Origin of the sequence: Herbiconiux moechotypicola (genome assembly GCF_024979255.1) — a bacterium.
Lineage (GTDB): Bacteria > Actinomycetota > Actinomycetes > Actinomycetales > Microbacteriaceae > Herbiconiux > Herbiconiux moechotypicola.
Window position 1 is genome coordinate 340,164 of record NZ_JANLCN010000003.1, and the last position, 53,153, is coordinate 393,316.

Here is a 53,153-nt window from a genome sequence, read left to right on the forward strand (position 1 = left end):
CCGCGAGCAGCGCGGCAAGTGGGCCTACTTCCGCGTCGTCGACGGCGCGCTCGAGAACGCCGCCCGGACCCTCCTGCCCGAATGATCCGCGTCGTCATCCGTCCGATGACGCCTGCGGACTGGCCCGCCGTCGAGCACATCTACCGCGAAGGCATCACCACCGGGCACGCCACCTTCGAGGCAGAACCGCCCGCCTGGGATGGCTTCGACAAGAGCAAGCTCCCCGGTCCGCGCCTCGTCGCCACTGACACCGACGGCGTCGTCGTGGGGTGGGCGGCAGCCAGCGCCGTGTCATCGCGGCCGGTGTACCGTGGGATGGTCGAGCACTCGATCTACATCGCCGACGCCGCACGTGGTCAAGGCGCCGGGGGCGCCCTTCTGGAAGCGTTCATCGCTGCCGCGGACACCGCGGGCATCTGGACCATCCAGTCGTCGATCTTCCCGGAGAACACGGCGAGTCTCCGCCTGCACGAGCGCTACGGGTTCCGCACCGTGGGCATCCGCGAACGTATCGCGCTGATGGGTTACGGGCCGCTGGCTGGCGCTTGGCGAGATACCGTGCTGATCGAGCGTCGTCGCCCGCACCAACACATGACGCCTTACATGCGAGCGCGACTGAGTCAGCTCGACATGAACCCGTGAGTTCATGAATCCTGCACACCCATCAGGACTCCTGCGAAACCTTCGGGAATCTCGACATTCCATCACGCTGACCGACAAGCGCCGCCATACACGGCGCACCTAGAGAGCACGGAACAACGCGCGACTCGCGTCGGTAACGAACTCACGGCAGTTGGGACACAAGCCCCACAGGTTCACGAAACCTGAACCCCTGCCCGCTTCGCACTCGCTCCGGCGGGTAAGGCCGGGTGCACCTGCTGGCTGGACGGCTCTCTCGTCGTCCGTTCACCGAGCCAGGAGGACAGCACATGTCTGCATCGCCCCTATCCCCGCCCGCGAACCGGAAGCACCCGCCGGGTGGCCTGTGGCGCCGCATGGCCTCGCTGCTGGTCGTCCTCCTCGTCGCCGCCGGCTCGGTCGTCCTCGGCACCTCCTCGGCGCACGCCGGCAGCCATGGCGTCGGCTACGACGAGGGGCTGGGGTTCCTCGGCGCCTACAGCACCGACATCGACGGCCGGCAGGCGTACTGCATCGACCTCGGCGCCGATGCCCCGTTCGGCCAGACCTCGGGGCCGCAGACCGTGGGCTCGCTGGACTCGCTTTCGCGGCAGCAGCTCGCGGAGCTGAACTACGTCCTGGATCGGTGGGGGCAGTCGGGCGATCCGAATATCACGGCGGCGGTCGCACTGTATGTGTGGTCGGTCGCTGATCCCGGCGTCTATAACAGCCACGGCATGTCGGGCGATGACTACTACGTCGCCCGCGCCCCGTTCGGGGTTCGGGGCACGATCCTGGGCAACCTCGCGGTGATGCGCCAGGAGGCCAGCGTGAACGCGGTCACCGACCCGTCGCTGACCCTGGGCCTGTCGATGTCGGATCAGTACGCCGGGACGCTGACCGTCGCCGCGCACCCCGCGTCGTTGCAGGGCACCGCGACGCTCACCGATGCGGTGTTCGCCGGCGGCGGTTCCTCCCGCACGGTCAGTGCCGGGCAGTACGGCATCACCGGCACCCCGGCGGACGGTGCGCCCTCGTATCGGATCGAGGCGTCGATGAGCGTTGCCGCCGCCGGGTACGGCGCTCAGGTGGACCTCTATACGACGCCGGGCGCGCAAAGGCTCATCGCGGCGGTTGCCGGTTCCTCCACGGGCCTGTCCGCGACCGAGCAGACGCCGGTGATCGACCTGGACTTTCAGCCGCAGATCGGCACCCAGGTTGCCGCCCGCTACGTCACTGAGGGTGAGGCGTTCGTGGACGAGCTGGCGGTCACGGTGACCAAGGGCACCTGGATCAGAGTGGGAGGTCAGCCAGTCGAGGTGACCGCGACCGGCACCCTCTATGGGCCGTTCGATGAGCAACCCGCCGAATCCGACACCCCGCCGGTCGGCACCCCGATCGCCGGCGCCGAGGAGGTCGTGCTTACCAGGCCGGGCTCCTACACCTCGCCGGGCACGATCACCGCCCCCGAGTCCGGGTTCTACACCTGGGTTTGGGCGATCGACAAGACGGCGCAGGGCGAGACGGGCAAGTATCTGACGGACTCGTTCACCGACAGGTTCGGGAAGGTTGCGGAGACCTCGGTGGTCCCGTTCCAGCCGCGCGCGGTCTCCGAAGCCGACCAGCACCTTGCCGTGCCCGGCGACGCGCTGACTGACACGATCACCGTGTCCAGCTCCAACGGGGCATGGCTCAAGCACGACGGGGCGTTCATCCCCGTCGTGCTTGAGGGCACCGCCTATCAGGTGCCCGGCACCCTGCCCCCGGCCCGCGACGGCACCGTGCCCGCCGGCGCGGTGCCGCTGGGCACCGTGACGGTCACCGCGACCGGCCCCGGCGTCTACACGTCGCCTGCGGTTGTCGCACCACAAGGCGGGTTCGTGACCTGGGTCTGGGAAGTGCGAAAGAGCACGCAGCCGGAGTGGGTACGCGACTACCTCGCCACCGACTGGACCGATGACTACGGCATCCCGGTCGAGACGACCTCCGTGCGGTGGCCGATCACGACGACCTCGCTGATGCGCGAATACAACGTCCACCCCGGCGGGCGCGCGTTCGACACCGTGACCGTCACCGGGTTCCCCGCGAACCACGGCGACTTCACCGGCGACGGCTACTGGCAGGCCGACGTGGATCAGCTCGTCCACACCATCTACGGCCCGTTCAGCACGGACGCGGTGCTCACCGACGACCTCGACCTGACCGACGCGCCCATGCTCACGAGCATCACGACGCCCGCCCGCAACGGGGTCTACCGTCTCGGGTACACCGACGCCGACCAGATCACCCCGACCGAGCCCGGCTACTACGTCCTGGTCACCACCTTCGAGGGCGATGACCGCGTACAGCCCTACCAGTCGTCCCCGGCGGACGTGCTGGAACGCTTCTACGTCCCACCGACGCCGGAGGTCGAGCTGCCGGTCACGGTCATCACCCAGGCCACCCCGGCCGCACTCGTCGGCGAGCCGTTCGGGGACACTGCGCTCGTGCAGGGCAGCATCCCCGACGGCGCCTCGCTCGTGTTCCGCGCCTACGGCCCTCAGCCCGCCGACCAGACCCCGATGTGCGAGATAGCGTTCTACGAGTCCGCGCCGATCCCGGTCACCCGGGCCGGCGTCTACACCTCGCCCACCAGGAGCGTCGACGAGCCGGGGAACGTCTACTGGATCGAGACCCTGTACGACGCCGACGGCGACGTGCTCGTGGAGGGAACCTGCGGCGCCCCGGGCGAGACGACCGTCGTCACCGAGCAGCCCGAGGGGCTGACCGTGACCACGATGGCCGTCGCGGAGGTCACCCTGGGCGAACCCGCGCACGACACCGCCAAGGTCACCGGCACCGTGCCCGAGGGCGTGACGCTGGTGTTCGAGGCGTACCGGCAGGACGACGACACTGCTACCTGCACCCCCGAGGAGCTGGTGTTCACCTCGGAGACCGTGCCTGTTGACGGTCCCGGCGAGTACGCCTCCGACGAGGTCGTGTTCGAGCAGGCCGGTACCTACTACTGGATAGAGACGCTGCACAACCGGGACGGCGAGGTGATCCACCGTGGCCTGTGCGGGGCACCGAACGAGACCACCATGGTGACGCCGGTGGTCGTCCCGCCGGACACTCCTGATCTGCCACCGGGGCTGGCTCTGACCGGTGGCGGGGACTGGATGCTGCCCGTCGGGATCGGTGCCGGGGTCTTCACCCTCGCCGGCCTGCTCACCCTCTGGTGCGGGCGGCGCCTGGCGATCCACCGGGAACGCACCGGATACGTCCGAGAGGAGGACCAGGACTTCCAGAACCTCATGGACTCCATGAACCGCTGACCGGCGGCACCCCCAACACCACGGTCAGCTTCCCCAGGAAGGGCGCGAACCCCGGCCGGTTCGCGCCCTTCCGCCCTGTGCCCGGTCGGAGGCGGCGGGCGCACCTGTTCGGTGAGCACCCCGGCAGGAGGACATGATGACCGACAACGATGATGCGCGCGTGGCTCTGGCGGTCGTCTCCGAACCCGGCGACCGCGTCACCGGGACCCTTCTCGCCGCTGTCGGCGCGGCCGAGACGCTGCGGCTGATCACATCTGAAACGCCGCTGCCCGCGGTCGTCGACCCGGTCGAGGGCGGGCTCTGGCGGGGACGACTGGCCTCGCGCCTGACGGCGGCCAGCGTCGACCGAGTGCGGGAGCACAGTGACCGGCTCGGGCTGCGGATCATCACCCCTGACGCTGCCGGATGGCCGGAAGGGCTGTCCGATCTTGGCGTCCTCGCGCCGGTCGCGCTATGGGCCAAGGGCGACATCGGGGTACTGTCCAGTTCGCTCGGAAGCCGGGTCACGATCGTCGGCGCACGCGCTGCCACCGGGTATGGCGAGCACGTCGCCACCGAACTCGCCCGTGACCTCGCTGAACTCCCCCGAGTGGTCGTCTCCGGCGGGGCATACGGGATCGACGGGGCCGCGCACCGTGCCGCGCTCGCCACCCGCCCCGGCGCCACGATCGCGATCCTCGCGGGAGGGTTGGACCGCTACTACCCCGCCGGGCACCAGGAGTTGCTCAGCAGGGTCGCGGAGTCCGGCGTCGTCGCCTCCGAACTGCCACCCGGGGCAGCGCCGACCAGGTGGAGGTTCCTGCAACGAAACCGGCTGCTGGCGGCGATCTCCGCCTCGACCGTCGTCGTGGAAGCCGGATACCGGTCCGGTTCGCTGAACACTGCCGCCCACGCCCACGCGCTCGGCCGGCCCGTGGGAGCCGTCCCCGGCCCGATCACCAGTGCGGCATCCGCTGGCTGCCACCGGCTGCTGCACGAACGGATCGCCACCGTCATCACCAGCACCACAGACATCACCAACCTCAGCGAACCGGCCACGCCATCTGCCGCGACCCTGCGCCCGGCAATCTCTGTCAGGCCGCCGGCGCAGACGCTCTAAGGAGCCAGCGGCGCACCTGCCGGTCATGACCACTCCGCTGCCCCTCACCCACCCAAGCCCAGAACCACGGGAGTCCGCCTGATGCCGCGGCCCCGTTACCGGCGAAACATCGGCGTCCCTGAGCAGGTGGAGGTTCCCGTGGTGCTGCCGCTGGTGATCATGACCGTCGCCGATGACGACACGATGAACGCAGTCGTCGACGGCGTCCCGTATCTCCCGGCCGCGTTCGCACCGCCGTGGCGGCGGGACTCGTTCGCGATGATCCTCGACCAGCTGACGGCCCGGCACCGAACCCCGCTGCGAGTAGAGGTCCGCGAGGCCGACGGCACCGTGTTCACCGACATCATCACCCCCGCACGAACCCGCACCCTGCTTCCAGCGCAGACGCCCGATCCAGAACCCGCCGCCGACCCGCCACCGGTTCCTGCCGCAGGCGTTCTGGTCGGGTTGGTCGAGTCAGGGTTCGTGCCCGGCGAGGACATCGCCGTCGCTGTCGTAATCGGTCACTCCGACGCCGCCCCGGACGGCACCGCTCGAGGCCTCCTCACCAGAACGCAGCTGGCCGCAAGCCCGACGAGGGAGGTGATCCTGCTGGGCAGGGTCTCCGGGACCCTCACGATCGGGCACCCGGAATGAGCACCCCACGGCCCTCCGGATCGCTCGGAGACGAACTGTCGAACCTCGGAATCGGCGTCCTGATCAGCGCGGCGATCCTCGCCTGCATCCTGCGGGCAGCGGGATCTGCCGCCGCTTGGGTCGCCGGCATCCCGCAGCCCACCGGCGGCATCGAGACTGGGCTGGGCGTGCTGCTGACCCCCGCAGACCCGGCAACCGCGCTCCACGCACCCGGCCTGCACCCCGTCGTCTACTGGATCACTGCGGGACTGCTCCTCGTCGGAGCCGGAACGGCGGGATGGTGGGTGTGGCGGGCACTTCGCGACCACACCCGGCAGACGAACATGGATCCGTACCGGATCGCCGGGATCGCCACCCGGGCCGATGTTGCACGGCATGCCTCCACCGCAGCGCTGCTGCGCCGCGCACGGCACCTGCGCCCCTCCCTGTCCTCGCCCGGGCCCGGGCCCGGGGATGTCGGCTACCGGATCGGCACCTCCCGCGGGCGTGAGGTGTGGGCGTCGGTCGAAGACAGCATCCTGCTGATCGGGCCGCCCCGGTCGGGGAAGGGCGCGCACATCGTCATCAACACGATCCTCGACGCGCCCGGCGCAGTCATCACCACCAGCACCAGGCCCGACAACCTCACCGCCACCCTTCATGCCCGGGGGCGCATCGGGCCGGTGGCTGTGTTCGACCCGCAGCACCTCGCCGACGGCATCCCCGCCGGGCTCCGCTGGTCGCCGATCCGCGGGTGCGAGGACCCGCTGACCGCGATGATCCGCGCCACCGGTCTCGCCGCCGGCACCGGCCTCTCCGCAGGTGGTGTCGAAGGGGGTGGGTTCTGGGAAGGCAAGACCCGCACCGCACTCCAAGCCCTCCTCCACGCCGCAGCCCTCGACCACCGGCCACCCGCCGAGCTGTTCCGGTGGACCCTCGACCCATCTGCCGCCGCCGACGCCGTCGCGATCCTCACCACCCATCCTGGTGCCGCGACCGGATGGTCCGACTCGCTCCAGGCGATGATCGAATCCGATCCGAGAACCCGTGACTCCATCTGGCAGGGCGTGTCCCTCGCCCTAGCCGCCCTCGCAGACCCGCGCGTCCTCGACGCCGTGACCCCCGGTGAGGGTGAGGACTTCGACCCGGAAGCGTTCCTCCATGCGAAAGGAACCCTCTACCTCCTCGCCACCGGAGCCGGAGCGAACAACTCCGCCTCCCTGGTAGCCGCGTTCGTGGAAGACCTCGTTGAAGCAGCCCGGCGCCTCGCCGCCCGCAGTCCCGGTGCACGCCTGGACCCACCCGTGCTCCTCGCCCTCGACGAAGTCGGCAACCTCGCGCCACTGCCCTCACTGCCGACGTTGATGGCCGAAGGCGGCGGCACCGGCATCACCACCATGCCCGTGCTGCAATCCCTCGCCCAAGCACGCGAGAAATGGTCGGAGAACGCCGCCTCCGCGATCTGGGACGCCTCGATCGTCAAGATCGTCCTCGGCGGAGCTTCCAACAGCCGCGACCTCCACGACCTCACTACCCTCATCGGAGAACGAGACGAGATCACAGACTCCACCACCATCGGCGACCACGGCACCCGCTCCGCGCAGCGCTCCATCCGCCGCGTCCCGATCATGCCGCCCGACACCATCCGCACCCTCCCATTCGGCACCGCACTCGTACTCCTACGCTCCTCGCCACCCATCGTCACCCGCATGCGCACCTGGACCACCCGACCCGACGCAAAACACCTGCGCGCAGACCGCGCCGACATCGAGGCGATGCTGCGGCGTCCCCCGATGGGGAGCACGGGCGCACCTGACTGAGGAAGCGACCCAGTCACCGTGTCGCCGTGAGAGCAGGAGGAGCCCCGATGAGTATCCGTACCTATCAGTCGTTCTCGGGATACATCGCGACCGACCCGAGCATCGAGCCCACCCGGGACGACACGCCCCGGTTCTACGCCCGGGCCGGGCAACGCCAGGCTCAGCGGGAAGCCGACGGGTCGTTCACGAAGCTGCCGACCCAGTACATGCCGGTCGTGGCTCTCGGGACCGCCGCCGAAGAAGCTGCGCTGCTGAGCCGGGGCGATGACTTCGTCGCAGAGGGCCGCATCCGCACCGTCAGCTACGAGAAGGACGGCGCACAGGTCGAGGGCGAGGAGTTCGAGATCTTCAAGATCGGCCGGCGCCCGAGCGACAACGAACGCACTGCAGAAGGCAGCACGCCACGACGGGCATCGCAGTCCCGTGAGATCCCGTCGGAGTTCACCGGGCCGCGCGCAGCGCCGACTGCCGCTGCAGCGCGGGCCATGTGAGACGGGCGGACCGAGATGGCCGAGAACCCCTTCCCCACGACCGAGCCCGACTTCGACGCCAACCCGGAGTCGTTCGAGGGACCGCTGATCCCGGAGCCGCCGCACCCGATCAACTGGAACCTCCTCACCGCCGAGGAAGCCGAGGCCGAGTGGCTCGAGCTCAACCGGTGGATCGACTGGTTGCGCCGCACCTACGGGCTGCCCGCCTCCGTGATCCCGCCGCTGTGGCACCGGCACCCCGAGCTGGTCTGGGAGCTGTCCGCCCTGCACCTGCACTGGCTGTGCGCATACGACCCCGAACAGAACGGGTCCGCGCCGCTGGGCTGGCACCGCGACTTCGCCGACGCCCGGCAACGCCTGCGCGACTGGACCGCCGCGTGTGGCACCCGTCTGGACCGTGACCGCCCCACCCGGCAGACCTCCTGGCCCGGCGAAGACCCCGCCCCGTCCGTCGAGGATCAGCCGATCGCGAACCGTGACGAGGACTTCGTCCGGTTCGTGCTCGACGACGTCACCGCCCGCCGCCAGGCCGAGGACGAGTTCTACGCGAACCTAGACCCTGCGACCGGTGAACTGCCATGACCGACCCGTCCGGCGGGGTCTCGGTGTCACCGCTGATGGACAGTCGGGAGGTCGCCGCGTACCTCAAGGTGTCCGAGTCGACGCTGTCGCGGTGGCGGTCGGCCGGGCACGGGCCGCCGTTCCTGCGACTGGGCGGGATCGCCCGGTACCGGATCGAAGCGGTCGACGCATGGCTCGCGGGACTGGAGCACGACCATGCCGCGGAAGGCTGAACCACTCCCGTCCGCACCCCCGAAGCCCGTCCCGCCGGTCGGAGTGAAGATCTCCACCGACATGGAACGCCGCTCCTACGGCATCCGAGCCCGCGCCCGCTGGACAGACCCCGTCAGCAAACGCCGAATCATCCGCTCCGAGATCGTTGCCGACGAGACCGCCGCGCACACATTCTTCGACTCGCTAAGGCACTCCTCCGCCAAAGGCATGGACGTGTCGATGACGCTGATCGAGTTCGTCACCGCGCTCAGCGGCCGGTGGGCGCGCGGGCTAGACCCGACCTCGACCGGCGAAACCTACGAGTACGGGCTGAAGCTGCGGGTGCTGCCCGCGCTCGGACACCTCCCGGTGACGCAGATCACCGCCGGGATCATCGACCGCACCATCGACGCGTGGGAGACCCGCTACGGCGCGTCCACGATCAAGAACTCCATCGCGCCGCTCGTGCGTGTGCTCGACGAGGCCGTCCGTGACGGGCTCATCCCGATCAACCCGGCGAAGAATCGCGCCAAACGCAGCCTGAACCGCAACGCGTTCCGCGCCGGCCAGAACATCGAGCCGACTTCCCCGCGCGCACATGCCATCCCCGACATGAAGACCCTGAACCGCCTCGCCTCAGCCTGCGCGAAGATCGACCAGTCCTACAGCGACTTCGTCATGCTCGCAGCCCTCCTCGCCGCCCGTTCCTCCGAAGTGTCCGGGCTGCAGGCCGGCGACGTGCGCTTCGAGAAGAACCTCGTCGTCATCTCCCGGCAGGTCTATCCAGGACGGGGAGGGCTGATCACCAAACCCACCAAGAGCCGCAAGGAACGGCGGGTGCCGATTCTCGACCCGCTGCGTCCTGTGCTCGAACGCCTCACCGAAGGCAAAGCGCCCGAGGACCAGTTGCTCATCGGCCCCAAAGGCGGTGTACTGACCACCGCGACCGTCCGTGACGCGACGAACTGGGACGCGATCGTCGCGAAGCTCGGACTGCCCGACCTCACCCGCCACGGCCTCCGCCACACCGGCGCGACCTGGATGGCGGACGCCGGTGTCCCCCTTCATGTCCTCCAGGAGATCCTCGGGCACGCATCGATGGAAACCACCCGCGGCTACCTCCACCCCGACGATCGCCACCTCGCCTCCGCTGCCGAGCAAGCCAGCGCGTTCCTCTCCGCCGCCGGGCAACGACGCCACGCCCGCCAGGGCACCGCTCCGGCACGCGGAATCTGAGGCCCCGAGATGGCTCTCACAGGTGGTCTGGTCCCCTTTTGGTCCCCTTATCCACAGGCCGAACTCGGCGCGACCCTGCCGCGGCACCCGCAGGACACTTCCCGGAGCGTGAGGGGGACCACAGGGGGACCAACGAAAACGACTTGCGGAAACGACAAAGCCCTGATGAAAATGGCTTCTCATCAGGGCTTTTCTGTCGGGATGACAGGATTTGAACCTGCGACCCCCTGACCCCCAGTCAGGTGCGCTACCAAGCTGCGCCACATCCCGTGGCCTTCGATATTCACTTATTCGGGCTGGCTGGAGGGGGTAAACCCCTTATCCCCCAGCTATCCCAAGCCCTTCCGAGCGGGTCTGCTCGAACGCTTGTGGACGGGAGCGGAATACCTGGTCAGCACCCAAGTAATCCTGATTCCCGTCCACCAGCGTCCGACAGCCTCCACAGCCGTTCGCGTTATCGCGTTGGGGTCAGCGTTGGGGTCAAAGCCGCTGCAAGCACGTCTGCCGCTGAGCGCTGCCCGGCATGCGTGACATGCCCGTAGATATCACCGGTGATGGCGATAGACGAGTGCCCGAGCATGGCCGAGACTTCCGTGATCGGCACGCCCGCCGCGAGCATCATCGACGCGGCCGTGTGCCGGAGAGTGTGAAGACCTACTTCACCTTCCAGGCCTGCCGCTTGCGCGCCGGACTGCACGGCACGCAAGGCATTGCGCGGGTCGAGCGGCGAGCCGACCGCGGTAGTGAAGACGAAGTCGCGCTCGACCCATCGATCGCAAGCGCGCTCCCGGGCACTCCGTTGCTTCTCCTCGACTCCTCGGAGTATCTGGATTGCAGTTGGCGACAGGGCCACGGTGCGCCGTGACCTCGCGGACTTAGGCTCGGACACCACGGGCTCGCGCCCGGCCTGGCCGAGGGTGCCCCGGATGTGGGCCACCCGCCGATCCAGATCCACCGCCGACCATCGCAGCGCGAGGGCCTCCCCGCGACGCAGCCCCGTCAGCGCGAGGAACCGGACTAGATCCTCGAACGGGCCGCCCTCGATCGCTGACAAGAGACGGGCTAGCTCCGCCGCGCTTAGCGCCCGCGCCTCGACGCGTGGCACCCCCGGCCTACCGACCTGAGCGGCGACATTCTTCGCTACGGCGCCGTCTCGGACCGCGGCGTCGAGCACCGCCCGGAGCACCGTGTAGGCCTGACGCACGGTGCTGGGGGCCTTACCGTCCGCTCGCATCGCGAGTAGCAGCTCCTCGACGTCCCGCGCCCGAAGGCGGGCCAGGGGTACCTCGGCGATCTTCCCCTTCATGAGGTACCCCCGCGCCAGCGTGGAGTAGGTCGCCTTGGTGGAGTCCTTCCTGCCGGACGCGGCCAGCGTGGAGCGCACCCAGGAGTCCGCGAAGGCCCCCAGCTTGACCGCGGAATCCGTCGCGGGCTTCCCCTCGTCGACACGCTTCCGCTTCTCAGCCATGCGCGCCCGAGCCTCGGCCTGAGTCCTCCCGTACGAGGTGACTCGCTTCGTCTCTCCCGTGGCAGCGTCGATGTAGGAGAACCTGCTTTCCCACCGGCCGTCGCTCCGCTTCCGAAGTGATCCGTCACCGTTCGCTCTCTTCCCAGACATGCGTCAATCGTACAGCGTAAAACGACTCACGCAAGTGCCTGAGCAGCCATGGCCGTCTGGCCCCCTCCTCATCTGTCCACACGAGTCCAGAGAGAAGGAGAACCCCATGGACGCACTGCTCATCACGCCGACCGAGGCGGCGAAGTCACTCGGGATCGGTCGCTCGACGATCTACGAACTCATGGCCGCCGGGCAGATCCCCTCGGTCAAGATCGGATCGAGCCGCCGGATCCGTACCTCCGACCTGGCTCGCTACGTCGACTCGCTCGAAGAGGTTGCATCGTGAGCCGGCGCTACATCCGACACTCGTCAATCGTGAAGGCATGGGCCACGCTCGGAGAAGAGTGTCCCTTCGAACTTCTGAGGGCGGACCCCGGCGAGCCTGGCTGCTTCGGTTGTGGCTGGCGAACCCCCACCCCTGACGCGGCGGAACGGCTCGGCGACTCCTTCAGTGAGTGGGACCTCGTCGGCGGCCTCTTGGAGAAGGCGCACCTCGTCGATCACTCCGCGGACCCCTCGCTGGACGACGACCCGCTAAACTACGCGCTTCTCTGCCGTCGCTGTCATAGGTCGATGACACGAACGGTGTTCGGGGTTGGGGACGCCGAAGCGGCGATCTCCTGGATCCTTGGCCGCCCGGAGAGGGAGTGGGCCTATCAGCTCCTCACCGACTCGCCGGAGATACGCGCGGCCGTCGACCAGAGCAACAAGCGCGAGTACGCCCGCGCTCTCGACAAGCTCCGCGATGGGCTGGACGCCGAGCTGGCGCGGGAGCGGACGTGCGCCTCGTGACGAAGTGACGGAAGTGACGCTCTCTTCCATTCCTCTTCTAAGTGTCTCTCTCCTATAGCCCGGAATGAGAAGCACCGTCACTTCCGTCACTTCGTCACGAACAATTCCAAATCAATTTGAGCAGCCGCCCCCTCCTGGCCCCCTCCTCATCTGTCCAAACAAATTCCGACAGAAGAGAAGGGGGCCGCTTCATTGCCGCTACCGCTCACCGCCACCGCTGAAGAGCCCGAGCCGATCGACCACAAGGAGCTCGGCCTCCTCGCTCTCGAATACGCCGAGGACCTGCCGCCCTACTCCGAGGCGAAACCTGCCGTCCTCCTCCAGGCCATCGCCCACCTCCTCCTCGCACAGATCGAACAGCGCGCCGAGACGGACCGGGCGATCGCCGAGATCCTAGCGGCCGTCACCCCGCCGGAGCCCTTCACCCTCAACGTCCAGGCGCCGGCCGAACCGGACCCCGCCGAGGCGCCGAAGCCGCGACCTCGACCCAGCCGACAGAAAGAGACCCCCTCCTCGTGAACCACGAAATCGCCCAGCTCATCGAGACCGCCTCGATCGAGGGCCAGACCCTCACCATCCGCAAGACCGACGGCCGCACCTTCACCGGAGTGCCCTCCAAGCATCCAACGGACCCGGCCCTCTACACCCTCCAGACCGGCCGCCGTGGTCGCCCCGCGGTCATCCACCCGGAGGACGTCGAGGAGGTGTTCTTCGAGTGAGCCTCGACGAACTCATCCTGAAGCTCCTCGCGCTGAAAGCCGAGGGCCACGGCCACGCGCCGGTCTACATCGAGTCTCTGGCCGGTGTCGAGTGGGGCATGCCGAGCGACGCCCGCTTCCGCGCCGACGCCGTGGAGATCGTCTCGTGACCGCCCTCCCGCCGCCGAATCGCGGCTTCTCCCCGCTTCTCGCCTACTACATCGGTCTCACCCTCGGGCTCCTCGCGGGCCTCCTCACCGGCGGAGGGCTCCCGTGATCGGCGCAGTCGACGACCTGATCTATGCCCTGAACGGCGCGATCAGCACCCTCCAGAACCTCTTCTTCCGCATCAAGCGAAAGGTGCTCCCATGAATACCCCCACCCCGCCCGTCGACTTCGTCGTCGACTCCTCCGGCGTCGCCACCGTGACCGGCCCGCGCGCCGCCCTGGCCGACCGCCTCGCCGAAGCCCAGGGCCTCACCTCCAACTCATTCCAGCGACGAATCCTCTTCGCTCTCACCTGGACCGGCAAGCACGTCTACGCCGGGACGGTGCCGGCGGACGAGGTCATGCGCCGCCGCCGTCGCAACAAGGCGGCCAGGGCGAGCCGCCGCCTGAACAGGAAGGCGGCTTAGGGATGACCGAGATCGCAACCCTGAAGGACGGTAACGCGAAGATCGTCGTGAGCCAGGTCGGCGACGACGTCGTCTTCCACCTCTACGGCGAGACCTCCGCCCAGTACTCGGTCGGCTACGTCGGCACGAGGTTCTTCCGCAAAGGCTCCGCCACCGAGTTCGCGAAGGCCATCCTCCGCGTCACCTCCCCCGACTCCCTCGCCCCCGGGCTCCCGACCGAGGAGGGCGTCTACCTGGACGCCGACGGTGACCTCTGGCGCCTGCGCGGCGAGAAGTGGATCTATGTCTCCGATCCCGACGGGCTGGTCGACGACCCCAAGAACTACCTCCCCTTCACCCGCCTCGTCCCGGAGACCACCTCATGAGCGCCACACTCGCCGAGGTCGAACTCCCGACCGAGCACGGGGTCTACACCGCCCAGCCGGAGCGCCCCCAGACGGGCATCATCTACGTCCTCGACGACCGCGGCTGGAAAGTCGTCTGGAACGGCGAGCCGGGAGACCACCTCACTAGCGCCCGCCGTACGCCCCAGCCCGGCAGCCGCCCGCTCGTCCGCCTGGCACCGCCCCCGCCCGGCCTCCCCACCGCCCCCGGCCTCTACCAGGACAAAGACGGCGACGCCTGGCTCCTCGACGTGCACGACTCCTGGTCCCTCGTCACCGTGAGCGGTCGCCTGCCCGACTCCGACGAGGCCCGGGACTACCGTCCGCACGCCTTCCTCCCCTTCTCCCCTCTCACCATCGCAAAGGACTGACCGATGCCCTACGAACCCTTCTCCTCCACCGACCTCTACTCGACGATCGGGTCGCGCTACTTCTGCGACTACCTCGACCGCCCCGCGATCATCGCCACCCCCGCCTACACCGGCTCGGCCCGCAAGGGCGACCTCGTCGAGATCACGAAGGGCGAGGTGAAGCACACCGCCCGCGCCCAGGAGCGTATCGGCGGCGACCTCTACGTCGCCGACTTCCGCAGCGCGGCGAGCTTCGGCCGCCTGGTCGCCTCGGGCTTCTCGATCCGCGTCGTCGAGCGCGCCGTCGTCCCGCTTCCGACGAAGCCGGGCTACTACACGGCCCACCGCGCCCACCCGATCGGGTGGGTAATCTACGCCCTCAGCACGCGCGGTGAGTGGTACTCGTTCAACTGGGACGGAGCCCGGTCGCAACGGATCAGCGAGGCCGAGATCCGCTCCCAGGCTGGCGGCCGTGAGCTCGTCGAGCTCACCCCGGCGGTGACCGCATGACCGCCTCGATCGAGCGCCGCGAGGCCATCCTCACCCCCGCTGCCGTCACGGCCGCCGTTCGCTCCTTCGGCGAGGGCGACCTCGTCCAGGCCGAGAAGGGCGAGTCCCTCGTGAAGGGCCGCGTCGAGACCTACGGCTCGGCCGGCTTCCTCTACCTCGGCGGGCGCACGCTCCAGCGCCTCGTCCGCCGAGGCTACACGCTGACACTCCTTCAGGCCCTCGGTCGCTACACCCTCCGCCGCCTCGTCTCGGAGGTGACACCGTGACCCTCCTCGCCCGCCTGAAGTCTCTCTTCAGCCCCGCCTCCCGCACGCACCGCGGCCGGGCCTTCGTCCCGGTCGACCCGCCGGCCGACTTCGAGATCGAGTACCGCCAGGGCGCAACGCTGGTCATCGATCACGTCCGCGAGGTTGCCTACCCGTTCCCGAGGAGCCGCGAGGACCTCGCCGAGGCCGCCGTGGCGAAGCTCCTCGACGGCACAGCTCCCACGCTGTACGGCTTCCCGACGGAGGAGTCCGAGCGGCGGTTCGGCTCGCTCCAGGACCAGACCTCGTGAGCCGCCGAGACTCCCTCCGCGGCGCCCTCGCGCTGGCCGCCTCGGTCGCCATCATCGGCGCCTTCCTCCTCGGTGGGCTGCTCCTCCTCGGGAGCCCGTCCGATCCGGGGGTGACCCCGTGACGGGGCTCGGGACCGTGACGATCGACGTCGTGCCCCGGCTCGACGCCGAAGCGCTCGGCAAGGCCGTCCGCGAGGCCCTGGCAAAGGCACTCCGCGAGGTCGCGTCCGAGCTGGAGGGCGAGCCCGCGCGGTTCGAGTATTTCGTGAGCAAGTTCGGGATGCACGTCATCCGAGACCGGGTGACCGGCTTCGAGTATGCGAGCCGCGAGCGCGGCGACCTGCACGATCGTGCCCGCGAGATCCTCGATGGTAGACCGATCCACTACGCGCCGGGTCACCACGTTCAGACCGGGACCCCGGAGGAGATCCGCCTATGACCTCACCAGAGCCGGACCTCGATCGCCTCTCGTCGATCTTCCTCGATGCCGAGATGGAAGCTGACGCCCGGGGCGAGGTCCGCCGCGGCGTCCGCGCCGGCCTGACCGCCGTCCTCGGCGACCTCGGGCTCATCCCTCCGGCGCCGCCCTACCAGGTGCTCCCGGGCGCCTTCGGGTGGTCGCTCCGGGAGACCTCGACCGGCCGGTCGCTGGTCTTCCTGAGCGAGTCCTTCGCGCGCGAGTACGCGGCGGACCTCCAGGTCGGTCGCCGCACCTGGCCGGACTTCGTCCCGTCCACCGATCCACCCGTCGGGCTGTCGTCCGACTAGCTGAGAGGCCCTTCTCTTCGGAGAGGGGCCTCTTTTGCTTTGCGTCTTGCGTGAGACGTCTCACGTTAGTATTCTCGAACCATGCCCCGCCGGGGCGGAAGGAGCCAACACCGATGACCGAGACCGCCGAGGCCACCACAGACCCGCTCTACACCGAGGTCGCCGGCTGCACCTGCTACATCGGCGGCCAGCGCGGCGTCACCACCGGCTTCACGTACAGCCCGGGTCTCAGCGGCCCCGAGATGAACGGCGCGTTCGTGAAGCTCGACGAGGGCGACCGGCCCATGTTGTACGTAACGCTCGGCGCCCCCGTGTCCGGTGACAACGCGCGGATGACCCATCGCGAGGTTCTAGCCTGGCGGGAGATCAGCCGTGACGGCTTCGACAGCCTCACTGGCCTGGCCGATGCTCGCCGCAAAATGGGCTGGCGGTGACCGACCAGAGGCCCTTCTCTTCGGAGTGGGGTCTCTTTTGCATTTCATCTTGCGTGAGACGTCTCACGTTGATAGACTGCTGACATGACGAAGAACAGCAGCCAGCTCATCGCTACCGCCCTCACCGCCGACAGCTCGACCCGCGTCAGCATCTTCCGCAAGGTTGCCTACACCGGCAAGACGATCTACATCGTCGACTTCGTTCACATGCTCAAGCGTGATGCCGACCGCCGCTCGGTGACCTGGAAGGTCGAGCGGACCGAGGCAGCCGCCCGCGAGGCAGCTAACGCCTGCTTCGCTCGCTGGAACGGCACCATGCGGATGATCGTCGAGTAGCTGCCAAGCCGGCTAAGTGGCCCTCTCCTTCACCGGAGGGGGCCTTTCGGCGTTTATGAGCAGCCGGAGAGGCCTCGGCCCCCTCCTCCGGTATGACTCGATCTCTCATCGCCCTCGACCTCTTCGCCGGGACCGGGTGGGGCGTCGCATGCCAGCGTCTCAGCATCGAGGAACCGCCGTGTCAGACCTTCTCTGTGGCGGGGAAGGGGGCGGGCCGAGCCGCTCTCGACGAGGTGCTCGCAGCCATCGACCGCGGCGACTACCAAATCCGTCGACGCCCTCCGCGCGCTCGCCTACGCCTATCTCGACCGGCCGACCTTCGTCGTTCTGGAGCAGGGCGCGATCCGAGCGGGCAAAGGGCGACCTCGCCCTCATCCCGGGCAGCATGGGCACAGGCTCCTACATCGTCCGCGGCCTCGGAAACCCGGCAAGCTTCCAGAGCGCCTCGCACGGCGCCGGCCGGAAGATGAGCCGGAGCGCCGCGAAGCGGGCCTTCACGGTCGACGACCTCGTCGAGCAGACCGCGGGCATCGAGTCCCGGAAGGACGCAGGCGTGGTCGACGAGATCCCCGGCGCCTACAAGGACATTCACGGGGTCATCGCCGCACAGCGCGACCTCGTGGACGTCGTCGAGCACCTTCAGACCGTGCTCTGCGTGAAGGGCTGAGCTTCATTCCGGCGGATATAAGCCCTCGGCTTCAGAAGGCCCTCTCCACCTCGGAGGGGGCTTCTCCCGTATCTGAGCAGCCCGCCTCTCCTGGCCCCCTCCTACTCCGACCCCTACGAAAGGAGCTCGGCCCCTTGTCCGAAACTCTCACCCTCAGCACGTCGGCGCTCGCCGCGGTCGCGTCCGTCGCCGTCGCGGCGTCGAAGGACGGCGTGACTCCCGTGATCCAGGCTGTCCACCTCAAAGCGTCCAGCGGCCAGCTCGTCGCCATTGCCACGGACCGCTACCGAGTCGCTCGCGTGACGATCATCCCGACCGGCGAACAGGCGACCTTCACCGACATTGACGCCTTGATCCCGGCCAAGCTCCTCCAGGACTTCGCCTCCGCCGTGAAGCGCGCGAAGCTCCTCCCGATCCCTGACGGCGTCTCGATCGAGACCGACGGAGACGTAGTAAGTCTCTCGTGCGACCAGGCCGGCGTCTCGCAGAAAGGCCTCGTCGCGAAGGGCAACTACCCGCCCGTTGCACGACTGTTTCCGGCAGATGAGGACGCATTCGGCGAGATAGGAGAGATCAGCTTCCGGGCCGACTGGCTCGCCGACTTCGCCAAGCTCGACCACCCGGCCTACGCGTCTCGGAACACCGATCCGGACCGAAAGATCCCAAAGCTCCGCTTCATGAAGGGCGCGAGCTCCACAAAGCCCGGCCCGATCTACGCGACTCGGGACTTCGGCGCGGGCGGCTCGATCGAGTACCTGCTCCAGCCCCACATCCTCCTCCGCTGACCCCCGAAAGGACCCTCACCGTGGTAACCAAGAAGCGCTACTCCGGCCGCGACTCCGTCAAGTGGAGCGTGAAGACCTACGCCGGGGAGATCCTCGCCCGCCTCCGCAACGGGGCCCCGCAGAAGTTCGACGGATTCGCCACCGCGAACGCCGTTGCCCGGCAGCTCGGCGGCGTCGCCGTCCGCGACTAGTGGCAGAGCCCACGGTCACCGTCGAGCAGCACGTCGCAAGGCTCAGGGCCGACCCGGCACGCCGAGAGAAGCGCTACCCCTGGCAAGGCATCGCCGGGACCGAGCACGTCGAGCCCGCGTGGAACCAGCTTCTCCGCTCGATTGCCGACTACATCGACGCCACCCGCGGCTCCGCCGTCGGCTACACCGCCGGCCGGATCGCCCTCTTCGAACTCGTCCGGCAGACCCCACCTCCACCCGTCCTCGAAATTCCCGACGACCTCATCCTCACCCCCGAGGAGCGCGCCTCGCTTGACGCTCCCGACAACCTCTCGAAAGGACCCATCGAATGAGCAACTCCTCCGGAGGGATCGGACTGGTTGGCCTCGGCCTCCTCGTCTCGATCGTCCTCGCCGTCCTGAAGCTGGCGGGCCCCCTGGCCGCCTGGTCGTGGGTGCTCGTCGCCTCTCCGTTCCTGATCGGCATCGCGACGACCCTCGCGATCATCTTCCTCGTCTTCATCTTCGCCGTCATCGGCGCCGCGGTGGTCGAGGCGAAGACCCAGAAGCCCGTCCGCAAGCTCTCGGCGCGTTAGGAGATCGGCATGACCGAAACCGCGGTCATCTTCGACGCCGGGGCGTGACCGCTGAGGCCACGATCGCCTCGATCGCAGCGAAGTACGACGACGAGCGGGGGACGTTGATCGCCAGCGCCCTCGCTCGCCGCGAATGGCGCCTCCGCCGCGGTGGCCGCGATTGCTCCCGCTGCCACCTGACCAAGCCCGTCTCGGCCTTCTCCCGAGACTCCAGAGAGAGGAGCGGCCTCCGGCGCTACTGCCGGGTTTGCGCCGCTCTCGCAGACCGTAAGAGGGCAGACGCCCTCCAGACCGAAGGACTCATATGAAGAAACGAATCGCCGCCCTCGGCCTCCTCGGAGCGCTCGGAGCGGGCCTCCTGGCCGGGTGTACCTCGGACGCCGACCGCGCCTCCGAGAACCTCTCGACGGCCGCCGAGCAGTTCGAAGTCCAGCGCCAGATCACGTTCATCAACGGAATCACCGACCGCGAGATGGTGGTGGTCGAGGGCCGATGCTCGGTCGAGACCGCCGACTCGTTCCTGGCCGGCGCCGTAGAGGTGACCTGCAAGGTGGGCGAGGACCAGTACAAGAAGAACTTCCTCGTCCCCGGCGACAACGCGATCGTGACCGTCGAGCAGCTCGACCCGATCGACGTCAGTGTCTACCACTACCGATTCATCATCAAGCCGGAGAACCTCCTACCCGACCTCGACGTCCAGACGGGCGACCAGTAGCGCCCGATTCGGCGTAACCCTGGCCCCCTCCTCATGTAGGGAAGCTCTTAGCCCTGTCCTCGCGCCCCGCGCTCCAACCCATACCGGAGGCGGCCGTAGACAGGTCATCGGGGCGGTAGCTCAATTGGTGAGAGCAGCGGCCTCCAAAGCCGCGAGATGGTGGTTCGAGTCCATCCCGCCCCGCGAGGGTAGGCAGTAAGGCCGCGTCACGCGCCGGTCCGCTTCCGCCTGCCCGTGAACCCATCCGACCGCCGAGGTCGAGGCGACGACGCCTCCCCGGCCCGAGGCCCTTCGGCCGCTGACTCTGGACTCAATCCGGAAGAGCCGCCGAAGGGCCTCTTTGTCATGCCCTCCAGGAGGCGCCGAGTGTGGTCTGAGGATCGAAGCGCTCGCGCCGAGCGGCTCCCCGGGGACTGGGCAAAGCGCCGCATGAGGGTGCTCCGCCGCGACGCCTACCGGTGCCAAGCCCGAGACTCAGCGGGTATCCAGTGCGGCGCCCCAGCGAACCAGGTGGACCACATCGTCCATGGCGACGACCACGAGCTCGACAACCTACAGGCGCTCTGCCGCTGGCACCACGCGCGCAAGAGCAGCGCCGAGGGCGTGTCCTCGCGCCGCCCGCGAGCGCGCCAGAGCCGAGAGCCCGAGCGGCATCCGGGCTCCCTCTGAAAACGGGTGCAACCCGCGTCAGGGGTGGGGGTAGACCCTCTCCCGCCCCCATCGGCCCCGTCCGGTTCGGCATAGCGCCTTCACCAGCGCGCAAGTCTGAGGGTTTTGAAAAATCGCCACAAGACGGAGGTTTCGAACAAATTGACTGAGCCTCGACCCGCCACAGGCCAGGCCCGCCCCGGCAATGACCACGCCCGCGGTCGTCGGAATGCCGCCCCCGACCTCTTCGATCGGGCAGAGCGCGCGCTCGTCGGCTCCTATTGGTACTTCAGTCGCCGAAACTGGCGCGGCGAGGCGAAGAAGCCAGACCTCGGTGGCATAACGATCGAGGTCGACCGCAAGACACCGGACCCGGCGAAGCCGTTCCTCGTTCGGTATAGCGCGACGCACACGGAGCGGCACGCGCGAATCGACCGAGCCATGCTCGCCGTCGAGACCGTCCGCGCCGAGCAAATCGAAGTCGAGAACGAGCGCTATTACCGGGCCAACCCGCTCGCCCGTCCTGGGCTCGCGCAGGCGCTCGCTGCCGCCCTCCAGCGCTCCACGGCCACCGAAAGCTAGCTCGCCCGCCAACAATTCGCACAGCGTTTGTCAGACCCGAAGGAGGGCCCATGGCCGCCGGCCCCCTCCCCAAGGAGCAACACCAGCGCGACCGCGACACCAAGCGCCGAAAGGCCGACGTCGTCGAGGTCAAGCGCGACGGCGAAGTCCGAGGACGCCCACTCCCCAGCGCCGAGCTCTACGACCAGCGGACAATCGCGTGGCACGACACGTGGCGCCGCTCGCCCCAGGCCCAGCTCTTCGAGGAAACCGACTGGCTCCGGCTCGAACTACTCGCCCCGCTCGTCGACTCCAACTTCCGGCGCCCGTCGGCCGCCGCCCTGTCTGAGATCCGGCTCAACGAAGAGCGCCTCGGCGCCCTCTACGTCGACCGCCTCCGGGCGAAGATCCGCATCGCCGAGCCCGAGTCCTCCGGCCACACCGCCCCCGTTCTCCAGCTCGCCACGCGGGCCGACGCTCACGCGCGCCTTCGCGGCGAGACGACCTAGAAGGAGCCACCGCATGGGAATGGTCGACGGAAACGGCCTGATCGAGTGGGAAGGCGGGCTCTTCGACCCCGCGGGTGACCTGCTCCCCCGCGTGCGCTGGGCCTTCGAGCACATCCGCGCCGAGGGCATCCGAATCCTCCTCAACGAGGCCGGGCGCCCCTACGGAGTCCCCTCCGACCGCTACGCCACCTCGGCGGCCAACACCCAGTCCGGCCGGTCCACGGTCTGGTACCAGTGGGGTCGCTACCTCCGCGGCGAGACCCCCTCCGCCGCGAACCCCGCCCTTGGCCCCTACGCGAGCGAGCACACGCAGGGTAAAGCGATCGACTCGAACACCTCAGACATGAGCGCCCGGACCCGCATCCTCCGCATGGTCGGGATGATCAACACGATTGCGTCTGAGTCCTGGCACTCCGCGATTCGGTTCGACTCGCAGGTCGACCTCTCCGCCTACGCATCCGGCGGCTACACCCCGATTTCTCCCGCCCTGACAGACGAGGACATTCTCTTGGCAAACATCGAAGACCTGAAGGACGTCCTCTCGGCCATCCTGACGACCATCGCCACCTCGGACGACGCGACGAAGACCGCGACCATCGTCCGGAACTACGTCGCAGAGAGCCAGAACACGGTCGCGACCGCGCTCATCTACCCCGATGGCACCGCCGTGAAGCTCAACGCCCAGCAGGACGTCGACGCCGCCGTCGTTGCGCACGCGATCGTCTACGGCTTGAAGCCGACGAACGACAAGCTCTCGTCCCCGCGCGACCGATTCGGGTCGCAGCTCGTGACCGCCCAGTGGCAGGCCTTCTGGAAGAACTACCCCGGCACGAAGGTCGGCTTCGACAAGGACGGCCTCTAACCGACAACGCCGAGGAGGTCCCGACTTGGCCCTCCTCCCCGTCGTCTCCGTCCCCGAGTTCCCGCTCGACGGGTCCATCCCGACCCTCGGCTGGGGCGTCATCGCGTGGACCGAGGACTATCTACTCCAGCCCGACGGTGACCAGGCCGGAGAGCCCTTCCGCTTCACCCGCGAGCAACTCAACTTCATCCTCTGGTGGTACGCCCTCGACCGGAACGGTCGCTTCACCTACCGCCGAGCGGTCCTCCGCCGCGCGAAGGGATGGGGCAAGTCCCCGTTCCTCGGCGCCCTCGCCCTCGCCGAGCTCCTCGGCCCTGTCCGCTTCGGCGGCTGGCTCGACAACGGCGAGCCCGACGCGATCCGCCACCCGATGCCGTGGATCGTCATCGCGGGTGTCTCCGAGCAGCAGACCCGAAACACCTTCGACGCCATCCGAGCGATGGCCGAGGACTCCGAACTCGTCGACGACTACGGCCTCGACGTCGGGATGACCCGCATCCTCGCCCCCGGCGGCGGCAAGATCATCATGATCACCGCGAACGCCGCGACGCAGGAGGGCGCCCGGCCGTCGTTCGCGATCCTCGACGAGACGCACCACTGGACGAAGACGAACGGCGGCGCAAAGCTCGCCCGAGTCGTCCGCCGCAACCTCGCGAAGTCGCGCGACGGCGCCGCCCGCGCCATCGAGACCACGAACGCTCACGAGCCCGGACAAGAGTCCGTTGCCGAGGCCTCCTATCTCGCGTGGCGTGCAATCGTCGAAGGACGGTCGAAGTCGACCGGCGTCCTCTACGACAGCCGCGAGGCTCCGGACACCGTCGACCTCGCCGACGAGCGCTCCGTCATGGAGGGCCTCCGGTGTGCATACGGCGACGCCTATTGGGTCGACCTCGAACGCATTCTCTCCGAGGTATACGACCCCGACACTCCCCCTGAGGAAGCTCGCCGCTTCTACCTCAACCAGATCGTGGCCGCCGCCGACTCGTGGGTAGCTCCGCCCGAGTGGGCGAAGAACGAGCGCCAGGATCTCGCCCCGCTCGCGTTCGGCGACCCCAACGCCCGCCGACCCGGCGGGGACATGGTCGCTCTCGGATTCGACGGATCTCTGACCGACGACTCCACGGCCCTCGTCGCCTGCCGCATCTCCGACGGCGCGGCCTTCCTCCTGGCGATCTGGGAGAAGCCCGAAGGACCCGCCGGTCAAGGCTGGGAGGTCCCGAAGGACCAGGTCCGCGACGCCGTGGACCACGCCTTCTCAACCCTCGACGTCGTCGCGTTCTTCTCCGACGTCGCCTATTGGGAGACCGACGTCGACGCATGGCGCGACGAGTACGCCGAGCGCCTCGTCGTGAAAGCCACCACCCGTCACGCCGTCGGATGGGACATGCGCGGCCACCAGATGGACACCACCCGATCGACCGAGGCGCTCCACCGCGCCATCACCGACGGCGAACTCCCCTGGGGCAAGCACGACCTCATCGCCGGCCCCGGCGCCGGGTCGATCGCCGCGGACGAAGTCCTGAAGCGCCACGTCCTGAACGCTCGCCGCCGCCCGAACCGCTGGGGAATCAGCTTCGGCAAGGAGACCCGCGAGTCTCCGAAGAAGGTCGACGCGCTCGCCGCCCTCATCCTCGCCCGCATGGCCCGTACCCGCGCACTCGCGGACGGCGCCCTGAAGAAGCGACGCCGCCCCACGGGCCGCGTGGCCGGCTTCTAACCGAACCCTGGAGGTCGACCCTTTGGCTGTAGACGCGAAGCTCGTCGAGAAGCTCGACGAGCAGCTCCGCGCCGACCTCGACAAGGACGGCCGCCTCGGCCTCGTGCGGCGCTACCTGAGGGGTGACCACAATCTCCCCTACATGCCGAAGAAGGCGAAGAAGGAGTTCGCGCACCTCGCGAAGGTCGCGATCACCAACTGGACACCGCTGGTGTCCGACACCTACGCGAAGGGTCTCTTCGTCGACGGTTACCGCGCGGCGAAGACCCGAGACAACGCGGGCCCCTGGACCTACTGGCAAGAGAACGGTCTCGACGCCCGACAGGCAATCGCCCACCGCGGTGCGATCGAGTACGGCACCAGCTACGCGCTCATCCTGCCCGGTCAGGCTGGCGCACGGCGCACCCCGTACTTCCGCCCGCTCTCACCCCTGAAGAGCGCCGCCTGGTACCGAGACGACGACGACGAGTTCCCCGAGATCGCCTTCCGGCGCCGCGGGGAGACGATCGACGGAACGCAGCTCGTCGAACTCTTCGACAACACGAACCGCTACACCTACGCGAAGCCAAAGGAGGGTAACTGGACCCAGTCGCGCGTTGACGCCCACGGCCTCGGCGTGACCCCATTCGTGCGCTTCCGAGACCGCCTGGACGACGAGGCCACCGGAGTAATCCGGCCCATCCTGAACCTCCAGGACCGTGTAAACGAGATCGTCTTTTCGACTCTCATCGCGATCCAGTACGCCTCCTTCCGCCAGCGCTGGGCCACCGGCCTCGCGATCCCCGAGGACGAAGAGACCGGTGAGCCTGTCGAGCCCTTCGAAGCCGCGGTGAACCGCCTATGGGTTGCAGAGGACGCCGAGGCGCGCTTCGGCGACTTCGCCCAAACGGAACTCTCCGGCCACCACTCGGCCTACGACTCCGGCGTGAAGACGCTCGCCGCCATCTCCCAGGTGTCGCCCAACATCATGACCGGCGACCTCGTCAACGTGAATGCCGAGACGCTGGCCCAGATGCAGGACACCACGCAGCGCAAGCTCGGCGAGTACGAGACCCTCTTCGGCGAGGCTTGGGAGTCAGGCTTCCGCCTGGCCGCCCGAGCAGCCGGTGACTCCGCAGGCGCCGCCGACACGAGCGCCGAGGTTCGCTGGCGCGACACCGAGGCGCGCGCACTCGCCGCCACGGTCGACGCGCTCGGCAAGATGGCGACGATGCTCTCCGTGCCCGTTGAGGCGCTCTGGGAGCAGATCCCCGGCATCACCGACGGCGATATCGCCCGCTGGCGGGACCTTCGCGACACGACCGACCCGATCGCCGAGCTCGCGGCCGAGTTCGATCGCCAGACGGCGGCCTCGACTGAGAGCGCGTCCGGTGACACCGACGGCGTGAAGGCTCAGGCCGACGCGCTCGGCTCGCTGATCCGTGCCGGCGTCGAGCCGAGCAGCGCCGCCTCGAAGGTCGGCCTCACGGGTGTGACCTTCACAGGCGCCGTACCGGTGTCGCTCCGTCTCCCGCAGACGGATGCGTCGGAGCTCGAACAGACATAGGTGAGGAGGGCGGATGGACCAGCGTCTCTCCGCCCTCTCCCGCGACCACATGGTGCGTCAGGTGCGCGCCGAAGCCGCCATCCAGCGAGCGGTGTCGTCGGCGTGGGGCCGAACCCTTGACCCACTCAGCCTCGACGCTACCTTCCCCGACTTCGTCCGACTCACCCTTCCCCTCATCCGCGCCGGCCGCTCCCGCAGCACCGCGACCGCCCGCACCTTCTACGCCCAGTCCAAGCTCATCGCTGGACTGACCACGCCCGCACCGGCTATCGCCGTGCCGATCCTCACAACCGAGGCCGCCACCGCCGCCCTCCGCATCAACGGTCCAGTGAACGTCAAGAAGCAGATGACCCGGGGCGTCCCGGTCGACGTCGCAATGACCGTCGCGCAGGCCGCAACCCTCCGAGCGGCGAAGCGACTCACACTCGACGCCTCACGCGCGACGATCATCGGCCTGACCAAGCGCGACACCGACGCCGAAGGCTGGGCTCGCGAGAGCGACGGGAAGCCGTGCTCCTTCTGCGCCATGCTCGTCGGCCGAGGCCCCGTGTACTCCGAGGCGACAGCTACCTTCCGCTCTCACAACGGATGCTGCTGCTCAGCCCGTCCCGTGTTCGACCGAGCCGACGGCTGGTCGCCCCAAGCTCGCGCGATCCGCGACCTCTACGACGAGGCCGGCGCGAGCGACTTCCGCACCGCCTACCGCGAGCGCATGGCCGAGTCGACCTCGGACCTTGCTCAGGCCCTCGCCGCCTGACCCAGATCTCACCCCGCGCCCTGAGCACCCGCTCGGGGCGTTTCGCATACCCCCAGTGGCCCGGCAGGTCCGGTGCCTCGACCCGTCCCAGGAGGACGCAACACAAATGCCAGACGCACCGAAGACCGACGAGCAGACGCAGACCCCGCCGTGGGGCGACGACTTCGACGCCGCGAAGGCCTGGAACCTCATCCAGAACCTCCGCGCCGAGAAGACCGCCCTCCAGACCAAGGTCACCGACGTCACGACCGAGCGAGACACCCTGAAGTCCGAGCGCCAGGCGCGCGAGAACGAGGGCAAGACCGCCGAGCAGAAGGCCGCCGACGACCTCACCGCCGCCCAGAGCGCGACCGCCGCAGCGCGGCGCGAGCTCTACATCGAGCGGGCTCTCCGGAAGCACGCCATCCCCGAGGACCTCGTCGAGTTCCTCTCCGGAGACACCGAAGAGGACATTCTCGCGAAGGCCGAGAAGCTCGCCGCCGTCAAGCCCGCCGAGAAGACCGACGAACAGCAGGTCACACCTCCGGCACCTGGCATGCCCACCCCCGCGCTGAAGCCCGGCCACGGAGGCGACGCCCCCGTCGAGTTCGACCCGGACGCCATCGCAGACGCCGCGCGCAAGTCCATCTAACCCGTCCTCCACGGACCTCCTCATCTGAAAGGGCATACCCATGCCGAACACCTTCGTCTACACCGCCCCCCAGGTCGCCCAGGTTGCGGCCTCCCTCGTCCAGAAGGACAGCGAGCTCTCGGCCCTCGTGTCGAAGAACTACGTCTCCGAGTTCCTCGGTGAGGGCACCGGCGGCCGACCCATCGCGATCAAGCAGCCGACCACGCTCATCGCACGCTCCCGCACCGTCGATGACGTGACCAGCTCGATCGTTCTCGATCAGATCGCCGAGGCCACGACCACCGTCAACCTGTCGAAGACCCACGACTACAGCGCCGTCGGCCTCTCGGAGGCGGACCTGACGCTGAACCTCACCGACTTCTCCGCGCAGGTGCTGAAGCCCCAGGCCGAGGCCATCGTGGACTCGCTGGAGCACAAGGTCGCGACCGCGCTCCTGGCGGTGCCGCTGACCACGCTCACCAAGCCCGACGGCGCCGACGCCGGTACCGACCCGGACGTCGTGGTCTTCGACCCGGCGAACCCGATTCCCTACATCACCCGCATCCGTAAGTGGCTCCGTGACAACGGCGTCCCGCAGTCGGGCATGCAGATGATCGTGGGTACCGAGGTCTACGCCGCGCTGCTCGACGCGAAGGCCATCACCGACGCGAGCGAGTCCGCCTCCAGCGAGGCGCTCCGCGAGGGTGGCGTCGGCCGCATCCGTGGCTTCAACATCGTCGAGTCGAACCGCGTGCCGGCCGACGAGATCCTGGCGTTCCACCGCGACGCCGTGACCCTCGTCACCCGCGCCCCCGCGGTCCCGGCCGGTGCCTCCTTCGGCGCCTCGGTCTCGGAGAAGGGCTTCTCGCTCCGCTACCTCCGCGACTACGACGCGACGAAGACCCAGGACCGCTCGATCGTCTCGACCTTCTCGGGCGTCGGCATCCTCCCGACCTACAAGATCGAGCGCGACTACGACACCCGCACGGTGAGCACGACCGCTCTCCCGAACGGCGGCGTGATCCACCTCGACACCGCAGCCTGACCCGATCCCGTGGAGCGTCCTTCGCCGGGCGCTCCACGGTGACCTCTAGGGAGGCCGAATGGCGAACCCTCTACCCCCGGCCCTGAGCCTCCTGGAGAAGCGCCTAGGCGTAGCTCCCGGGTCACTCGCGGGCGAGGAGAAATCTCGAGCGGAAGCCGCCCTCGAAGACGCCGCGACGCTCGTCCTCGCCGAGGTGCGAGACACCCTGGCCGCAGCCTGGGCAACCGACGCCCCGACGGTCGCGGTTCTCGTCGCACTGAAGGCCGCGCGGCGCGAGTTCGAGAACCCGCAGGGGATCTCGTCCGAAACCGTCGAGGGACACGCAGTCGGCATCACAGACGCCTCCGGCGTCTTCCTGACCAGCCGAGAGATCGCCCTCGTCCACCGCGCCGCATCCGGCCGCCGTGGCGGCTTTGTCGGTACCGTCCGCATCCTGACCGCCTACGAGGACTCATGATCCCTGACGCCGTGATCGTCGACGGGACGACCGTCTACATCCCGGGTAAGGACGAAGACTCCGACCCGATCGCATTCCTCGCCGAGGAGGACCTCTTTCAGTGATCCTCACCGGCTACCGCAAACGCCCCGCGGTCTACCGGCTCCGGCCGGGCACCGTGACCGACTCCTACGGTGATCCGGTCGAAAGCTGGACCAGCCCGGTCCGAGCCGCCATCCCCTTCGCTGACTTCTCGACGCGGGACGCCGACGAGGACGAGACGAGCACGGGCAGCAGCACCAGCGAGACAGCGACCCTCACCATCCGTGGCGTCTTCGACCTCACCGAGGAAGACCGCGTCGAGGTCGACGGCCTCGTCTGGCGCGTCGACGGGCCACCGTCCCGACCTACCGGATTCATCGTCAAGGCGACCACCGTCGCCTCCCTGACTCGCACGAAGGGCAGGCCCACCGATGGCTAAGAAGGTACGCATCGACTCAGCCGGCGCCCGCGAGATTCTGAAATGGGCCAGTCTCGGAAGCCTCACGGTCGACGTCGCCCAGAAGATCGCCGACAGCGCCGAGCACACCACCAGCCGCGGCGTCGAGATGCCTATCGAGGTCTACGAGCGCGACGTCACCGACCGGGTCGGCGCGAACGTGGTCATCGCCCACCCTGCCGGAATGGCCGTCGAAGCGAAGTACGGCATCCTCGCCCGCGCCGCGACCGACGCCGGGATCGAGATGAAGGCCAGGGCCTACTAGTGACCGACGTACCGATCGCTTTCCCGGACCCGCAGCTCAGCACCCGTGACCTCCTTCGGATGCTGCTTGCCGGCCGCACAGAACCCGAGGCTGCCGACGTCACCGTGTCAACCCGCGTTCTCCCCGGCGACGACACCTCTCGCTCCCTCCCCTACGTCCGCGTCCGCACAAACGGGTCGCTCCGTGACGCTCGCCTGAACGGTCGAGCTTCCGTGCAGATCTCCGTCTGGCACCGCGACGAAGGCCTCGCCGTCGCCCTCGCGACCCTCATCGAGGCCTTGCTCCTCGCCGCGACCAGCGACACGATCCGCGGCTTCTCTCCCGTGTCTGGCCCGCTCCCCACCAGCGACCCGGACAACGGACTCCCCCTCGCATTCACCACCCTCACGGCGCGGCTCCGCCCCCGCCTTCTGACCCCCTGAAACGGAGCGTGACGCCATGACCGGCGACGCAAAGAACACCGCAGTCTGGCAGGGCGCCGACGTCTTCATCTCGTTCGACCTCGACGCCGAAGGCCCCACCGACCTGACCACCCCCTGGGATTCCGATTGGAGCCCCGTCGGCCTCCTCGACGGCGAGGAGGGCTTCGCCGAGGGCCGCGAGGACGAGACCTCCGAGAACTACGCCTGGGGCGGCCTCCTCTTCCGCCGGACCAAGTCCAAGCACAAGCGAACCGTGAAGTTCGTCGCGCTGGAGGACAACCCGACCACGTTCCGCCTGGTCAACCCCGGGTCGACCCGCACCACGACTGCAGGCGTCCGCACCGGCACCGTGAAGGTCCCGACGATCGAGAAGTTCCTCGTCGGCTTCGAACTCCGCGACGGAGCGAAGACCAAGCGCCGATACGGCGTCGCCGAGGTGTCCGAGATCGGCGAGATCAAGGAGTCCGAGACCGAGCCCACCGTCTACGAGATCACCGTCGTGATCTTCCCCGACGAGGAGGGCGTCCTCTTCCACACCGTGGAGACCGACCCCGCCTGACCCAGACCGACGGAGTAGCGCTCGCGCGGGGCGCTACTCCGTCCCTCCCACACCCGCGCACCCCTCCCCACCCGCGCTAAGGAGCTAACCAGTATGGCTACACGTAAGACCCCCGCCGCCGCCGAAGCCCTCGGTGAGCGCATCCCCTTCTCCTACAGCGGCGTCGACTACCTCATCGACCCGACCACCGAATGGAGCTACGAGCTCCTCCTCGCCCTCGAAAACGGCCGCTTCGCGTCGTTCATCCAAGGCGTCCTCGGCGACGACCAGCACGAGATCTTCCGGGCAACGAAGCCGAAGATCGGCGAGCTGAACGACTTCGTGATCGCCATCCAGAAGGCGGCCGGCGTCTCGGGAAACTGACCGGGCTCGCCCGCCTGCTCCGCGAAGAGTCCGACCTCCTAGAAGCCGATCTCCAGCGCTTCTACGGGGTCGACCTCGCGGACTACTGGCGCGGCGAGCTGTCCCTCCGCCGCCTCTCGGTCCTCATCCACCGCCTTCCTGCCGATTCCGGGACCGCAGTCCGGTTCTCGGACCTGAAGGGCTGGACCGTCGAGGCCCTCGTGATGGCGGACGTCTTCCACGCACTCACCGGGCGCCCGCACCCGAACAGACCGCAGCCGTCGAAGAGCCAGCGCTACAGCGATCTTCGCGCGCGCCTCGAAGCGCAGCGGTCGCGTCTCCGCGCCCAGGAAACGGGGCGCCCGACCCCCTAGGAGCGCCCGCCCTTGACGAACATCGGATACGCCACCCTCGACGTCATCCCGTCGCTGAAGGGCATGGGGTCCAAGCTCACGCAGGGCGTCGCCCCAGCCATGCGCTCCGCTGGCGTCTCCGGCGGTAACACCCTCGGCCAGACCCTCGTCGGGACGGCCGGCGGCTTCCTCATCGGCAAGATGGCCGAACTCGGCCTCAGCGCCGCAGGCGGCTTCGTCAAGAGCGTGATCGCCGGAGCGGCCGACCTGGAGCAGTCCGTCGGCGCCATTGACGCCGTCTTCAAGGGCAGCGCCGGGCAGATGCACGAGTGGTCCCAGTCGGCCGCGACCGACGTCGGACTCACGAAAAACGAGTTCAACGAGCTCGGAACCCTCATCGGTGCACAGCTCAAAAACGGCGGCACCGCCATGGACCAGCTCGCACCGAAGACGAACGAGCTGATCGGCCTCGGCGCCGACCTGTCGTCGATGTTCGGCGGCACCACCCGCGACGCTGTCGACGCGCTGTCCGCCGCCCTGAAGGGCGAACGCGACCCGATCGAGCGCTACGGCGTCTCGCTGAACCAGGCCCGAGTCGACGCGAAGGCAGCCGAACTCGGCTTCCAGAAGGTCGGCGGAGCCCTCAGCCAGGAGGCCAACCAGGCCGCCACGATCGCCCTGATCATGGAGCAGACGGCGGATGCTCACGGCAACTTCGCCCGCGAGGCCGACACCCTCGCCCATAAACAGCAGGTCCTCAACGCCATGTGGCAGGACGGGAAGACCAAGCTCGGCGAGGCCTTCCTCCCTGCCGCTTCAGCCGCCGCCGGGGTCCTTATCTCCGTTCTCGGGCCAGCGATCGAGTCGACGACCTCGTTCGTGAACGAGGCGATCGGCGGCATCACCGCTTTCGGCGCCGCGTGGCGAGCGAACGACGGCGACGTCACCTCCTCGGGCTTCCCCGGCTTCATGGAGCGGATGGCGAACACCCTCCGTCCGATCTTCGACTCGTTCGGTCCGATGTTCGCGACGATCGGGACCTCGTTCCAGGCGGCCCTCGCTCCGCTGGCCCCCGTCTTCGCCGCGCTCCTCCCGCAGCTCGTCCAGCTCTGGACGTCGTTCTCGCCCTTCTCGCTGCTCCTCCAGGCGATCACCCCGATCCTCCCTCAGGTCGCGGCGATGGTCGCCCAACTGGCGTCGACCCTGGGCGGGGCTCTCGGTACCGCGCTGACCAGCATCCTTCCGGTGCTGACCTCGCTCGCGCAGACCCTCACCGGCACCCTCGGCGCGGCCCTCCAGGCCTTCGTCCCTGTCGTGAACCGACTTATCGCGATCTTCTCCGGCTCGCTGTCGACGACGATCGAAGCGCTCATGCCGGTGATCGTCGAGATCGCCACCGTCCTCGGCGGCGTCCTCGGCTCGGTGCTGTCGTCACTGACCCCGGTCATCTCCATGGTCGCCGAGGCGCTCGGGACGATCCTCGGCGTTGTCTCGCCGCTGATCTCGGGCATCATGCCCCTGGTCTCCGCGGTGCTGAAGCTGGTCGCTCCGCTCATCCAGCTCACGGGCGCGATCCTCACCCCGCTCATTGGGCTCTTCACCGCGCTCCTCGGCCCGATCATCAAGATCCTGGAGCCGATCCTCGCGCTGGTGACGCCGCTGCTCGATCTGGTGATGGTCATCCTGCAACCGCTCATCGACCTCTTCACGGCGCTGATCGGCATCATCGGCCCTCTCCTGACCCCGATCATCGAGGCCCTGGAGCCAATCCTGACCGGAGTCGCCGACTCGATCGGCGCCGTCCTCACCCCCGCGATCGGCGTCCTGACCGACGTCCTCGGCGGGCTGATCGAGTTCCTGACCGGCGTCTTCACGGGCGACTGGGAGAAGGCCTGGGGCGGGATCGTCCAGATCTTCGAAGGGATCTGGAACGGCATCGGAGAGATGGCTAAGGGCGCCCTGAACGGCCTCATCGACATAGTGAACGGCCTCATCGGCGGCGTCAACTCCATCACCGGAGCCGTCGGTATCCCGGAGATCCCGCTCATCCCCGGCCTCGCCAACGGTGGCACCGTCACCCGCAGCGGAACGGTCCTCGTCGGCGAGCGCGGCCCCGAGCTGCTCCGGCTCCCCAAGGGCGCCGAGGTCGACCCGGATATCTCCTCCGCGACCGCCTTCCGGTCCCCGCCGATCGACCCGTCTACCGCGGCGAACCGATCGGCCGACGAGAGGGCCGGCGCTGAGATCCACGTCCACCCCGCCCCCGGCATGTCCGAGGAGGCGATCGGAAAGGCCGCCAAGCGCGAGCTCGATTTCGATCTGAAACTAGGAGGCTAGATGGCCCACCCGGCCGACCTCGTCGCCGAGCTCCCCGCCCTCGGCCTCCGCTTCGTAGGCACCCCGGCCCGGACCCCTGACCCCCAACTGGTCATCGGTCCGGGCGGCTACGACGGCTGGGAGGGCGGAACCGAACTCGTCCGCGAGACCATCAAGTTCCCGCGCGCGGCCGGCGGCTACGCCCTCCCCGGCACCGTCGACTCGCGCATGATCCGCTTGGGCGGCGTCGCCGTCGCGGCCTCCCCCGAGGCGCTCCGCCGGCTCGGCGACCGGCTCTCCGCCGCGCTGATCGATGGCAGCTACACGAAGCTCGCCGTCACCCACGGTGGAGCCACTCGCTGGGCCCTCGTCGGCCTCGCCGCGACGACACGATTCGTCACCCGCGGCGAGTCCTCCACGGAGGCCGACTGGCAGATCCAGCTCTTCGCCCCGGACCCTCGGAAGTACGGCGTCCGCCGCGCCCCCGTAGCCCTTTCGGCGGTGCCCTCGCGCGTCAAGCAGGAGGGCTCGGTCCCCGGCCCCGCTGTCGTCCGCGTCACCGGGACGAGCACCGACAACTACGGCATTCATGGCCCGGGCGGTCGCTCGATCATCGTCTCCCGCCCCCTCGCTGCTGGCGACGTCCACGAGGTTGACGTCGAGACCGGCGCCCTGACCGTCAACGGTACGCGGGTCATCGGCGGAATCATCTCCGCCTACCCCTTCAGCATCGCCCCCGGCCCGGGCTCGGAGATCACCTTCGACGCCAACGGGAACGCCCTCACCGCGTCAGTCCGAGCGACCGACGCCTTCGCCTAGGAGGCGCTATCTACTCCTTCTGGATCTGCGACCTCCAGTCAGGCGCACGGCTCCTCCGGATGAACGGCCAGGAGTACCCCTCCGCGAGTACCTGGGCTACCCGCCTGAACGGATTCGACACCGGCTCCACCACATTCCAGCTCGGCGCCTCGAAGCTCACCCGCGCCGACTGGCACGAGCTCATCGACCCCTGGCGGCGCACCGTCGAAGTGTGCTGGGACGACCAGATCGTCTACTCGGGCCTCATGATGGGCACCACCTACGACCGATCGGCCGCGACCCTCACCGTCGCCTCAGCCGAGGTCCGGACCATCCTCGCCCGGCGCATGCTCTTCCCGATCGGCGGCTACGCCACGGGCACGAAGAACTTCACCTCCCGCACCCTGCGCGGTCTGATCTTCGAGATCCTCCAGCTCGCCACCCAGGGCGACCCCTCCGTCGTCTGGCGCCTGCCCTTCTCCTTCGATGGGCTCAGCGCCGAGATCGGCCCCGAGGCGCGGACCTACTTCGCGTACCTCTTCGAGAACGCCGAGAAGCTGATCACCGACCTCCAGGATGCCGACGGCGGACCTGACGTGCACTTTCAGGCCCGCTGGGCGAGCGACCTCCGCCGCGAGTGGCTGGTCCGTCTCGGCTCCCCGAAGCTCTCCGGGCCGGCACGCTCCTTCACCACCGTAGGGCGCGCGCCGACCGCACTCAACGTGCAGGAAACCCTCGACGGCACACAGATGGTGACCGGCATCTTCCTTGCCGGAGCGGGCAGCGAGGAGGACATGCTCCACGGCGAGGCCGCGACGGTCGCTGCGCCCGGCGGCTACCCGTCCCTCGACGTAGTCCGGCAGGCGAAGAAGCTCACCGACCAGTCGCAGCTCAACGTCCGCGCCGCCGCCGAGCGAGATGCATTCCGTCTGCCCACGAAGCAGCTCAGCTTTGACGTCCTGGCTCGCGACTTCCTCCCCGACGGCGTCCCCGGTTCGCCCGTCGCGCTCTGGGACGAAGGAGACTTCTGGCTCCCCGACGGCCAGAACTACCAGCGCTGCATCGGCATGCGCGGCGACCTCTCCGAACGAATCACCCTCGACACCCAGGCGGCGTAATGACCAGGATCGACAACCTCCGCGACTCCCAGGCAGTCCGCGACCGGAAGAATATCCAGGACCTCGCAACCGCAGCTCCACTCGGTAACTCCTCGATCACGCGAGGCGGCCTCCGGGTCGCGTCGGTCGAGGGACTCCTCGTGCAGGGTTCCGAGCGCGTTACCGGCCTTCTCGTCGTCGACGGCACCGAGACAGTAGCCGGGCTCCTGTCCGTCACGGGAACGCTAGTCGTCTCCGGCGGCCAGATCATCAGCGGAACCTTCCGCGTCGACGGCGCGACTCGCTTCCTCGGCGAGGTGTCGATCGAGGGCCCGCTGACGGTGACCGGAGCGAATGGCGAGATCCTGGTCGAGGGTCCCGTCGACATGCACCTGAAGAACGGCCGGGTCACCTACTCGAACGGGGCGTTTATCCACGGCGAAGCGGGCGGTGTGCAGCTACACTCCGGTAACTCCGACGTCACCGTCGTGGACGACGCCGTCAGCATCCGATCCGGTACGAACATTGTCGCCGTGCTGCCGACTGGCCTAACGGTGGCGAGTGGGACGGTCGCGATCACCGAGGATGCCGTGGTGAACGGGGAGCTACTCGTGCCTCTTCTGGCACCTGCACCGCCGGGAGTAACCGTGTACCCCGTCGTCGTCGACGCGGCTACCGGGACGTTCTACCGCGGCTAGCAGTAGGAGTCAGCGGCGCGGTTCACCAACTGGAAGTTATTCCAGTCCGCGTCCTCTCCCTCGCCTTCGACCACGACGACGCTGTCGACCGTCGCCCCGCCCGCTAGTTGCTCGCAGACCAGCTCGGCTGCCGAGAGTAGCTCCTCGTCAGTCGGCTCCGCCCCGCGCCAAGTCGGCTTGACCGAGTCGAGGAAGTAGGCGGAGACCTCGTCGTCGGTCAGCGCAGCGGCTTCCGTCGGCTCCTCAGCCGCAGCCGTGATCGGAGCCGCCGTCGGCGTGCTCTCCACTGCCGCCTCGCTCTCCGCGCTCGTCGTCGAGCAGCCCGCGAGGACCAACCCCATCGCCAGGACCAGAACCGTAAACGTCTTACGCATGTCCGTGAGTGTAACAGCCCCCGCCCTCGATTAATAGAGGGCCTTCCACTGGAGGCACTTTGCCCGTCATCACCGGCTCTTTGAAGGACTTCGGGCTCGGCTCGCTTGCCGCCCGCTCCCCGGTGCTCGTCTTCACGCCGTCCGCCGTCGGGGTCGACCCGACCGGACGCATCTACCCCATGGACCCCGTTGAGGCCGTCCCCGCGCCGGACGACACCTTCTCGGCGACCGTGGCCCGCACGACCAACCTCCTCCCCGAGGTCTTCCTCCGCCTGGCCATCCGCTACGAGAGCGGCGACGGGCCACCGAGCGAAGACCTCGCAGGTATCGAGATCCGTGTCCCTGAGGCCGGCGGAAACGTAAAGGACCTCATGCGGGCGCCCGTTCCGAACGGCCGAATCCTCATCGCCGACAGCGAAGCCGAAGCGATCCGCCGGGGCGCCCGGCTCTGGATCGACAACTCCACCAACCCCGCACGACTGAAGAGGAGGGCCTCCTAGATGGCCGAATGGATCGACGAGGGCGAGCTCGCCGTAGCCGGCGACGTCACGACCGCGGACCTCCTCAAAAACCCGACTAGTTTGTCGCAGGCGGCGGTCCGCGACCTCGTCGACCCCATGGTCGACGAGCGCGTCGGCTCCGACCCCAGCATCATCGCCGCTGGTGAGGCCGCAGCCGCAGCGGCTATCGCGAGCGCCGACCTGGTCCTCGGGTCGGACAGCCGCCTCCCTCTCCGCTACGACGACCGGCACGACCGCGCACGGGACCAGGACGGATTCATCGCAACCGACGCCCGACCCGACGGGTCGGTAGTGGTCGCCGGGGCCGCTCATCGTCCGTCGGGGCATGACCGGGCGGTAGACGCCTCCGGTTTCGTCTCACTGGACGCTCGCCAGGACGGCACAGTGATTATCGCCGGTGAGCTGATCAAGCCGAATCCGGACTGGGACCGCCTTGTGGACCGGGACGGATTCTTCATCGGGCGCCGCCTGAAGGACAACGTCTCGTTTCCGGCCGCTACGGCGACGTCGACGATCACAGGTCGCCATCGAGTGGTTGTCGTGGGGCAGTCGCTCGGCTCGAACAACTCCTTCCCTACCTCCGCCGTGCTGGACACCCCTCACCCTCGCGTGTATCAGGTCGGGTCGAAGGTCCGCACCCTCCGGGTGGCGACGTCGCCGATGGATTTCCACGACAACTCCACCGGGATCTCGCCCCTGTTCCTGTGGGCGAAGAAACGAATCCTGGAGGTTCAGCCGACCGAGGTAGTGGAGTTCTACCCGACCAGTCAGGGCGGTGCGGGGTGGGCATCGGCGAACTCGGCCGGCACCTACGACCCGGCTTACTCGGGCCCGTACCCGAACCTGTACACGCAGGCCCTCACTCAGATCAGCGACGGCGCTGCACTCGCAGCCTCGGCGTTCCCGGGTGCGGCGGTGCTATCGAACACGATCGTTGTTGTCACCGGACAAGCCGATGCATCCGCGGGTGTGTCGGAGGCGACCCACGCGGCCATGCAAGAGACCGTTATCGCCGGTCTCCGCGCGGCGCTCGGTGACGCCAGCGCAGCCGTTGTCTTCGTGGGCATGGTCCCCGAGTGGATCGAAGCGAGCCCCACCGCCCGTGAGCCGATCCAGCGGGCCATTCTGTCTGCCCCGGCGCGTATCAGCCGCTCGTCTGTAGTGAAGCTGACTCGCAACGCCTACGACACCATCGACCCGCTATACCCGCTGATCCACATGGATCGTGAGGGCGCCCAGTACGTCGCCGACCGGCTGACGGATGCGCGCGAGCGTGCCGTGTTCAACGACACGTCACTCTCACTGAACCCGCCCGCCGGTCTTTCCGCGCGCCTGATCGGCACTGCCCTGACCGCGACGGTAACGCCGTCTAAGGGGCCCGCCACGGAGTACGTCTTCGAGCTCTCCACCAACGCCGGCACCTCCTGGACCTCCTCAGCAGGTCGGCCCTCGGCGCTCGACCCCGACTATTCCGCCACCGTCACCGGGCCCGTGCTGGTCCGCGCCCGCACCGCCCTGACCGTGGGCGGGTCGACCACGTACTCCCCGTACACCACCCCAATTACCCCGATTGGAGCCTGACATGGCAGACCGTGTCGTCCAGACCTCTTTCAATAACCCCCTCCTGCCTCGCATCGGGTTTGTCGACTTCTTCAACCGCGCAGACGCCGCGACAATGGGCGTCACAGACCGCGAGGGTAAGTCGTGGCAACTGTTTCGAACCGGCTCTACCATGCGCGGGGCCATCGTCTCCGGTGCGGTAACTCTCTCGGGGTCTGGCGGTACCGCCGTCGAGGCGGTCGACGCGTACACCGCCCATGGAACCCTTCGCGCGACGATCAAAGCGATCGGCAACAACATCGGCGGTCTTGCCGGCCGCGTCGTCGACGACAAGAACTATTACCAGGTCATCCTCAACGTCGGTGGCTCTGACTTCCACTATCGACTCCGGAAGGTGGTGAACGGCACTGCAACCCTCCTCGGTACCGCAGCGACCGCCGTTGCCTCCACGGGTGACGTTGTGGAGCTCGTGATGGTTGGGAACCAGATCAGCGTGAAGGTGAATGGCGTCGTCGCGATCCCCGCGGTGACGGACAACACGTTCACGAACCAGGAACTCCACGGCATCTTCTGGGGCTCGGGTGGGACCGCGACCTACGAGGACGTCCAGTTCACGGCCTTCTAGTGACCGCCCCAGAAGCCTCGGCGCCCGCTACCGCGCTAGACCCTGCGACGCTCCCCCTCCTCGTCTCGTTCGCGCGCGTGGAGGGGAAGCTCGACACCGTCCTGACCCAGCAGCAGGACCACGAGAAGCGCATCCGCGAACTCGAAGCCCGACCCTCTGCGTCCCCCGACCATGAGACCCGCCTCCGCGCGGTCGAGACGAAGTCGACGGTATCCCCGCGCGGCCTCTGGACCGCGATCGTCGGCGCGGGCGCGTTGATCGTCGCCGTCCTCACCATCCTCGAAAAGCTCACCACCTAGGAGCCCCATGAAGAAATACTTCACCATCGCCTTCGTCGACTACGCGGGCGAGCGCGCGCTGAAGACTGCCGTCCAGTCCCTCTTCGCGGGCGGCCTGATCGGTGCCGGCCTCTTCGACCTCGACTGGACTGCCATCGGCTCCCTCGCCGGAGGCATCGCCGTCGCCTCGGTCCTGACCTCGTTCCTCTTCTACAAGGGCGACGGGTCGGATAACCCCGACGACACCTCGACCGGCGCCCGGCACGCAGCCTGACACCACGAAGCCCCGACCTCTCCTCGTGAGGGGCCGGGGCTTTTCGTCGTTTAGCGGGCTGAGACTCGGCCCGCTGAGTCAACGGTGAGGATTAGCGTCTCGATCTTTCGGTTCACCACTCGGATGATGACGACGATCAGCCAGAGCCCGCCGGTGATGAGGCAGAGGATGAGGTTCCAGAACCACCCGATCCGCTTCTTGCGCTGGAGCACGGCCTGGCCGCCAGCTATCGAGTTCACACTCCAGCCCTGGCTCGCATACTTCGCGACCTCGGCGTTCAGAATGGCGGTCAGTTGGTCGGCGGGCAGACCCGACGGGGCACTCGTCGGGACGGGCGGGAACTCGTTCGTCATGTGTTGAGCATAGGGGCGGCGGCAGGTCCGGACCTACACCCCCGGAGAGGGGCCGCTGAGCAGTCGACTTCTCCCTGGCCCCCTCCTCAGTCATGACCACCTACATCGACCCCACCGCCTATCGCCTCGGTGGCGACCCGGCACTGACAGACCCTCGCGAGCGGCGCATGAACGCCGTCACGAACCACGGCTTCCGACCCGTCCGAGCGCCGTTCATGACGCAGATCAGCGAGAACCTCTGGCACGGCGGCGTCGAGGCCGGCCTCGTGCTGCCCGACTTCATCGAGTTCAAGCTCTCCCTCTACCCGCGCGAGGACTACGCCCTCACGAAGCCGCTCAAGGAGTCCCGGACCGTGCTCATGTACGACAGCCTGGACCAGACCTTCGAGCAGGTCGCCGAGCTCGCCGAGTGGGTCAACGCCAAGCGCAAGCTCGGGCAGGTGTTCGTCCACTGCCAGGCCGGCCTCAACCGATCGAGCCTCGTCGTCGCGAAGGCGCTCCTCCTGGCGGGCGAGGTCGACACCGGGCAAGAGGCGATCGACCTCATCCGCGCACGGCGCGACGCGGCTTGCCTCTGTAACTCCGCCTTCGAGGCGTGGGTCCGAGGACAGGAGCGCGCGTGACCGCCCCCGCCCTGATCGGCCTCATCGGGAAGAAGCGCAGCGGGAAGGACACCTTCGCCGACGCTCTCGTCGCCGAGGGCGGCTTCGTGAAGATCGCCTTCGCCGACCCCCTAAAGGAAGCCGCACTCGCACTCGACCCAATCGTCGGCCGTCCCGCCATCCCGGCGCCCGAAGGCGGAATCCTCACACCCGGTCATGACGTCCGCCTCTCCGAGGTGATCGACGCCCTCGGCTGGGAGCGAGCGAAGGACTACGTCCCCGAAGTGCGTCGCACGCTCCAGCGTCTCGGGACCGAGGCGATCCGCGCGCTCGACGACGGCTTCTGGATCCGCGCCGCGATGCGCCGAGTCGACGCCACTCGCTCGCTGCTTCGACTGCGACTGAACACCTCAGACAGTCGCGAGGCGACGCGCCCCCGGCCTGTCGTCGTCACCGACTGCCGATTCCCGAACGAGGCCGACGCCATCCGCGAGCGCGGCGGCCAGATCATCCGGGTCACTCGACCCGGTGTCGAGAGCACCGACCCACACCCCTCAGAGGTCGCTCTTGACTCCTACGCCGAGGACTACCACGTCCTGAACGACGGCACCATCGCAGACCTCCACGAGAGGGCGCGACCGTGGCTGGGCAACCCCTAGCCTCATGGCCCGATTCCTCCTAACCTGGAGGGGTCGGGTCATTTTTCGTTTCCCGACTCACGCAAAGAAACTCCCGCAAAGTCGTGTGTCGTCTGGCGCAAAACCTCGACAGTCTAATAATCTCGTAGGCATGCCTAAGTCTGTCGCCAGGTTGAACGAGATCCAGATGAGCGCGGAGGATGCCCTCCGCAACTACATGCGCTCGGACGGCGGGAAGACCCCCTACCTCCGAGAGGTCGCCGAGGCGTTCATCGACGCCCGCGAGCACTTCTTCACCGCCGACGGCTCCGTCGACTGGCTGGGCCGCACTCACGCTTACCGGCAGTGGGTCAGCGAGACCTTGTCAAACGCTCGGGTTGCCCCGGGAGACACCACGAGCACGCTCGCCGCGATTCGTTACCACACCGGCAACGTCCTGCGCACCCGCCTGGACGACGAGCAGCTCGAAGACCTGGGGCTCCGGAAGCCGAATAGCAAGGAGCGCGCGGCCGAGGTGCGAGCCCAGGCCGCCGAGGTCCGGCACCTCTTCGGCGCGGGCAGCGTCATCCACGACCCCCAGGAGATGCTCCAGGCCGTGCGGCTCATGACCGTCACGCTCCGACGCATCGACGCCGACGAGCTCTCCGACGCCGCGCCCGGCGTGCGCGCAGACATAGCAGGGCGGCTCGCCGAGATCCGCGAGCGCGCCGACGAGCTGAGCGCCGCCGCCGGAGCGACCTCCCGACCCGGGAAGTGACGGAGTGACGCAAGTGACGTCTCTTTCTATTCCTTCTCTAAGGCTTACCTTCACTTAAGCCGCAATGTAGAAGTGACGTAAGTTCCGTCACTTCATCACCTCTGAGCACGGGCGCCGTCCTGGCCCCCTCCTCTCGTGTCCCATTCACTGGCACGGAAGGAGGGTCATCCCCTGTGACGACCCCGAAAGTAAACACCATCAAGCGCGGCGACTCGCGCTTCTACGTCGAGCCTGAGACGGGCGAGAAGGCGCCGGGTGTGACGAGCGTCCTCGGCATGCTGCCGAAGCCGTTCCTCCAGCGCTGGGCGGCGAAGATGGTCGCCGAGGAGGTGGTCGCCGATCTCGGCACCGCCGTGAACCTCACGATCCGCAACCCCGAGGCGGCGGTCGACCACCTGAAGAACGCCCCATACCGCAACACGCGCGCCGCCGCCGACACCGGCACGGCCGCGCACGACCTCTTCGAGCGCCTCGCGAAGGGCGAGACCATCGGCCGCGTCTCGGCGGAGATGGAGCCCTACGTCCGGCACTTCTCCGAGTTCCTCGATACGGTGCAGCCCGAGTACCACTTCATGGAGGAGACCGTCTGGTCGGACTCCCGCGGCCCGCAGCTCGCCTACGCCGGCTCGTTCGACGCCTTCGCGACGATCAACGGCGAGCGGATCTGGCTCGACAACAAGACGACCCGCTCCGGCGTGCACGAGGAGGTCGGGCTCCAGCTCGCCGCCTACCGCTACGCCGACCACATCATCCGCCCCGACGGCTCGCGCATCCCCATGCCGAAGGCTGACGGTGGCGCCGTGGTCCACGTCCGCCCCGAAGGCTGGAAGCTCGTCCCGGTGAAAGCCGACGAGGAGTCCTTCGACGTCTTCCTCCTGCTCCGCCAGATCTTCAACTGGGAGCGCGACGGCAAGTCGAGCGTCGTCGGCCGTCCCGTCGCTTCCGGCCCCGCTGACGCGGAGTCCGGCCCGAAGCGGCGCACCCCGCGCGCACGAGCGGCGGTGGCAGCATGAACCTCTACAACCTGATCGAGGCTGAAGGCCTCGTTCCGGTAGCGGGCCTCTCCGGAGGTGGCTACGCCTGGGGCCGGATCGAGGTCTACTACTCGCCCCGCGCGAGCCGGTTCTACTGGCTCCACGAGAGCGGCTGCTCCTGCTACCACTTCGGCGACGCCGAGCCCTACTCACTCGGCGACTTCAGCGATGGTGACCGCGCCGCCGCGATCGGAGCTCTGAAGGGCTTCTCGCACTATGAAGGCGACCCGTCCAAGGAGGAGTACGACCGCGAGACCGCGAAGGTTCGCGACTACCGCCCGGAGGTGACCGCGTGAGCGTTGCATCCGCCATGCTCCAAGTCGAGCTCCTCCGCGACCAGCTCGCGTCAGAGCTCACGCCCAGTCGCGAGTTGTCCCTCGCGCTGACGAAGCTCGACGAGGCTCGTCTCTGGCTCGGGGAGGCGCCCGCGTGAGCGCCATCACCTTCGAACCCTGGCCTAAGATCCCGCGCCTGAACCGCGGCATCCTCGTGACCGAGAAGATCGACGGTACGAACGCGGCCGTCGTGATCTTCCGGACTGGCGACCTCGCCGATGAGCACGGCGTGACGACCTTCACCGCAGCGGACAACGCCAATATTCTTGCCGTTGTCCCCGACGGCCCGGACGAGTCGTTCGTAGTGCTTGCCCAGTCTCGGACCCGCTTCATCACCCCCGAGGCCGATAACTACGGCTTCGCCGCCTACGTAAAGGCCAACGCCGAGGCCCTCGTCTCGACCCTCGGCCCTGGCCGTCACTTCGGCGAGTGGTGGGGCGCGGGCATCCAGCGGCGCTACGGCCTGAGCGGGAAGCGGTTCTCGCTCTTCAACGTCGACCGCTGGGCCGACGTCGACCTCTCGGCGGTCCCGGGCTTGGGCACGGTGCCCGTGCTCTACCGGGGCCCGTGGAACCCCCGCGAGATCGACCTCGCCGTCCTGGTGCTGGAACTCGTGGGATCCAGCGCCGCGCCCGGCTTCGACCGTCCCGAGGGCGTCGTGGTCTGGCACTACGCGAGCCGAACGAGCTACAAGGTGACCGTCGAGAACGACGGCGCCCCGAAAGGTGAGGCCGCGCACGCGGCAGACGAGGAGAAGGCGGCGTGACGATCTCGACCGACCTCACGCCGGATGTGCGGCAACGCCCGTTCCTAACCGTGATCCCCCGCCGGAGCCCCCGGCAGAAGACCCACGTTTCGCTCGGGTACGCGAAGAGTGCCATCTCAGACAAGGTGCACTATCGCATCGGCGCCGTCTGCGACATGGCGGTCTACGAGTGGCGGGACGAGAAGTGGAGTCTCCTGTGGGAGATCCCTCGCGGTACGGAGTACAGCGCCCTCCCCTGGAAGGAGAGCAATTGATCCACGGCACCCGCGACGACCTCCTCTGGCTCGCCGGCCTCCTGGAGGGGGAGGGCTCCTTCGACGCTCACCGAGGCCGCTACCCGCGTATCCGCCTCGCCATGACGGATAGAGACGTGGTTGGTCGCGCAGCGTCCGTCATGGACTCGAAGATCCGCCTCTCCCTCCACCCGGCGCCCGCGCGCTCGACCTGGCACACCGAGATCTCCGGCGAGCGAGCCGCCGAGATCATGCGTGAGATCCTGCCCTTCATGGGCTCGCGCCGCTCGGGCAAGATCGCCGACGTCCTCGGCGTGCTGCACTTCCGGACGGCGGAGTCGCAGTCAGCCCCGGGCCCGGCCGTGTCTCGGCCGGCGGGCATCGCGAAGCCGCTCACCGCGGCCTAGCGTTCAGGAAGGCTGAACAGCGCCGAGAACTGAACACCGAATGGCCCTCGTCCGCTCACCGGGGCGGGGGCCTTTTCGCGTTCCGGAAACCCTCCCGTTCCACGCCCGGCGGAACGACCCGAATCCCGGAACATCCCGGCTGAGCAGATCCCACCCCCTGGCCCCCTCCTCATCTGTCCACAACCGGAGAGCCCCCGCGCGGCTCTCCACGACTACCTGACAGATCAGAGAAAGGGGCTCTATGGCCCTCCGCGTATTCGGCACCGACCCCGAGACCCAGCCCAAGCCGCGCCAGTCGTTCGCCGACGACGTCGTCGGGCGCTTCCGCTCGGGTCACACCCTGAACCGGAAGCCCGTCTCGCTCAACGAGTGGCGCGTCACCACGGGCGACCCCGACGTAGCCGCAGCCATCTACGACCTGCTCGGCGGCGACCAGCCGCAGACCTGGGAGTCCGGCGGCGAGGACAACCTGGAGGTGTTCACCGCCTCGAAATCCGTCGAGATCATCATCGAGGGCACCAAGGCCCTCCGCCAGCGTATGGTCTGGTGGAGCAGCACCGGGAAGCTGATCCAGTCCGGCGACGGCGAGACCCTCGACGACGGCACCCCCGACCCCGACGCCGCGCTCACCTTCCAGGAGCGCAAGAAGAAGGGCCAGGACGGCCTCGGCCCCGTGCCGCAGATCGAGCTCTTCTTCCGCCTGAAGGAACTCCCCGACGTCGGGATCTTCAAGTTCCAGACCGGCTCCTGGTCACTCGCCTACGACCTCGCGGCCGAAGGCATCGAGGACCGGCTGACCGACCTCGCCGCCAACGGCGTGAAGGTGGCCGCCACCCTCACGCTGGAGGAGGTCTCCTTCGTGGCGAAGAACGGCGCCATGGCCGGGAAGACGGTCCGCTACACGAAGCCCGTCTTCGAGATCAAGGGCCCGGTGATCTAGTGCGCGTGCTGGCGACGGCCGCGACCGTCCTCCTCGTGGTCGCCGCCGGCTACTTCCTCGCGCTCGCCGCGGCGTCGCTCATCGGCGTCTTCGTGGCGCTGGCCGCGCTCGCTGGCTCGGTCTGACCCATCCCAGAAAGGTCCCCGTCTCCTCGTCGAGGCGGGGACCTTTCGCGTCCCAGGAACCCCATGACCACCGTCTACACCAAGAACAATTGCCGACCCTGCGAGGCGACGAAGCGCTGGCTCACCAAACACGGCCTGACCTTCGTCGAGATCAACCTCGACGAGCACCCAGAGGCCCGTGACCAGCTCGTCGCTCGCGGCTTCATGGAGTCACCAGTCGTCGACTCCCCGATCGGCACCTGGTCGGGCTTCCGCCCCGACCTCATCGACCTACTCGCAAAGGAGACAGGATGACCGTCTACTACACCTCCGACCTCCACCTCGGGCACCGCCGCGTGTCCGAGATCCGCGGCTTCGGAGACGTTGAAGAGCATGACGCCGCCGTGGCCGACGGGTGGAAGTCAGTCGTGCGCCCCGATGACACCGTGTACGTTCTCGGGGACGTTGCGATGGGTGGCTTCGACGCGGCCCTCGCGAAGATCCGGGCGCTGCCCGGTACGAAGCGACTCATCGCGGGCAACCACGACCCCGTCCACCCAATGCACCGCACCGCTCCTCGCGAGATCCAGCGTGAGCGGTGGACCTCGACGTTCGAGTCGATCCAGCCCTTCGCCCGTCGCCGGGTAGCTGGGATCGAGTTCCTCCTGAGTCACTTCCCCTACGCCGAGTGGGGCGACGGTCCCGAGCGCGGCGAGGCTCGGCACCTTCAGTACCGGCTCCCCGACCTCGGCGGCCTCCTGCTCCATGGGCACACGCACGGGCGCGAGCGCCTCCACGGCCGCGAATTGCACGTCGGCGTCGATGCCTGGGGCTTCGTCCCGGTGAGCGACGAGATCGTGACCGAGCACCTCCGGGCCGCCTCATGAGCGCCGCGAAGCAGAAAGGCACCGCGTGGGAGACCGCGCTCGTCCGCTCGCTCTCCGCGTTCTTCGCCGGCCGCTACGGCCTCGCTCCTCGCCGAGTCGCACAGGAGGGATTCGCCGACTCTGGCGACCTCCACGGCATCTCCCCCTTTATCGGCCAGGCGAAGAACTGGAAGAGCTGGGAGGCCGCGATTCGGGAGGGCCTCGACGGCGCCGAGAAGCAGCGCCTCAACACGGGCGAGCCGTTCGCCGTCGCGCTCGTCAAGCGAGCTCGCAAGCCCGTGGGCGGCGGCTACGCGGTGATGACCGTTGCCACCTTCGCGCGACTACTCCTGCGCCTCCGCCGTGCCGAGCACCAGCTCCGCTCTGCCTCGCCCACCGCGTGGACCGATCACGTCGAGCAGTCCGCCGCCGACCTGGCCTCCGACTTCCCGAGGGGCTAGGACCGCCTCGGCGTCCACGCCGTGAAGCTCCCGTCGGCGAACACCGCCCAATGCTCGCCCGGGCGCTCCTCACGCGGGACCAGGACGAACGTGAACGACTCGACGTCCTCCATCTCTTCGTCTACGAACGGGCCGGGGTTGAGCTGTCGTGTCACGGGTCGGGATCTGCTTTCTGTGGTGCTGGATAGGGCTTGCTTTCTACCGACTGCATTCGGGTTGTTCGTCGGGTGTCGCTTCGGGTGGGTCTCAGTATAGGTGCGGCCAACGACACGAAACTTCGAACATATGTTCGAAGGTCTGAAGCCTAGCGCTACCCGAGCGAGCACCGCCACCCGCCCCGGCCCCCTCCTCCGTTGACCATTCCGATTCACCCGACAGGGGAACCATTGACTCTCTCTGAACTACTCGCGCGCCTCGACGACGTCGAGGAGACCCCCGACGGCTACCTCGTCCACTGCCCCGCGCACGCCGACTCCCAGCAGTCCCTACGCCTCTCCGTGAGCGAGGCCGGGAAGGTGCTCTTGAAGTGCCGCGCCGGGTGCGAGACGAAGGACGTCGTCGCCGCGCTCGGCCTCACGATGCGCCAACTCGCGACGATGAAGCCCGGCGACGTCGACACCTCGCGCCGCGCCGTGTCGACCGCCCTGCCCGCCACCCCCGCGGCCATCGCGTCGCTCGCGCTCCGCATCGATGGCTACGCCCAGGCGTGGCGGGAGGCCCCCGAAGCCGCCGAGGCGACGCGCTACGCGCACGACCGATTCGGGTTGGATGCCGTAGCGGTCGACCGTCTCGGTCTCGGCTACACCGAAGACCTAGGCGGCGGCCCTCGCCTCGTGGTGCCCTTCCGCACCCCGGACGGGGTCGCCCGCAACTTCCAGGCGCGAGCGCTCGACAAGGACGTGTCGGTCCGCTGGCTCGGCCCGAAGTCGCCCGAGGGCGGCTCGTGGTCGAAGATCGGCTTCTTCCCCGGCGACTCCGGCTGGGACGAGGTCCTCATCTGCGAGGGCCCCGGCGATGCCCTTACCGGCGCAGCGCTCGGCTACGACACGATCGGCGTCGCGGGAGCCTCGCACGCTGGGAACCCCGCGATCGTCTCCGAGATCGCCTCCTGGATCGGCGACCGCCAGGCCGTCATCGCAGGCGACGGCGACCCCGCCGGCCGCCGCTTCTCCGCGCAGCTCGCCGAGGGCCTCGCGGCGCTCGACGTCCGGGTCCGGGTGTTGCACCTCCCGGACGGCGTCGACCTGAACGACTGGCGACTGCAGAACCCGGCGGCCTTCGCTCGAGATGTGATCCGCGCGATCTCCCACGCCGAGCCCGTGAAGTCCCGCACCGCCGCCCTCCTGGCCTGGGACGAGGACCGCTACTCCCTGACCGACCTCGGCGCCGCGCGCTACCTCCGCGACTACATCGAGAGCCAGGGCTCCGGCGTGCGCTACTCCGAGGAGGTCGGCTTCTTCCTCCTCGAAGGCGGAGTGTGGCGCCGCGACGAACGCCAGGGCGTCCGCACCCATGCCCAGGCTGTGGCCGACCTCGTCCGCGACCTCGCCCGCACCGCCTCCGGCGAGGCCGCTCGCGAGGGCGCGATGGAGTCGGACAAGAAGCGCGCGGCCCGCCTGAACCGCTACGCCGCGCACGCCCAGACCTCGCGCGGGCTGGACTCCATGCTCCGCGAGCTCCAGGCCGTGAAGGGCGTTCCCGCCTCGATCGACGAGTTCGACCGGCATCCAGACCTCCTAGCGTGCCTGAACGGCGTGATCGACCTCCGAACCGGCACGCTCCGACCGCACGACCCCACCCTCCTCCTGACCCGCCGCGTCGAGTTCGACTATGACCCCGGCGCGCGCGCCGACCGCTGGGAAAGTTTCCTCCAGGAGGTCTTCCCGAAGTACCCCGACCTCCCCGCCTTCCTCCGCCGCTTCGTGGGCTACGGCATCACCGGCCACACCTCCGAGCAGTGCTTCGGCGTCCACTGGGGGAAGGGCGCCAACGGGAAGTCGATCTTCACCGACACCCTCACGGAAGTCTTCCGCGAGCAGACCGTGACGACCGGCTTCTCCACCTTCGAGGAGCGCAGCTCCGGCGGCATCCCGAACGACCTCGCCGCGCTGAAGGGTGCGCGCCTGGTCATGGCCGCCGAGGGCGAGCAGGGCCGGCCGATGGCCGAGGCCGTCCTGAAGCGCGTCACGGGGCGCGACCTGATCTCCGCCCGCTTCATGCGGAAGGAGTTCTTTGAGTTCCGCCCGACGTTCCTCCTCATGCTCGCGACCAACTTCCGGCCGTCGTTCAAGGGCCAGGACGAGGGACTCTGGCGCCGGGTGAAGCTCATTCCCTGGGAGCGCTACTTCCAGCCCGAGGAGCGCGACCACCGTCTCGGCGAGAAGCTCCTCGCGGAGGCCCCGGGGATTCTCGCGTGGGCCGTCCGCGGCGCCCGCGAGTGGTACGCGGGAGGGCTCCAGGACCCCGACGTCATCCGATCGTCGACGCGCGAGTACCGCGAGACCTCGGACGCCCTCGCGGGCTTCCTGCCCGGTGTGTTCGTGAAGGACGACGCCGCCGGCCGGGTCGACGGAAAGATCCTCTTCGACGCCTACCTCGAATGGGCCGACGAGGAGAACCTCCCGCAGCGCGAGATCTGGACGCGCCGTACGTTCTTCGGCGCCCTCGAAGAGCGCGGCCTGACCAAGCGGAAGACGAACAAGGGCATCGCCTTCGACGGCGTACGCAAGGCTCGGCTCGTCGACCGCGAGCCCGACCACGATCAGCCCGAGGTCCCCGAGCCGGGCAAGGCTGGCCAGGACTTCCTCCGGAAGCCCGAGCCCGCAGCCCCCGCCGAGATCCCTCGTCTGACCGGCGCCACGCTCGACGGCATCGTCTGACCCACCCGAAAGCCCCTCCCCTCACCAGAGGCGGAGGGGCTTTTCGCATTTGTCTGAGCAGCTTGGGCAGCCTGGCCCCCTCCTCTTCTGACACCCCACATAGGGCCGGCTCCCGGCCGACAGAAGGAGAGACCATGACCAAGACAGCGACGATCACGTCGAAGCCGTTCTACCGAACGGTCACTGACAGCTACGACCACGACGACCACGACGCCCGAGTCGGCGACGTGATCGAGTTCGCCAGCCAGGAAGCGGCGGACCACCGAGACACCGACGGCGACCACTTCGGCCGGAACCGTCGAACCGGCGTCGAGAACAGCTACGCCCCCGAGTGCCTCACCTTCGCCCCCGCTCTGGCCGTCGGGGTCAAGGTGCAGATCGCCGACACCGCCGGTACCCGCGCCGACGGCGGCGGGTATGTGTCGAGCACCGCCTTCGGTAAGTCCGGAACGGTGACCGGTGTCTCCGGAGGAGGAAACTGGTTGGTCGAGTTCCAGCACGACGGCCTCCGCCGAGAGCAGGCGATCCACGAGAACTTCCTGACCCCCATCGCCGCGACTAACGCGAAGCCCGTCGCCGAGCCCGAGCCCGCCTGGACTCACATCGTCACCGAGAAGCCCTTCTGGAACGGCATCCGCGGCGTCCGCTACTTCGACGGCGACCCTACGCTTGGTCAGCCGAAGATCGGCGAGCGCCTGATCGTCGACAAGATCACCGCTGACGGCAAGCTGGCGCTCGTCACGAAGCGCGAGGGTGCCCACCTCGTCGGCTTCGCACACATCGCCCCCGGGTGCATCGTCCCCATCGACGCCCACCCGACGGCGCCCGAGAAGGACTCCCCCGAGGAGCCCGCGGCCGATGAGCCCACCAGCCCATCCGTCGAGGCGTTCAAGGCGGCGGCCGACTTCGTCGACGAGATCGAGGTTCGCCTGAACGGCTGGCAGCTCGTCGCCCTCGCTTGGCTGATCCAGAGGGGCGTGAGTAAGTGACAGACGAGCCCCACGACGACGATCTCCCGCCGCTAGAGATCCACCCGCTCGAATACGTCTGCCCCGACTGCCACCTCATCCACTGGGGTCCGCCCCGACCCGAGGTCTGCGACCTGTCCTGAAGACCGGGGCGTGGCGCCGTCGACTCACTCACCCATGTGGGCAAGCCGATCCAGCGACCTAGTGCCGCGCCCTCCCCTGGCCCCGCCTCTCTCGTGACTCGCTCCGAGGCAGGCGGGGCCTTGCACTCTCCCGCCCCGAAAGGACCTCAGTGCTCACCCTCTCCCACACCGTCGCTGGCGACGAGTGCCGGATCTTCTTCCCCGAGCGGCGGACCGACCTCGCGGGCTTCGAGTCCTTCCTCGGCGAGGGCGACAAGCTGCTCGGCCTCGACACCGAGACGACCGGCCTGGATATCTACTCGCCGGGATACCGGCTCCGTCTCGTCCAGATCGGCAACGCCCGCGAGGCATGGGTCCTCCAGGCCGACCTCTTCCGCGACGCCATCATTCGCGCGCTTCGCCAGCCGCGCTCGTTCGGAGTGCACAACGCCTCCTTCGATCTCCAGGTGATCGACCGCCACCTCGGCGTCCGGATCGAGGAACTCGCCGACCGGGTGCTCGACACCAAGATCTTCGCTCACCTCCTCGACCCTCGGCAGCGGCACGAGGGCGGCGCCGGGCTCCGACTGAAGGAGCTCTCCGAGATCTACGTCGACGAGGCCGCGCCCGACACCCAGGAGGGCCTCACTGCCGTCTTCCGATCCCTCGGCTTCACGAAGGAGACCGGCTGGGCCGGCGTCCCGATCGACAATGAGACCTACGTCCGCTACGCGGGGCTCGACGTGATCCTAGAGACACGCCTCTTCTACGAGCTCGCGCCCCTCGTGAAGGCCCTCGAACTCTCCGACCTCTCGCAGTTCGAGCACCACCTCCAGAGCCTCCTCGCGATCATGCAGCGCAAGGGCGTGCGCCTCGACGTCGATTACATCGATCGTCTCCGCTCCGAGCTCGCCGTCGAGGCGAGCGACTTCGCCAAGGTCGCCGCCCGCTACGGCGTAAGCAACGTCAACTCGACGACCCAGGTCTCGGCCGCACTCGTCGGCATGGGCGAGACCCTCACCGAGACCACCGACTCCGGCGCCCTGAAGGTCGACAAGGCCGTGCTCCTCCCGCTCGCCGACCTCGACCGCGACTGGACCCGCATCGAGGCGCGCGACCCGAACCCACTTGCCGACGCCGTGCTCCGCACGAAGCGCGCCATGAAGTGGGACGAGTCATACGCGGGCGCCTTCCTGAAGCTCCGCGACTCCGACGACCGCCTCCACGCCTCGATCGGTGGACTCCAGGCCCGCACCGCGCGCATGTCGATCTCCCGACCCCCGCTCCAGCAGCTACCCTCTGGCGACTGGAAGATCCGCCGCGCGTTGATCGCCGACCCCGGCCAGCTCATCGTCGCCTCGGACTACGCGCAGGTCGAGATGCGTGTGCTCGCCGCGCTCTGCCAGGACGAGACGCTCGTCGAGGCGATCCTCTCCGGGACCGACCTCCACGACTTCACCGCCGAGCGAGTCTTCGGCCCCGACTTCACGAAGGTCCAGCGCAAGGTCGCGAAGGCGATCGGCTTCGGCAAGGTCTACGGCGGCGGGAAGACCACGGTCGCCCGGCAGACCGGCCAGACCGAGGCAGCCGTCGCCCCAGCCATGGCCGCCTACGACGCGACCTTCCCCGGCATCAAGCGCTACGCGCAGCGCCTCCAGCGCCGAGCCGAGTACGGGAAGAAAGAGGTCATCACCGTCTCCGGCCGCCACCTTCCCCTCGACCGTGATCGCCTCTACGCCGCGACGAACTACGTCGTCCAGTCCACCGCGCGCGACCTGCTCGCCCAGGCCATCGTCGATCTCTTCGACGCCGGCCTCGGCGACCACCTCCTCCTCCCTGTCCACGACGAGATCATCGCCCAGGCCCCCGAGGCCGAGGCCGAGGAAGTCGTCCAAGAGATCGGCCGCATCATGGGCTCCACCTTCTACGGCATCCCCATCCTCTCCGACCCCGAGGTCTACGGCCGCTCGTGGGGGTCGGGATACGGCGTGCCCGCAGAGCTGGACGCACGATGAGCCGCCGGAGCATGGGCCGCCG

Annotated in this window: 73 protein-coding genes, 2 tRNA genes and 1 pseudogene (1 of these 76 only partly in view); 72 read left to right on the forward strand and 4 right to left on the reverse strand. The window is 68.4% G+C overall.

All coding sequences use genetic code 11. From position 1 onward, the window contains the following. From N1031_RS06705 to N1031_RS06750, 10 genes are all read left to right on the forward strand, one after another. Nucleotides 1–85, forward strand: partial view of an ArsR/SmtB family transcription factor gene (locus N1031_RS06705; RefSeq protein ID WP_259478830.1) — the final stretch only. Its footprint begins 275 nt before the window's first position; only the last 85 of its 360 coding nucleotides appear in the window; its start codon lies beyond the left edge, outside the window; the stop codon is at nt 83–85. Next, nucleotides 82–642 carry a GNAT family N-acetyltransferase gene (locus N1031_RS06710; RefSeq protein WP_259478831.1) on the forward strand — a complete coding sequence of 187 codons (561 nt, stop codon included), beginning with the start codon at nt 82–84 and terminating at the stop codon, nt 640–642. Before N1031_RS06705 ends, N1031_RS06710 begins: the two co-directional genes overlap by 4 nt. Before the next feature lie 353 nt (nt 643–995). Then, nucleotides 996–3,932: an RHS repeat domain-containing protein gene (locus N1031_RS06715; RefSeq protein WP_259478832.1), complete on the forward strand. Its 2,937-nt coding sequence runs from the start codon at nt 996–998 to the stop codon at nt 3,930–3,932. A 136-nt stretch (nt 3,933–4,068) separates the two neighbouring features. After that, nucleotides 4,069–5,031 (forward strand): DNA-processing protein DprA, encoded by a 963-nt coding sequence (dprA, locus tag N1031_RS06720; RefSeq protein ID WP_259478833.1) that lies wholly within the window; start codon nt 4,069–4,071, stop codon nt 5,029–5,031. 138 nt (nt 5,032–5,169) lie between these two features. Then, nucleotides 5,170–5,667 carry a hypothetical protein gene (locus N1031_RS06725; protein WP_259478834.1) on the forward strand — a complete coding sequence of 166 codons (498 nt, stop codon included), beginning with the start codon at nt 5,170–5,172 and terminating at the stop codon, nt 5,665–5,667. Next, on the forward strand, nt 5,664–7,466 hold the full coding sequence (locus tag N1031_RS06730; protein WP_259478835.1) for a type IV secretory system conjugative DNA transfer family protein: 1,803 nt from the start codon (nt 5,664–5,666) through the stop codon (nt 7,464–7,466). Before N1031_RS06725 ends, N1031_RS06730 begins: the two co-directional genes overlap by 4 nt. A 47-nt stretch (nt 7,467–7,513) precedes the next feature. Then, nucleotides 7,514–7,957 carry a single-stranded DNA-binding protein gene (locus N1031_RS06735; RefSeq protein ID WP_259478836.1) on the forward strand — a complete coding sequence of 148 codons (444 nt, stop codon included), beginning with the start codon at nt 7,514–7,516 and terminating at the stop codon, nt 7,955–7,957. 15 nt (nt 7,958–7,972) lie between these two features. Beyond that, nucleotides 7,973–8,539: a DUF4913 domain-containing protein gene (locus N1031_RS06740; protein ID WP_259478837.1), complete on the forward strand. Its 567-nt coding sequence runs from the start codon at nt 7,973–7,975 to the stop codon at nt 8,537–8,539. After that, nucleotides 8,536–8,751: a helix-turn-helix transcriptional regulator gene (locus tag N1031_RS06745; RefSeq protein ID WP_259478838.1), complete on the forward strand. Its 216-nt coding sequence runs from the start codon at nt 8,536–8,538 to the stop codon at nt 8,749–8,751. Before N1031_RS06740 ends, N1031_RS06745 begins: the two co-directional genes overlap by 4 nt. A gap of 43 nt (nt 8,752–8,794) precedes the next feature. Then, nucleotides 8,795–9,967: a tyrosine-type recombinase/integrase gene (locus N1031_RS06750; protein WP_310795669.1), complete on the forward strand. Its 1,173-nt coding sequence runs from the start codon at nt 8,795–8,797 to the stop codon at nt 9,965–9,967. A 196-nt stretch (nt 9,968–10,163) separates the two neighbouring features. On the opposite strand, the gene N1031_RS06755 is transcribed toward N1031_RS06750, so the two are convergent. Both N1031_RS06755 and N1031_RS06760 read right to left on the reverse strand, forming a co-directional pair. Continuing rightward, nucleotides 10,164–10,237, reverse strand: a tRNA-Pro gene (locus tag N1031_RS06755). A gap of 184 nt (nt 10,238–10,421) precedes the next feature. Then, the gene (locus tag N1031_RS06760; RefSeq protein WP_259478839.1) at nt 10,422–11,585 is read right to left on the reverse strand and encodes a tyrosine-type recombinase/integrase; all 1,164 of its coding nucleotides are present in this window, start codon (nt 11,583–11,585) and stop codon (nt 10,422–10,424) included. A 106-nt stretch (nt 11,586–11,691) separates the two neighbouring features. On the opposite strand from N1031_RS06760, the gene N1031_RS06765 reads away from it, so the two are divergent. The 41 genes and pseudogenes from N1031_RS06765 (at nt 11,692) to N1031_RS06965 (ending at nt 36,019) form a co-directional block, all read left to right on the forward strand. Further along, complete coding sequence (locus N1031_RS06765) at nt 11,692–11,871, forward strand: helix-turn-helix domain-containing protein (RefSeq protein WP_259478840.1); 180 nt, start codon at nt 11,692–11,694, stop codon at nt 11,869–11,871. Beyond that, nucleotides 11,868–12,377 (forward strand): hypothetical protein, encoded by a 510-nt coding sequence (locus tag N1031_RS06770; protein WP_259478841.1) that lies wholly within the window; start codon nt 11,868–11,870, stop codon nt 12,375–12,377. The genes N1031_RS06765 and N1031_RS06770 overlap by 4 nt, the downstream gene beginning before the upstream one ends. A gap of 192 nt (nt 12,378–12,569) precedes the next feature. Further along, complete coding sequence (locus N1031_RS06775) at nt 12,570–12,896, forward strand: hypothetical protein (RefSeq protein WP_259478842.1); 327 nt, start codon at nt 12,570–12,572, stop codon at nt 12,894–12,896. After that, nucleotides 12,893–13,096, forward strand: a complete 204-nt coding sequence (locus N1031_RS06780) for a hypothetical protein (protein WP_259478843.1) — start codon at nt 12,893–12,895, stop codon at nt 13,094–13,096. Before N1031_RS06775 ends, N1031_RS06780 begins: the two co-directional genes overlap by 4 nt. Then, entirely contained in the window at nt 13,093–13,245 is a 153-nt protein-coding gene (locus N1031_RS06785) for a hypothetical protein (RefSeq protein ID WP_259478844.1), read from the forward strand. Before N1031_RS06780 ends, N1031_RS06785 begins: the two co-directional genes overlap by 4 nt. A gap of 198 nt (nt 13,246–13,443) precedes the next feature. Continuing rightward, nucleotides 13,444–13,710, forward strand: a complete 267-nt coding sequence (locus tag N1031_RS06790; protein WP_259478845.1) for a hypothetical protein — start codon at nt 13,444–13,446, stop codon at nt 13,708–13,710. Nucleotides 13,711–13,712: 2 nt separating this feature from the next. Continuing rightward, nucleotides 13,713–14,075: a hypothetical protein gene (locus N1031_RS06795; RefSeq protein ID WP_259478846.1), complete on the forward strand. Its 363-nt coding sequence runs from the start codon at nt 13,713–13,715 to the stop codon at nt 14,073–14,075. Next, nucleotides 14,072–14,464 (forward strand): hypothetical protein, encoded by a 393-nt coding sequence (locus N1031_RS06800; RefSeq protein ID WP_259478847.1) that lies wholly within the window; start codon nt 14,072–14,074, stop codon nt 14,462–14,464. Before N1031_RS06795 ends, N1031_RS06800 begins: the two co-directional genes overlap by 4 nt. A 3-nt stretch (nt 14,465–14,467) precedes the next feature. Next, nucleotides 14,468–14,953 carry a hypothetical protein gene (locus tag N1031_RS06805; RefSeq protein ID WP_259478848.1) on the forward strand — a complete coding sequence of 162 codons (486 nt, stop codon included), beginning with the start codon at nt 14,468–14,470 and terminating at the stop codon, nt 14,951–14,953. Beyond that, nucleotides 14,950–15,219, forward strand: coding sequence for a hypothetical protein (locus N1031_RS06810; RefSeq protein WP_259478849.1), 270 nt, complete (start codon nt 14,950–14,952; stop codon nt 15,217–15,219). The genes N1031_RS06805 and N1031_RS06810 overlap by 4 nt, the downstream gene beginning before the upstream one ends. Next, a complete protein-coding gene (locus N1031_RS06815) occupies nt 15,216–15,509 on the forward strand; it encodes a hypothetical protein (RefSeq protein ID WP_259478850.1) in 294 nt (97 codons plus the stop codon). The genes N1031_RS06810 and N1031_RS06815 overlap by 4 nt, the downstream gene beginning before the upstream one ends. After that, nucleotides 15,506–15,631: a hypothetical protein gene (locus N1031_RS06820; RefSeq protein ID WP_259478851.1), complete on the forward strand. Its 126-nt coding sequence runs from the start codon at nt 15,506–15,508 to the stop codon at nt 15,629–15,631. The genes N1031_RS06815 and N1031_RS06820 overlap by 4 nt, the downstream gene beginning before the upstream one ends. Before the next feature lie 14 nt (nt 15,632–15,645). Continuing rightward, nucleotides 15,646–15,948: a hypothetical protein gene (locus N1031_RS06825; RefSeq protein ID WP_259478852.1), complete on the forward strand. Its 303-nt coding sequence runs from the start codon at nt 15,646–15,648 to the stop codon at nt 15,946–15,948. Further along, nucleotides 15,945–16,277, forward strand: a complete 333-nt coding sequence (locus N1031_RS06830) for a hypothetical protein (RefSeq protein WP_259478853.1) — start codon at nt 15,945–15,947, stop codon at nt 16,275–16,277. The genes N1031_RS06825 and N1031_RS06830 overlap by 4 nt, the downstream gene beginning before the upstream one ends. Before the next feature lie 113 nt (nt 16,278–16,390). Continuing rightward, nucleotides 16,391–16,711 carry a hypothetical protein gene (locus tag N1031_RS06835; protein WP_259478854.1) on the forward strand — a complete coding sequence of 107 codons (321 nt, stop codon included), beginning with the start codon at nt 16,391–16,393 and terminating at the stop codon, nt 16,709–16,711. Between the two features lie 84 nt (nt 16,712–16,795). Beyond that, nucleotides 16,796–17,047 (forward strand): hypothetical protein, encoded by a 252-nt coding sequence (locus N1031_RS06840; protein ID WP_259478855.1) that lies wholly within the window; start codon nt 16,796–16,798, stop codon nt 17,045–17,047. A gap of 330 nt (nt 17,048–17,377) precedes the next feature. After that, nucleotides 17,378–17,714 (forward strand): annotated as a pseudogene (locus N1031_RS06845) (RtcB family protein); the annotation flags it as partial. A 134-nt stretch (nt 17,715–17,848) separates the two neighbouring features. Then, complete coding sequence (locus N1031_RS06850) at nt 17,849–18,499, forward strand: DNA polymerase III subunit beta family protein (protein WP_259478856.1); 651 nt, start codon at nt 17,849–17,851, stop codon at nt 18,497–18,499. A 20-nt stretch (nt 18,500–18,519) separates the two neighbouring features. After that, complete coding sequence (locus tag N1031_RS06855; RefSeq protein WP_259478857.1) at nt 18,520–18,690, forward strand: hypothetical protein; 171 nt, start codon at nt 18,520–18,522, stop codon at nt 18,688–18,690. Beyond that, nucleotides 18,690–19,022 (forward strand): hypothetical protein, encoded by a 333-nt coding sequence (locus N1031_RS06860; RefSeq protein ID WP_259478858.1) that lies wholly within the window; start codon nt 18,690–18,692, stop codon nt 19,020–19,022. The genes N1031_RS06855 and N1031_RS06860 overlap by 1 nt, the downstream gene beginning before the upstream one ends. After that, complete coding sequence (locus N1031_RS06865; RefSeq protein WP_259478859.1) at nt 19,019–19,264, forward strand: hypothetical protein; 246 nt, start codon at nt 19,019–19,021, stop codon at nt 19,262–19,264. Before N1031_RS06860 ends, N1031_RS06865 begins: the two co-directional genes overlap by 4 nt. Nucleotides 19,265–19,568: 304 nt before the next feature. After that, nucleotides 19,569–19,979 (forward strand): beta-sandwich lipoprotein, encoded by a 411-nt coding sequence (locus N1031_RS06870; RefSeq protein WP_259478860.1) that lies wholly within the window; start codon nt 19,569–19,571, stop codon nt 19,977–19,979. 109 nt (nt 19,980–20,088) lie between these two features. After that, nucleotides 20,089–20,162, forward strand: a tRNA-Trp gene (locus tag N1031_RS06875). A gap of 591 nt (nt 20,163–20,753) precedes the next feature. Beyond that, nucleotides 20,754–21,209, forward strand: coding sequence for a hypothetical protein (locus N1031_RS06880; protein ID WP_259478861.1), 456 nt, complete (start codon nt 20,754–20,756; stop codon nt 21,207–21,209). A 50-nt stretch (nt 21,210–21,259) separates the two neighbouring features. Then, the gene (locus N1031_RS06885; protein WP_259478862.1) at nt 21,260–21,697 is read left to right on the forward strand and encodes a phage terminase small subunit; all 438 of its coding nucleotides are present in this window, start codon (nt 21,260–21,262) and stop codon (nt 21,695–21,697) included. 13 nt (nt 21,698–21,710) lie between these two features. Beyond that, entirely contained in the window at nt 21,711–22,559 is an 849-nt protein-coding gene (locus N1031_RS06890; RefSeq protein ID WP_259478863.1) for a hypothetical protein, read from the forward strand. Between the two features lie 25 nt (nt 22,560–22,584). Continuing rightward, nucleotides 22,585–24,276 (forward strand): terminase large subunit domain-containing protein, encoded by a 1,692-nt coding sequence (locus tag N1031_RS06895; protein ID WP_259478864.1) that lies wholly within the window; start codon nt 22,585–22,587, stop codon nt 24,274–24,276. Between the two features lie 22 nt (nt 24,277–24,298). Continuing rightward, nucleotides 24,299–25,822: a phage portal protein gene (locus tag N1031_RS06900; RefSeq protein WP_259478865.1), complete on the forward strand. Its 1,524-nt coding sequence runs from the start codon at nt 24,299–24,301 to the stop codon at nt 25,820–25,822. A gap of 13 nt (nt 25,823–25,835) precedes the next feature. Further along, complete coding sequence (locus N1031_RS06905) at nt 25,836–26,579, forward strand: VG15 protein (RefSeq protein ID WP_259478866.1); 744 nt, start codon at nt 25,836–25,838, stop codon at nt 26,577–26,579. A 106-nt stretch (nt 26,580–26,685) separates the two neighbouring features. Beyond that, nucleotides 26,686–27,210, forward strand: coding sequence for a hypothetical protein (locus N1031_RS06910; RefSeq protein WP_259478867.1), 525 nt, complete (start codon nt 26,686–26,688; stop codon nt 27,208–27,210). Nucleotides 27,211–27,250: 40 nt separating this feature from the next. Next, on the forward strand, nt 27,251–28,234 hold the full coding sequence (locus N1031_RS06915) for a phage major capsid protein (protein ID WP_259478868.1): 984 nt from the start codon (nt 27,251–27,253) through the stop codon (nt 28,232–28,234). Nucleotides 28,235–28,292: 58 nt separating this feature from the next. Then, on the forward strand, nt 28,293–28,691 hold the full coding sequence (locus N1031_RS06920) for a hypothetical protein (protein WP_259478869.1): 399 nt from the start codon (nt 28,293–28,295) through the stop codon (nt 28,689–28,691). A 100-nt stretch (nt 28,692–28,791) separates the two neighbouring features. Continuing rightward, entirely contained in the window at nt 28,792–29,151 is a 360-nt protein-coding gene (locus N1031_RS06925; RefSeq protein WP_259478870.1) for a head-tail adaptor protein, read from the forward strand. Then, on the forward strand, nt 29,144–29,434 hold the full coding sequence (locus N1031_RS06930; protein ID WP_259478871.1) for a hypothetical protein: 291 nt from the start codon (nt 29,144–29,146) through the stop codon (nt 29,432–29,434). Before N1031_RS06925 ends, N1031_RS06930 begins: the two co-directional genes overlap by 8 nt. A 212-nt stretch (nt 29,435–29,646) precedes the next feature. After that, nucleotides 29,647–29,856, forward strand: a complete 210-nt coding sequence (locus N1031_RS06935) for a hypothetical protein (RefSeq protein WP_259478872.1) — start codon at nt 29,647–29,649, stop codon at nt 29,854–29,856. A gap of 16 nt (nt 29,857–29,872) precedes the next feature. Then, nucleotides 29,873–30,415: a phage tail tube protein gene (locus N1031_RS06940; RefSeq protein ID WP_259478873.1), complete on the forward strand. Its 543-nt coding sequence runs from the start codon at nt 29,873–29,875 to the stop codon at nt 30,413–30,415. Between the two features lie 93 nt (nt 30,416–30,508). Next, entirely contained in the window at nt 30,509–30,778 is a 270-nt protein-coding gene (locus tag N1031_RS06945; protein ID WP_259478874.1) for a hypothetical protein, read from the forward strand. A gap of 365 nt (nt 30,779–31,143) precedes the next feature. Beyond that, on the forward strand, nt 31,144–33,447 hold the full coding sequence (locus N1031_RS06950; protein ID WP_259478875.1) for a phage tail protein: 2,304 nt from the start codon (nt 31,144–31,146) through the stop codon (nt 33,445–33,447). Beyond that, a complete protein-coding gene (locus N1031_RS06955) occupies nt 33,448–34,245 on the forward strand; it encodes a phage tail family protein (RefSeq protein ID WP_259478876.1) in 798 nt (265 codons plus the stop codon). Between the two features lie 59 nt (nt 34,246–34,304). Next, nucleotides 34,305–35,342 (forward strand): hypothetical protein, encoded by a 1,038-nt coding sequence (locus tag N1031_RS06960; protein WP_259478877.1) that lies wholly within the window; start codon nt 34,305–34,307, stop codon nt 35,340–35,342. Next, nucleotides 35,342–36,019: a hypothetical protein gene (locus N1031_RS06965; RefSeq protein ID WP_259478878.1), complete on the forward strand. Its 678-nt coding sequence runs from the start codon at nt 35,342–35,344 to the stop codon at nt 36,017–36,019. Before N1031_RS06960 ends, N1031_RS06965 begins: the two co-directional genes overlap by 1 nt. On the opposite strand, the gene N1031_RS06970 is transcribed toward N1031_RS06965, so the two are convergent. Continuing rightward, nucleotides 36,016–36,393 carry a hypothetical protein gene (locus N1031_RS06970; protein ID WP_259478879.1) on the reverse strand — a complete coding sequence of 126 codons (378 nt, stop codon included), beginning with the start codon at nt 36,391–36,393 and terminating at the stop codon, nt 36,016–36,018. The genes N1031_RS06965 and N1031_RS06970 overlap by 4 nt on opposite strands. A gap of 59 nt (nt 36,394–36,452) precedes the next feature. Between N1031_RS06970 and N1031_RS06975 the strand changes: the two genes are divergently transcribed. The 5 genes from N1031_RS06975 to N1031_RS06995 all read left to right on the forward strand — a co-directional run bounded on the left by N1031_RS06975 (nt 36,453) and on the right by N1031_RS06995 (nt 39,651). Beyond that, a complete protein-coding gene (locus N1031_RS06975) occupies nt 36,453–36,893 on the forward strand; it encodes a hypothetical protein (protein ID WP_259478880.1) in 441 nt (146 codons plus the stop codon). After that, entirely contained in the window at nt 36,894–38,495 is a 1,602-nt protein-coding gene (locus tag N1031_RS06980) for a hypothetical protein (protein ID WP_259478881.1), read from the forward strand. 1 nt (nt 38,496) lies between these two features. Continuing rightward, the gene (locus N1031_RS06985; protein WP_259478882.1) at nt 38,497–39,099 is read left to right on the forward strand and encodes a hypothetical protein; all 603 of its coding nucleotides are present in this window, start codon (nt 38,497–38,499) and stop codon (nt 39,097–39,099) included. Between the two features lie 77 nt (nt 39,100–39,176). After that, nucleotides 39,177–39,398 (forward strand): hypothetical protein, encoded by a 222-nt coding sequence (locus N1031_RS06990; protein ID WP_259478883.1) that lies wholly within the window; start codon nt 39,177–39,179, stop codon nt 39,396–39,398. Between the two features lie 7 nt (nt 39,399–39,405). Beyond that, nucleotides 39,406–39,651 carry a holin gene (locus tag N1031_RS06995; RefSeq protein WP_259478884.1) on the forward strand — a complete coding sequence of 82 codons (246 nt, stop codon included), beginning with the start codon at nt 39,406–39,408 and terminating at the stop codon, nt 39,649–39,651. 50 nt (nt 39,652–39,701) lie between these two features. On the opposite strand, the gene N1031_RS07000 is transcribed toward N1031_RS06995, so the two are convergent. Next, nucleotides 39,702–40,004: a hypothetical protein gene (locus tag N1031_RS07000; RefSeq protein ID WP_259478885.1), complete on the reverse strand. Its 303-nt coding sequence runs from the start codon at nt 40,002–40,004 to the stop codon at nt 39,702–39,704. Between the two features lie 92 nt (nt 40,005–40,096). Between N1031_RS07000 and N1031_RS07005 the strand changes: the two genes are divergently transcribed. From N1031_RS07005 to N1031_RS07080, 16 genes are all read left to right on the forward strand, one after another. Beyond that, nucleotides 40,097–40,627, forward strand: a complete 531-nt coding sequence (locus tag N1031_RS07005; protein ID WP_259478886.1) for a dual specificity protein phosphatase family protein — start codon at nt 40,097–40,099, stop codon at nt 40,625–40,627. After that, nucleotides 40,624–41,265, forward strand: a complete 642-nt coding sequence (locus N1031_RS07010; protein WP_259478887.1) for a deoxynucleotide monophosphate kinase family protein — start codon at nt 40,624–40,626, stop codon at nt 41,263–41,265. Before N1031_RS07005 ends, N1031_RS07010 begins: the two co-directional genes overlap by 4 nt. Before the next feature lie 130 nt (nt 41,266–41,395). Then, nucleotides 41,396–42,001: a hypothetical protein gene (locus tag N1031_RS07015; RefSeq protein WP_259478888.1), complete on the forward strand. Its 606-nt coding sequence runs from the start codon at nt 41,396–41,398 to the stop codon at nt 41,999–42,001. Between the two features lie 173 nt (nt 42,002–42,174). After that, on the forward strand, nt 42,175–43,014 hold the full coding sequence (locus tag N1031_RS07020; protein WP_259478889.1) for a PD-(D/E)XK nuclease family protein: 840 nt from the start codon (nt 42,175–42,177) through the stop codon (nt 43,012–43,014). Beyond that, nucleotides 43,011–43,331 (forward strand): DUF7574 domain-containing protein, encoded by a 321-nt coding sequence (locus N1031_RS07025; RefSeq protein ID WP_259478890.1) that lies wholly within the window; start codon nt 43,011–43,013, stop codon nt 43,329–43,331. Before N1031_RS07020 ends, N1031_RS07025 begins: the two co-directional genes overlap by 4 nt. Further along, entirely contained in the window at nt 43,328–43,468 is a 141-nt protein-coding gene (locus tag N1031_RS07030) for an Acb2/Tad1 domain-containing protein (protein ID WP_259478891.1), read from the forward strand. Before N1031_RS07025 ends, N1031_RS07030 begins: the two co-directional genes overlap by 4 nt. Further along, the gene (locus tag N1031_RS07035) at nt 43,465–44,136 is read left to right on the forward strand and encodes an RNA ligase family protein (RefSeq protein ID WP_259478892.1); all 672 of its coding nucleotides are present in this window, start codon (nt 43,465–43,467) and stop codon (nt 44,134–44,136) included. The genes N1031_RS07030 and N1031_RS07035 overlap by 4 nt, the downstream gene beginning before the upstream one ends. Next, nucleotides 44,133–44,390 (forward strand): hypothetical protein, encoded by a 258-nt coding sequence (locus N1031_RS07040; RefSeq protein WP_259478893.1) that lies wholly within the window; start codon nt 44,133–44,135, stop codon nt 44,388–44,390. The genes N1031_RS07035 and N1031_RS07040 overlap by 4 nt, the downstream gene beginning before the upstream one ends. Further along, nucleotides 44,387–44,776: an LAGLIDADG family homing endonuclease gene (locus N1031_RS07045; protein WP_259478894.1), complete on the forward strand. Its 390-nt coding sequence runs from the start codon at nt 44,387–44,389 to the stop codon at nt 44,774–44,776. Before N1031_RS07040 ends, N1031_RS07045 begins: the two co-directional genes overlap by 4 nt. 241 nt (nt 44,777–45,017) lie before the next feature. Beyond that, nucleotides 45,018–45,716, forward strand: coding sequence for a recombination directionality factor (locus N1031_RS07050; protein ID WP_259478895.1), 699 nt, complete (start codon nt 45,018–45,020; stop codon nt 45,714–45,716). Nucleotides 45,717–45,904: 188 nt separating this feature from the next. Next, nucleotides 45,905–46,135 carry a glutaredoxin domain-containing protein gene (locus tag N1031_RS07055; RefSeq protein ID WP_259478896.1) on the forward strand — a complete coding sequence of 77 codons (231 nt, stop codon included), beginning with the start codon at nt 45,905–45,907 and terminating at the stop codon, nt 46,133–46,135. Continuing rightward, on the forward strand, nt 46,132–46,707 hold the full coding sequence (locus N1031_RS07060; protein WP_259478897.1) for a metallophosphoesterase family protein: 576 nt from the start codon (nt 46,132–46,134) through the stop codon (nt 46,705–46,707). The genes N1031_RS07055 and N1031_RS07060 overlap by 4 nt, the downstream gene beginning before the upstream one ends. Then, entirely contained in the window at nt 46,704–47,147 is a 444-nt protein-coding gene (locus N1031_RS07065) for a hypothetical protein (RefSeq protein ID WP_259478898.1), read from the forward strand. Before N1031_RS07060 ends, N1031_RS07065 begins: the two co-directional genes overlap by 4 nt. 386 nt (nt 47,148–47,533) lie before the next feature. Beyond that, entirely contained in the window at nt 47,534–50,026 is a 2,493-nt protein-coding gene (locus tag N1031_RS07070; protein WP_259478899.1) for a phage/plasmid primase, P4 family, read from the forward strand. A gap of 134 nt (nt 50,027–50,160) precedes the next feature. After that, complete coding sequence (locus tag N1031_RS07075) at nt 50,161–51,015, forward strand: hypothetical protein (protein WP_259478900.1); 855 nt, start codon at nt 50,161–50,163, stop codon at nt 51,013–51,015. Nucleotides 51,016–51,286: 271 nt separating this feature from the next. After that, entirely contained in the window at nt 51,287–53,131 is a 1,845-nt protein-coding gene (locus N1031_RS07080; protein ID WP_259478901.1) for a DNA polymerase, read from the forward strand. The last annotated feature ends 22 nt before the right edge of the window (nt 53,132–53,153 follow it).

Bases quoted from the DNA above. Each gene is read 5' to 3' on its own strand.
- N1031_RS06710 (WP_259478831.1), top strand. From the start codon at position 82: ATGATCCGCGTCGTCATCCGTCCGATGACGCCTGCGGACTGGCCCGCC.
- N1031_RS06795 (WP_259478846.1), top strand. From the start codon at position 13,713: ATGACCGAGATCGCAACCCTGAAGGACGGTAACGCGAAGATCGTCGTG.
- N1031_RS06955 (WP_259478876.1), top strand. From the start codon at position 33,448: ATGGCCCACCCGGCCGACCTCGTCGCCGAGCTCCCCGCCCTCGGCCTC.
- N1031_RS06915 (WP_259478868.1), top strand. From the start codon at position 27,251: ATGCCGAACACCTTCGTCTACACCGCCCCCCAGGTCGCCCAGGTTGCG.
- N1031_RS06830 (WP_259478853.1), top strand. From the start codon at position 15,945: ATGACCTCACCAGAGCCGGACCTCGATCGCCTCTCGTCGATCTTCCTC.
- N1031_RS06765 (WP_259478840.1), top strand. From the start codon at position 11,692: ATGGACGCACTGCTCATCACGCCGACCGAGGCGGCGAAGTCACTCGGG.
- N1031_RS06865 (WP_259478859.1), top strand. From the start codon at position 19,019: ATGAGCAACTCCTCCGGAGGGATCGGACTGGTTGGCCTCGGCCTCCTC.
- N1031_RS06790 (WP_259478845.1), top strand. From the start codon at position 13,444: ATGAATACCCCCACCCCGCCCGTCGACTTCGTCGTCGACTCCTCCGGC.
- N1031_RS06940 (WP_259478873.1), top strand. From the start codon at position 29,873: ATGACCGGCGACGCAAAGAACACCGCAGTCTGGCAGGGCGCCGACGTC.
- N1031_RS06870 (WP_259478860.1), top strand. From the start codon at position 19,569: ATGAAGAAACGAATCGCCGCCCTCGGCCTCCTCGGAGCGCTCGGAGCG.
- N1031_RS07055 (WP_259478896.1), top strand. From the start codon at position 45,905: ATGACCACCGTCTACACCAAGAACAATTGCCGACCCTGCGAGGCGACG.
- N1031_RS06805 (WP_259478848.1), top strand. From the start codon at position 14,468: ATGCCCTACGAACCCTTCTCCTCCACCGACCTCTACTCGACGATCGGG.
- N1031_RS06885 (WP_259478862.1), top strand. From the start codon at position 21,260: ATGGCCGCCGGCCCCCTCCCCAAGGAGCAACACCAGCGCGACCGCGAC.
- N1031_RS07025 (WP_259478890.1), top strand. From the start codon at position 43,011: ATGAACCTCTACAACCTGATCGAGGCTGAAGGCCTCGTTCCGGTAGCG.
- N1031_RS06740 (WP_259478837.1), top strand. From the start codon at position 7,973: ATGGCCGAGAACCCCTTCCCCACGACCGAGCCCGACTTCGACGCCAAC.
- N1031_RS06745 (WP_259478838.1), top strand. From the start codon at position 8,536: ATGACCGACCCGTCCGGCGGGGTCTCGGTGTCACCGCTGATGGACAGT.
- N1031_RS06905 (WP_259478866.1), top strand. From the start codon at position 25,836: ATGGACCAGCGTCTCTCCGCCCTCTCCCGCGACCACATGGTGCGTCAG.
- N1031_RS06970 (WP_259478879.1), bottom strand. From the start codon at position 36,393: ATGCGTAAGACGTTTACGGTTCTGGTCCTGGCGATGGGGTTGGTCCTC.
- dprA (WP_259478833.1), top strand. From the start codon at position 4,069: ATGACCGACAACGATGATGCGCGCGTGGCTCTGGCGGTCGTCTCCGAA.
- N1031_RS06735 (WP_259478836.1), top strand. From the start codon at position 7,514: ATGAGTATCCGTACCTATCAGTCGTTCTCGGGATACATCGCGACCGAC.
- N1031_RS07060 (WP_259478897.1), top strand. From the start codon at position 46,132: ATGACCGTCTACTACACCTCCGACCTCCACCTCGGGCACCGCCGCGTG.
- N1031_RS06835 (WP_259478854.1), top strand. From the start codon at position 16,391: ATGACCGAGACCGCCGAGGCCACCACAGACCCGCTCTACACCGAGGTC.
- N1031_RS06920 (WP_259478869.1), top strand. From the start codon at position 28,293: ATGGCGAACCCTCTACCCCCGGCCCTGAGCCTCCTGGAGAAGCGCCTA.
- N1031_RS07005 (WP_259478886.1), top strand. From the start codon at position 40,097: ATGACCACCTACATCGACCCCACCGCCTATCGCCTCGGTGGCGACCCG.
- N1031_RS07075 (WP_259478900.1), top strand. From the start codon at position 50,161: ATGACCAAGACAGCGACGATCACGTCGAAGCCGTTCTACCGAACGGTC.
- N1031_RS06965 (WP_259478878.1), top strand. From the start codon at position 35,342: ATGACCAGGATCGACAACCTCCGCGACTCCCAGGCAGTCCGCGACCGG.
- N1031_RS06945 (WP_259478874.1), top strand. From the start codon at position 30,509: ATGGCTACACGTAAGACCCCCGCCGCCGCCGAAGCCCTCGGTGAGCGC.
- N1031_RS06800 (WP_259478847.1), top strand. From the start codon at position 14,072: ATGAGCGCCACACTCGCCGAGGTCGAACTCCCGACCGAGCACGGGGTC.
- N1031_RS06760 (WP_259478839.1), bottom strand. From the start codon at position 11,585: ATGTCTGGGAAGAGAGCGAACGGTGACGGATCACTTCGGAAGCGGAGC.
- N1031_RS06715 (WP_259478832.1), top strand. From the start codon at position 996: ATGGCCTCGCTGCTGGTCGTCCTCCTCGTCGCCGCCGGCTCGGTCGTC.
- N1031_RS07050 (WP_259478895.1), top strand. From the start codon at position 45,018: ATGGCCCTCCGCGTATTCGGCACCGACCCCGAGACCCAGCCCAAGCCG.
- N1031_RS06995 (WP_259478884.1), top strand. From the start codon at position 39,406: ATGAAGAAATACTTCACCATCGCCTTCGTCGACTACGCGGGCGAGCGC.
- N1031_RS06910 (WP_259478867.1), top strand. From the start codon at position 26,686: ATGCCAGACGCACCGAAGACCGACGAGCAGACGCAGACCCCGCCGTGG.
- N1031_RS06930 (WP_259478871.1), top strand. From the start codon at position 29,144: ATGGCTAAGAAGGTACGCATCGACTCAGCCGGCGCCCGCGAGATTCTG.
- N1031_RS07000 (WP_259478885.1), bottom strand. From the start codon at position 40,004: ATGACGAACGAGTTCCCGCCCGTCCCGACGAGTGCCCCGTCGGGTCTG.
- N1031_RS06960 (WP_259478877.1), top strand. From the start codon at position 34,305: ATGAACGGCCAGGAGTACCCCTCCGCGAGTACCTGGGCTACCCGCCTG.
- N1031_RS06980 (WP_259478881.1), top strand. From the start codon at position 36,894: ATGGCCGAATGGATCGACGAGGGCGAGCTCGCCGTAGCCGGCGACGTC.
- N1031_RS06730 (WP_259478835.1), top strand. From the start codon at position 5,664: ATGAGCACCCCACGGCCCTCCGGATCGCTCGGAGACGAACTGTCGAAC.
- N1031_RS06985 (WP_259478882.1), top strand. From the start codon at position 38,497: ATGGCAGACCGTGTCGTCCAGACCTCTTTCAATAACCCCCTCCTGCCT.
- N1031_RS06840 (WP_259478855.1), top strand. From the start codon at position 16,796: ATGACGAAGAACAGCAGCCAGCTCATCGCTACCGCCCTCACCGCCGAC.
- N1031_RS07015 (WP_259478888.1), top strand. From the start codon at position 41,396: ATGCCTAAGTCTGTCGCCAGGTTGAACGAGATCCAGATGAGCGCGGAG.
- N1031_RS06810 (WP_259478849.1), top strand. From the start codon at position 14,950: ATGACCGCCTCGATCGAGCGCCGCGAGGCCATCCTCACCCCCGCTGCC.
- N1031_RS07065 (WP_259478898.1), top strand. From the start codon at position 46,704: ATGAGCGCCGCGAAGCAGAAAGGCACCGCGTGGGAGACCGCGCTCGTC.
- N1031_RS06890 (WP_259478863.1), top strand. From the start codon at position 21,711: ATGGGAATGGTCGACGGAAACGGCCTGATCGAGTGGGAAGGCGGGCTC.